This window comes from Alicyclobacillus sp. ALC3 (assembly GCF_028751195.1).
In the GTDB taxonomy this organism is placed as follows: Bacteria; Bacillota; Bacilli; order Alicyclobacillales; family Alicyclobacillaceae; genus Alicyclobacillus_L.
On sequence record NZ_CP066784.1, the window covers coordinates 2,129,594 to 2,187,264 of the forward strand.

55 protein-coding genes and 2 rRNA genes (2 of these 57 running past the window's edge) are annotated in these 57,671 nt (G+C 57.1%); 5 read left to right on the plus strand and 52 right to left on the minus strand.

The features are described 5' to 3' along the window. The 15 genes from JC200_RS10135 to spoIIE form a co-directional block, all read right to left on the minus strand. Positions 1-2,940: ribosomal RNA gene (locus tag JC200_RS10135) — 23S ribosomal RNA — on the minus strand (it extends 13 nt beyond the left edge of the window). Positions 2,941-3,195: 255 nt separating this feature from the next. Further along, positions 3,196-4,729, minus strand: a 16S ribosomal RNA gene (locus JC200_RS10140). Together the 16S and 23S rRNA genes form the textbook arrangement of a ribosomal RNA operon. A 689-nt stretch (positions 4,730-5,418) precedes the next feature. Beyond that, a complete protein-coding gene (gene lysS / locus JC200_RS10145; RefSeq protein ID WP_274436136.1) occupies positions 5,419-6,909 on the minus strand; it encodes a lysine--tRNA ligase in 1,491 nt (496 codons plus the stop codon). A gap of 105 nt (positions 6,910-7,014) precedes the next feature. After that, positions 7,015-7,491 carry a transcription elongation factor GreA gene (gene greA, locus JC200_RS10150; protein WP_274436137.1) on the minus strand — a complete coding sequence of 159 codons (477 nt, stop codon included), beginning with the start codon at positions 7,489-7,491 and terminating at the stop codon, positions 7,015-7,017. Between the two features lie 311 nt (positions 7,492-7,802). After that, positions 7,803-8,045, minus strand: a complete 243-nt coding sequence (locus JC200_RS10155) for a helix-turn-helix domain-containing protein (protein ID WP_274436138.1) — start codon at positions 8,043-8,045, stop codon at positions 7,803-7,805. Next, positions 8,026-8,520 (minus strand): 2-amino-4-hydroxy-6-hydroxymethyldihydropteridine diphosphokinase, encoded by a 495-nt coding sequence (gene folK, locus JC200_RS10160; protein WP_274436139.1) that lies wholly within the window; start codon positions 8,518-8,520, stop codon positions 8,026-8,028. The genes JC200_RS10155 and folK overlap by 20 nt, the downstream gene beginning before the upstream one ends. Beyond that, positions 8,517-9,329 carry a dihydropteroate synthase gene (gene folP / locus JC200_RS10165; protein ID WP_274436140.1) on the minus strand — a complete coding sequence of 271 codons (813 nt, stop codon included), beginning with the start codon at positions 9,327-9,329 and terminating at the stop codon, positions 8,517-8,519. The genes folK and folP overlap by 4 nt, the downstream gene beginning before the upstream one ends. Before the next feature lie 47 nt (positions 9,330-9,376). Next, positions 9,377-10,273, minus strand: a complete 897-nt coding sequence (gene hslO, locus JC200_RS10170) for an Hsp33 family molecular chaperone HslO (protein ID WP_274436141.1) — start codon at positions 10,271-10,273, stop codon at positions 9,377-9,379. Beyond that, positions 10,257-11,057 (minus strand): type III pantothenate kinase, encoded by an 801-nt coding sequence (locus JC200_RS10175; RefSeq protein ID WP_274436518.1) that lies wholly within the window; start codon positions 11,055-11,057, stop codon positions 10,257-10,259. The genes hslO and JC200_RS10175 overlap by 17 nt, the downstream gene beginning before the upstream one ends. Positions 11,058-11,199: 142 nt before the next feature. Next, positions 11,200-13,143: an ATP-dependent zinc metalloprotease FtsH gene (gene ftsH / locus JC200_RS10180; RefSeq protein WP_274436142.1), complete on the minus strand. Its 1,944-nt coding sequence runs from the start codon at positions 13,141-13,143 to the stop codon at positions 11,200-11,202. A 91-nt stretch (positions 13,144-13,234) separates the two neighbouring features. Continuing rightward, positions 13,235-13,774 carry a hypoxanthine phosphoribosyltransferase gene (gene hpt / locus JC200_RS10185; protein ID WP_274436143.1) on the minus strand — a complete coding sequence of 180 codons (540 nt, stop codon included), beginning with the start codon at positions 13,772-13,774 and terminating at the stop codon, positions 13,235-13,237. 80 nt (positions 13,775-13,854) lie between these two features. Further along, positions 13,855-15,312, minus strand: a complete 1,458-nt coding sequence (gene tilS, locus JC200_RS10190) for a tRNA lysidine(34) synthetase TilS (RefSeq protein ID WP_274436144.1) — start codon at positions 15,310-15,312, stop codon at positions 13,855-13,857. A 62-nt stretch (positions 15,313-15,374) separates the two neighbouring features. After that, the gene (locus JC200_RS10195) at positions 15,375-16,358 is read right to left on the minus strand and encodes a protein kinase domain-containing protein (protein ID WP_274436145.1); all 984 of its coding nucleotides are present in this window, start codon (positions 16,356-16,358) and stop codon (positions 15,375-15,377) included. Positions 16,359-16,384: 26 nt separating this feature from the next. Next, on the minus strand, positions 16,385-17,122 hold the full coding sequence (locus JC200_RS10200; RefSeq protein ID WP_274436146.1) for a vWA domain-containing protein: 738 nt from the start codon (positions 17,120-17,122) through the stop codon (positions 16,385-16,387). Between the two features lie 65 nt (positions 17,123-17,187). After that, positions 17,188-19,635: a stage II sporulation protein E gene (gene spoIIE / locus JC200_RS10205; RefSeq protein WP_274436147.1), complete on the minus strand. Its 2,448-nt coding sequence runs from the start codon at positions 19,633-19,635 to the stop codon at positions 17,188-17,190. A gap of 220 nt (positions 19,636-19,855) precedes the next feature. Between spoIIE and JC200_RS10210 the strand changes: the two genes are divergently transcribed. Beyond that, the gene (locus JC200_RS10210; protein WP_274436148.1) at positions 19,856-20,353 is read left to right on the plus strand and encodes a deaminase; all 498 of its coding nucleotides are present in this window, start codon (positions 19,856-19,858) and stop codon (positions 20,351-20,353) included. Positions 20,354-20,438: 85 nt separating this feature from the next. Continuing rightward, entirely contained in the window at positions 20,439-20,558 is a 120-nt protein-coding gene (cmpA, locus tag JC200_RS10215) for a cortex morphogenetic protein CmpA (RefSeq protein WP_274436149.1), read from the plus strand. Between the two features lie 93 nt (positions 20,559-20,651). Here the strand turns inward: cmpA and JC200_RS10220 are convergent, their stop codons facing one another. From JC200_RS10220 to yabG, 24 genes are all read right to left on the minus strand, one after another. Next, on the minus strand, positions 20,652-20,858 hold the full coding sequence (locus JC200_RS10220) for a hypothetical protein (protein ID WP_274436150.1): 207 nt from the start codon (positions 20,856-20,858) through the stop codon (positions 20,652-20,654). 99 nt (positions 20,859-20,957) lie between these two features. Beyond that, entirely contained in the window at positions 20,958-21,353 is a 396-nt protein-coding gene (locus tag JC200_RS10225) for a S1 domain-containing RNA-binding protein (protein ID WP_274436151.1), read from the minus strand. Between the two features lie 120 nt (positions 21,354-21,473). Beyond that, entirely contained in the window at positions 21,474-21,683 is a 210-nt protein-coding gene (locus JC200_RS10230) for a septum formation initiator family protein (RefSeq protein ID WP_274436152.1), read from the minus strand. Positions 21,684-21,843: 160 nt separating this feature from the next. Continuing rightward, complete coding sequence (yabQ, locus tag JC200_RS10235; RefSeq protein WP_274436153.1) at positions 21,844-22,437, minus strand: spore cortex biosynthesis protein YabQ; 594 nt, start codon at positions 22,435-22,437, stop codon at positions 21,844-21,846. Next, positions 22,434-22,700, minus strand: a complete 267-nt coding sequence (yabP, locus tag JC200_RS10240; protein ID WP_274436154.1) for a sporulation protein YabP — start codon at positions 22,698-22,700, stop codon at positions 22,434-22,436. The genes yabQ and yabP overlap by 4 nt, the downstream gene beginning before the upstream one ends. 1,130 nt (positions 22,701-23,830) lie before the next feature. After that, complete coding sequence (locus tag JC200_RS10245; RefSeq protein WP_274436155.1) at positions 23,831-24,100, minus strand: RNA-binding S4 domain-containing protein; 270 nt, start codon at positions 24,098-24,100, stop codon at positions 23,831-23,833. Next, entirely contained in the window at positions 24,101-24,373 is a 273-nt protein-coding gene (locus JC200_RS10250; protein ID WP_274436156.1) for an HU family DNA-binding protein, read from the minus strand. Between the two features lie 63 nt (positions 24,374-24,436). Further along, on the minus strand, positions 24,437-25,900 hold the full coding sequence (gene mazG / locus JC200_RS10255; RefSeq protein ID WP_274436157.1) for a bifunctional methyltransferase/pyrophosphohydrolase YabN: 1,464 nt from the start codon (positions 25,898-25,900) through the stop codon (positions 24,437-24,439). Positions 25,901-25,912: 12 nt separating this feature from the next. Further along, the gene (locus JC200_RS10260; RefSeq protein ID WP_274436158.1) at positions 25,913-27,511 is read right to left on the minus strand and encodes a putative polysaccharide biosynthesis protein; all 1,599 of its coding nucleotides are present in this window, start codon (positions 27,509-27,511) and stop codon (positions 25,913-25,915) included. 283 nt (positions 27,512-27,794) lie between these two features. Then, positions 27,795-28,337: a stage V sporulation protein T gene (gene spoVT, locus JC200_RS10265; RefSeq protein ID WP_274436159.1), complete on the minus strand. Its 543-nt coding sequence runs from the start codon at positions 28,335-28,337 to the stop codon at positions 27,795-27,797. 241 nt (positions 28,338-28,578) lie between these two features. Next, positions 28,579-32,124 (minus strand): transcription-repair coupling factor, encoded by a 3,546-nt coding sequence (gene mfd / locus JC200_RS10270; protein ID WP_274436160.1) that lies wholly within the window; start codon positions 32,122-32,124, stop codon positions 28,579-28,581. A 157-nt stretch (positions 32,125-32,281) separates the two neighbouring features. Further along, positions 32,282-32,527, minus strand: a complete 246-nt coding sequence (locus JC200_RS10275; RefSeq protein ID WP_274436161.1) for an anti-sigma-F factor Fin — start codon at positions 32,525-32,527, stop codon at positions 32,282-32,284. A 103-nt stretch (positions 32,528-32,630) separates the two neighbouring features. After that, positions 32,631-33,197 (minus strand): aminoacyl-tRNA hydrolase, encoded by a 567-nt coding sequence (gene pth / locus JC200_RS10280; protein ID WP_274436162.1) that lies wholly within the window; start codon positions 33,195-33,197, stop codon positions 32,631-32,633. 65 nt (positions 33,198-33,262) lie between these two features. Beyond that, entirely contained in the window at positions 33,263-34,207 is a 945-nt protein-coding gene (locus JC200_RS10285) for a ribose-phosphate diphosphokinase (protein WP_274436163.1), read from the minus strand. A 7-nt stretch (positions 34,208-34,214) separates the two neighbouring features. Beyond that, positions 34,215-35,627, minus strand: coding sequence for a bifunctional UDP-N-acetylglucosamine diphosphorylase/glucosamine-1-phosphate N-acetyltransferase GlmU (glmU, locus tag JC200_RS10290; RefSeq protein WP_274436164.1), 1,413 nt, complete (start codon positions 35,625-35,627; stop codon positions 34,215-34,217). Positions 35,628-35,819: 192 nt separating this feature from the next. Further along, entirely contained in the window at positions 35,820-36,107 is a 288-nt protein-coding gene (spoVG, locus tag JC200_RS10295; protein WP_274436165.1) for a septation regulator SpoVG, read from the minus strand. A gap of 95 nt (positions 36,108-36,202) precedes the next feature. Then, complete coding sequence (locus tag JC200_RS10300) at positions 36,203-36,574, minus strand: RidA family protein (RefSeq protein WP_274436167.1); 372 nt, start codon at positions 36,572-36,574, stop codon at positions 36,203-36,205. A gap of 16 nt (positions 36,575-36,590) precedes the next feature. Continuing rightward, entirely contained in the window at positions 36,591-37,421 is an 831-nt protein-coding gene (gene purR, locus JC200_RS10305; RefSeq protein WP_274436168.1) for a pur operon repressor, read from the minus strand. Between the two features lie 64 nt (positions 37,422-37,485). Continuing rightward, a complete protein-coding gene (gene ispE, locus JC200_RS10310) occupies positions 37,486-38,334 on the minus strand; it encodes a 4-(cytidine 5'-diphospho)-2-C-methyl-D-erythritol kinase (protein ID WP_274436169.1) in 849 nt (282 codons plus the stop codon). Positions 38,335-38,410: 76 nt separating this feature from the next. After that, a complete protein-coding gene (gene cphA, locus JC200_RS10315; protein WP_274436170.1) occupies positions 38,411-41,056 on the minus strand; it encodes a cyanophycin synthetase in 2,646 nt (881 codons plus the stop codon). Beyond that, positions 41,053-41,895 carry a cyanophycinase gene (locus JC200_RS10320; RefSeq protein ID WP_274436171.1) on the minus strand — a complete coding sequence of 281 codons (843 nt, stop codon included), beginning with the start codon at positions 41,893-41,895 and terminating at the stop codon, positions 41,053-41,055. Before JC200_RS10320 ends, cphA begins: the two co-directional genes overlap by 4 nt. Before the next feature lie 145 nt (positions 41,896-42,040). Then, positions 42,041-42,226: a small, acid-soluble spore protein, alpha/beta type gene (locus JC200_RS10325; protein ID WP_274436172.1), complete on the minus strand. Its 186-nt coding sequence runs from the start codon at positions 42,224-42,226 to the stop codon at positions 42,041-42,043. A gap of 202 nt (positions 42,227-42,428) precedes the next feature. Then, on the minus strand, positions 42,429-42,707 hold the full coding sequence (gene veg, locus JC200_RS10330) for a biofilm formation stimulator Veg (RefSeq protein WP_274436173.1): 279 nt from the start codon (positions 42,705-42,707) through the stop codon (positions 42,429-42,431). Positions 42,708-42,832: 125 nt separating this feature from the next. Then, positions 42,833-43,693 (minus strand): sporulation peptidase YabG, encoded by an 861-nt coding sequence (gene yabG / locus JC200_RS10335; protein WP_274436174.1) that lies wholly within the window; start codon positions 43,691-43,693, stop codon positions 42,833-42,835. A gap of 110 nt (positions 43,694-43,803) precedes the next feature. Between yabG and JC200_RS10340 the strand changes: the two genes are divergently transcribed. Next, positions 43,804-44,646 carry a glycosyltransferase family 2 protein gene (locus JC200_RS10340; RefSeq protein ID WP_274436175.1) on the plus strand — a complete coding sequence of 281 codons (843 nt, stop codon included), beginning with the start codon at positions 43,804-43,806 and terminating at the stop codon, positions 44,644-44,646. Here JC200_RS10340 and JC200_RS10345 read toward each other — a convergent pair. The 5 genes from JC200_RS10345 to metG form a co-directional block, all read right to left on the minus strand. Beyond that, positions 44,631-45,107 (minus strand): ribonuclease H-like YkuK family protein, encoded by a 477-nt coding sequence (locus tag JC200_RS10345; protein ID WP_274436176.1) that lies wholly within the window; start codon positions 45,105-45,107, stop codon positions 44,631-44,633. The two genes, JC200_RS10340 and JC200_RS10345, sit on opposite strands and share 16 nt — an antisense overlap. Before the next feature lie 65 nt (positions 45,108-45,172). Beyond that, positions 45,173-46,048, minus strand: a complete 876-nt coding sequence (gene rsmA / locus JC200_RS10350) for a 16S rRNA (adenine(1518)-N(6)/adenine(1519)-N(6))-dimethyltransferase RsmA (protein WP_274436177.1) — start codon at positions 46,046-46,048, stop codon at positions 45,173-45,175. Continuing rightward, positions 46,045-46,605: a ribonuclease M5 gene (rnmV, locus tag JC200_RS10355; RefSeq protein WP_274436178.1), complete on the minus strand. Its 561-nt coding sequence runs from the start codon at positions 46,603-46,605 to the stop codon at positions 46,045-46,047. Before rnmV ends, rsmA begins: the two co-directional genes overlap by 4 nt. Continuing rightward, a complete protein-coding gene (locus tag JC200_RS10360; RefSeq protein WP_274436179.1) occupies positions 46,602-47,375 on the minus strand; it encodes a TatD family hydrolase in 774 nt (257 codons plus the stop codon). Before JC200_RS10360 ends, rnmV begins: the two co-directional genes overlap by 4 nt. A gap of 1 nt (position 47,376) precedes the next feature. Then, complete coding sequence (metG, locus tag JC200_RS10365) at positions 47,377-49,407, minus strand: methionine--tRNA ligase (RefSeq protein WP_274436180.1); 2,031 nt, start codon at positions 49,405-49,407, stop codon at positions 47,377-47,379. 654 nt (positions 49,408-50,061) lie between these two features. Between metG and JC200_RS10370 the strand changes: the two genes are divergently transcribed. Then, positions 50,062-50,301: an AbrB/MazE/SpoVT family DNA-binding domain-containing protein gene (locus tag JC200_RS10370; protein WP_021294663.1), complete on the plus strand. Its 240-nt coding sequence runs from the start codon at positions 50,062-50,064 to the stop codon at positions 50,299-50,301. 79 nt (positions 50,302-50,380) lie between these two features. Here the strand turns inward: JC200_RS10370 and rsmI are convergent, their stop codons facing one another. From rsmI to JC200_RS10410, 8 genes are all read right to left on the minus strand, one after another. Next, the gene (rsmI, locus tag JC200_RS10375) at positions 50,381-51,253 is read right to left on the minus strand and encodes a 16S rRNA (cytidine(1402)-2'-O)-methyltransferase (RefSeq protein ID WP_274436181.1); all 873 of its coding nucleotides are present in this window, start codon (positions 51,251-51,253) and stop codon (positions 50,381-50,383) included. 87 nt (positions 51,254-51,340) lie between these two features. Then, complete coding sequence (locus JC200_RS10380; protein WP_274436182.1) at positions 51,341-51,640, minus strand: initiation-control protein YabA; 300 nt, start codon at positions 51,638-51,640, stop codon at positions 51,341-51,343. Further along, complete coding sequence (locus JC200_RS10385; RefSeq protein WP_443111890.1) at positions 51,640-52,299, minus strand: PSP1 domain-containing protein; 660 nt, start codon at positions 52,297-52,299, stop codon at positions 51,640-51,642. Before JC200_RS10385 ends, JC200_RS10380 begins: the two co-directional genes overlap by 1 nt. Further along, positions 52,292-53,254 (minus strand): DNA polymerase III subunit, encoded by a 963-nt coding sequence (locus JC200_RS10390; RefSeq protein ID WP_274436183.1) that lies wholly within the window; start codon positions 53,252-53,254, stop codon positions 52,292-52,294. Before JC200_RS10390 ends, JC200_RS10385 begins: the two co-directional genes overlap by 8 nt. Before the next feature lie 52 nt (positions 53,255-53,306). Continuing rightward, entirely contained in the window at positions 53,307-53,636 is a 330-nt protein-coding gene (locus JC200_RS10395) for a cyclic-di-AMP receptor (protein WP_274436184.1), read from the minus strand. Positions 53,637-53,638: 2 nt separating this feature from the next. After that, entirely contained in the window at positions 53,639-54,271 is a 633-nt protein-coding gene (tmk, locus tag JC200_RS10400) for a dTMP kinase (protein WP_274436185.1), read from the minus strand. 9 nt (positions 54,272-54,280) lie between these two features. Continuing rightward, positions 54,281-55,759 (minus strand): aminotransferase class I/II-fold pyridoxal phosphate-dependent enzyme, encoded by a 1,479-nt coding sequence (locus JC200_RS10405; protein ID WP_274436186.1) that lies wholly within the window; start codon positions 55,757-55,759, stop codon positions 54,281-54,283. Positions 55,760-55,953: 194 nt separating this feature from the next. Next, complete coding sequence (locus JC200_RS10410) at positions 55,954-56,163, minus strand: sigma factor G inhibitor Gin (protein ID WP_274436187.1); 210 nt, start codon at positions 56,161-56,163, stop codon at positions 55,954-55,956. A gap of 212 nt (positions 56,164-56,375) precedes the next feature. Here JC200_RS10410 and JC200_RS10415 point away from each other — a divergent pair, with 212 nt between their 5' ends. Beyond that, positions 56,376-57,671, plus strand: the 5' portion of a protein-coding gene (locus JC200_RS10415) for a putative polysaccharide biosynthesis protein (protein ID WP_274436189.1). The gene runs 366 nt beyond the window's last position; the window shows 1,296 of its 1,662 coding nt (coding positions 1-1,296); its start codon is at positions 56,376-56,378; its stop codon lies beyond the right edge, outside the window.

Consider the following 57,671-nt stretch of genomic DNA (forward strand, 5'->3'; position numbering starts at 1 on the left):
CGACCGATTCGTATCCGTCCGCTCCACACATCACTGTGCTTCCACTCCGGACCGATCTACCTCATCATCTATGAGGGGTCTTACTCCGTTAACCGGATGGGATACGTTATCTTGAGGCTGGCTTCGCGCTTAGATGCTTTCAGCGCTTATCCATTCCCGACGTAGCTACCCAGCGCTGCGCCTGGCGGCACAACTGGGACACCAGCGGTCGGTTCATCCCGGTCCTCTCGTACTAAGGACAATTCCTCTCACGTATCCTGCGCCCGCGGCAGATAGGGACCGAACTGTCTCACGACGTTCTGAACCCAGCTCGCGTACCGCTTTAATGGGCGAACAGCCCAACCCTTGGGACCGACTTCAGCCCCAGGATGCGATGAGCCGACATCGAGGTGCCAAACCTCCCCGTCGATGTGAACTCTTGGGGGAGATCAGCCTGTTATCCCCGGGGTAGCTTTTATCCGTTGAGCGACGGCCCTTCCACTCGGCACCGCCGGGTCACTAAGCCCGACTTTCGTCCCTGCTCGACCTGTCCGTCTCGCAGTCAAGCTCCCTTTTGCCTTTACACGCACCGCGCGATTTCCATCCGCGCTGAGGGAACCTTTGGGCGCCTCCGTTACTCTTTAGGAGGCGACCGCCCCAGTCAAACTGCCCACCTGACACTGTCCCTACCCCAGTTTCATGGGGCCAGGTTAGAAGACAGGCATGTCAAGGGTGGTATCCCAACGTCGACTCCACACAGGCTGGCGCCCATGCTTCTCAGTCTCCCACCTATCCTGTACATGACATACCCATCTCCCATATCAAGCTACAGTCAAGCTCCACGGGGTCTTTCCGTCTAGCCGCGGGTAACCTGCATCTTCACAGGTATTACAATTTCACCGGGTCTCTCGTTGAGACAGCGCCCAAGTCGTTACGCCATTCGTGCGGGTCAGAACTTACCTGACAAGGAATTTCGCTACCTTAGGACCGTTATAGTTACGGCCGCCGTTTACTGGGGCTTCAATTCAGAGCTTCGGGTTGCCCCTAACCCCTCCTCTTAACCTTCCAGCACCGGGCAGGCGTCAGCCCCTATACTTCGCCTTTCGGCTTTGCAGAGACCTGTGTTTTTGCTAAACAGTCGCTTGGGCCTTTTCACTGCGGCTCTTTCGAGCGCCCCTTCTCCCGAAGTTACGGGGCCATTTTGCCGAGTTCCTTAACGAGAGTTCTCCCGCGCGCCTCCGTGTTCTCCACGCGCCCACCTGTGTCGGTTTCCGGTACGGGCACCTAGCACTCGCTAGAGGCTTTTCTTGGCAGTGTGAAGTGCGGGACTTCGGTACTGTACTTCCCTCCCCATCACAGCTCACGCTTCTCAGAGGACGGATTTGCCTATCCTCTACGCTCGCTGCTTGGACGCCCTCTTCCATCCGGGCGCTTCCCTGCTCCTCCTGCGTCACCCCGTCGCTCAAACGTGTTTCGGTGGTACGGGAATTTCCACCCGTTGTCCTTCGACTACGCCTCTCGGCCTCGCCTTAGGTCCCGACTTACCCTGGGCGGACGATCCTTCCCCAGGAACCCTTGGGCTTTCGGCGGACAAGATTCTCACTTGTCTTTTCGCTACTCATACCGGCATTCTCACTTCCATGCGCTCCACCAGACCTTCCAGTCCAGCTTCTCCGCCCATGGAACGCTCCCCTACCACGTACCATTCGGTACATCCAAAGCTTCGGTGCCTGGTTTAGCCCCGTTACATTTTCCGCGCAGCAGCACTCGACCAGTGAGCTATTACGCACTCTTTGAATGGTGGCTGCTTCTAAGCCAACATCCTGGTTGTCTGTGCACCGCCACATCGTTTTCCACTTAACCAGGCTTTGGGACCTTAGCTGTTGGTCTGGGCTGTTTCCCTTTTGACCACGGATCTTAGCACTCGTAGTCTAACTGCCAAGGTGCAACAAGACGGCATTCGGAGTTTGACTGGACTTGGTAACCCTGGTAGGGCCCCGCATCCAATCAGTGCTCTACCTCCGTCCCTCATCCCTTGACGCTCGCCCTAAAGCGATTTCGGGGAGAACCAGCTATCTCCGAGTTCGATTGGAATTTCTCCCCTACCCCCAGTTCATCCCCCGGCTTTTCAACGCCGGTGGGTTCGGGCCTCCATGCGGTGTTACCCGCACTTCACCCTGACCAGGGGTAGCTCACCCGGTTTCGGGTCGATGACAACGAACTACTCGCCCTCTTCAGACTCGCTTTCGCTGCGGCTCCGGCTTTCCCGCCTTAACCTCGCTCGCTGTCATCACTCGCCGGTTCATTCTACAAAAGGCACGCCGTCACATGTCATGCATGCTTCGACTGCTTGTAGGCACACGGTTTCAGGTTCTATTTCACTCCGCTCCCGCGGTTCTTTTCACCTTTCCCTCACGGTACTATCCGCTATCGGTCGCCAGGGAGTATTTAGCCTTAGGAGGTGGTCCTCCCAGATTCCCACGGGGTTTCTCGTGTCCCGCGGTACTTGGGTACTTGTGCCACGAAGTTGCATTCGTTTCGCCTACCGGGCTCTCACCGTCTCTGGCCGGCCTTCCCATGCCGTTTGGCTACAAATGCAGTTTTTGACTTCGCGAGGAGTTTGCAGCACCCTCCGCACTAGCCCCACTACCCCAGTCCTGCAACGGCTGCAACCTTACACAGCACTGGTTTAGGCTCTTCCGCGTTCGCTCGCCACTACTTGCGGAATCACTCTTGTTTTCTCTTCCTCGAGGTACTTAGATGTTTCAGTTCCCTCGGTTGCCTCCACACACCTATGGATTCAGTGTGCAGTAACAGCCCATGACGGCTGCTGGGTTCCCCCATTCGGACATCCACGGATCAAAGCTCGCTTACAGCTCCCCGTGGCATTTCGGTGTTCGCCCCGTCCTTCGTCGGCTCCTGGCGCCTAGGCATCCTCCGTGCGCCCTTCCTAACTTCACCTGTTGTAACGCAGCAGTTTCCCGCCACGTCACTCGAACACAGTTACCCACTGTGATCATGTCGGTTGACGTTTCTTACATAGGAGTCGTTATCCAGTTTCCAAGGTACAGTTCAGCACCGTGTGCAAGCACACGAATACCGAGTTGAAGTCACCAATTCGCCGCACCAGGACAAACCCGGGCGGGTTATGGCTCCCTCAAAACTAAACACGCAAGTCGTTGCCGACACCGAGCGACAGTGCCTCTTACTCCATAGAAAGGAGGTGATCCAGCCGCACCTTCCGATACGGCTACCTTGTTACGACTTCACCCCAATCATCAACCCCACCTTCGGCGGCTGGCCCCCTTACGGGTTACCCCACCGACTTCGGGTGTTGCCGACTCTCGTGGTGTGACGGGCGGTGTGTACAAGGCCCGGGAACGGATTCACCGCGGCATGCTGATCCGCGATTACTAGCAATTCCGGCTTCATGCAGGCGGGTTGCAGCCTGCAATCCGAACTACGAACGGTTTTCAGGGTTTTGCTCCACCTCGCGGTCTCGCTTCCCGTTGTTCCGCCCATTGTAGCACGTGTGTAGCCCAGGACATAAAGGGCATGATGATTTGACGTCATCCCCGCCTTCCTCCGACTTACGCCGGCAGTCACCTGTGAGTCCCCGCCTTTACGCGCTGGTAACACAGCTCAAGGGTTGCGCTCGTTGCGGGACTTAACCCAACATCTCACGACACGAGCTGACGACAACCATGCACCACCTGTCTCCCCTGCCCCGAAGGGAAGCCACATCTCTGTGACGGTCAGGGGGATGTCAAGCCCTGGTAAGGTTCTTCGCGTTGCTTCGAATTAAACCACATGCTCCACTGCTTGTGCGGGCCCCCGTCAATTCCTTTGAGTTTCAGTCTTGCGACCGTACTCCCCAGGCGGAGTGCTTATTGGGTTTCCTTCGGCACTGAGGGTGGTACCCCCCAACACCTAGCACTCATCGTTTACGGCGTGGACTACCAGGGTATCTAATCCTGTTTGCTCCCCACGCTTTCGTGCCTCAGCGTCAGTCACTGTCCAGCAAGGCGCCTTCGCCACTGGTATTCCTCCGCATATCTACGCATTCCACCGCTACACGCGGAATTCCCCTTGCCTCTCCAGTACTCAAGTCACGCAGTTTCCAAGGCAATCCCAGAGTTGAGCCCTGGACTTTCACCCCAGACACACGCGACCGCCTACGCACGCTTTACGCCCAGTGATTCCGGACAACGCTTGCCCCCTACGTATTACCGCGGCTGCTGGCACGTAGTTAGCCGGGGCTTCCTCTCTCGGTACCGTCTCGACGAAGGCTTTCCACTCCTTCGTCCGCTCTTCCCGAGTGACTGAGCTTTACAACCCGAAGGCCTTCTTCGCTCACGCGGCGTTGCTCCGTCAGGCTTGCGCCCATTGCGGAAGATTCCCTACTGCTGCCTCCCGTAGGAGTCTGGGCCGTGTCTCAGTCCCAGTGTGGCCGTCCACCCTCTCAGGTCGGCTACGCATCGTCGCCTTGGTAGGCCGTTACCCCACCAACTAGCTAATGCGCCGCGGGCTCCTCCATCTGCGGTGCAGTTGCACCTTTCCCAACAAGGAGATGCCTCCTCGTTGCCTATCCGGCATTAGCACCCGTTTCCAGGCGTTATTCCGGTCAGTTGGGCAGATTACCCACGTGTTACTCACCCGTCCGCCGCTGACCCCGAAGGGTCCGCTCGACTTGCATGTATTAGGCACGCCGCCAGCGTTCGTCCTGAGCCAGGATCAAACTCTCAAATAAGTTTGCTGCTCATTTATGCTTCCTTAACTCCAGCCGAAGCCAAAGCCAATTCTGCTTGCGATACACTGTCGCTCTCTTGCGTGTTTAGTTTTCAAGGAACCATTGTCATGCTCGTATTCACCGCTTGACCGAAGCACCCGTTTGAAGCGGCGACGAGTATCTTACCACGCCTCGTCGGCCCTGTCTAGTGGATGTTTCTGGTCGCTCACTATCTCGCAAGAGTTTCTGCGTCGGTTCAAGACGAACCCTAAAACCGAGTGGAAACCTCGTCTGACAGCCAACTGAAAAACCCGAGAAACCTTGATGTGACGCGGTTTGTGGGGTCTTTCTCAGCGGCACCGCCTCGCGGCGACATCGACTAATATACCACGCGTCTAGGCCGAGATCAACCTAAATTATTCTGGAATGTTTTGGCGGGTGAATTCGCAGCGGGGTTCCCAATATACGCCTAGCCGAGTACAGGGTGGCAGGAGCCCGTAGCGGGCCATGGACTTCGCGTCTCAATTCTCCCGGAGCGGTCATACACTTCGGTGTCTCAATTCTCCCGGAGTGGCCATCCACGTCGCGTCACAGTTCTCCTGGAACGGTCTGCGGGGCACACCATTCCCAACACCATTCCCAACTCCATCTCTCATAAAACAGAGGCCGGTAGCTTTTGCCGGCCTCTCCACTCCGTCTTTGTCCGTACTTTAGTCCTCGTCCACTACGCGCTCGCGCATCAGCGGGAACAACAGCACGTCCCGAATCGAGGACTGGTTCGTGAGCAACATCACGAGCCGGTCAACGCCGATGCCTAGCCCACCAGTCGGCGGCATGCCGTGTTCCATCGCCAGCAAGAAGTCCTCATCCAGTTCCTGTGCTTCGTCGTTGCCGGCCGCTTTTTCTGCCACCTGTTGCTGAAAGCGCTCGCGTTGGTCGAGTGGATCGTTCAACTCGCTAAATGCATTGCCGTGTTCACGTCCGACGATAAACAACTCAAACCGATCGGTGAAGCGCGGGTCGTCTGCATTCTTTTTCGCAAGCGGCGACACTTCAACCGGGTGACCGTACACGAATGTCGGTTGCAGCAGTGTGTGCTCAACCTTTTGCTCGAAGAACTCATTCAGGACGTGCCCAAACTGCATGTTGGGCTGGACCGTGACGCCGTGTTCCCGAGCAAGGCGGTGTGCCTCCTGCGTGGAAATGACCGCACGGAAGTCGACACCCGTCTCTTCTTTGACCAAGTCTGCCATGTGTCGACGTGCCCACGGACTTTCGAGGTCAATCGTGTCCTCACCATAGGGCAGTTGCAATGTACCCGTCGCGGCTTGAGCCGCATGGCGAATCATGGCCTCTGTGAGGTCCATGATGTCGTGGAAGTCGGCGTAAGCCTGATACAACTCCAACATTGTGAACTCCGGGTTGTGCTTTGTGCTGATTCCCTCATTACGATAAACTCTGCCGATCTCGTAAACCCGCTCCAACCCACCCACAATCAGGCGCTTCAAGTGCAACTCAAGCGCAATGCGGAGGTTGAGGTCCATGTCCAGAGCATTGTGATGCGTCAAAAACGGACGAGCATGAGCGCCACTAGCCACCGAGTGCAGAGTGGGCGTCTCAACTTCCAGAAACCCGCGGTCGTCGAGAAAATTGCGCAGCGCCTGGATGATTTTTGTACGAAGGATGAACGTCTGCCTGACATCCGGGTTAACCACGAGGTCCAGGTAACGCTGACGGTAGCGTGTTTCGACGTCTTTCAGGCCGTGCCACTTTTCCGGCAGCGGTCGAAGGGATTTCGACAACACGTCGAGTTGTTCGATGAGTACCGTGATCTCACCACGGTTGGTCCGAAACACAGTGCCCTCGACACCGATAAAATCACCGAGGTCCAGCAGTTGGAAGAGTTCATAGGCACTTTCGCCGAGAACATCGACTTTCGCGTAGATTTGAATACTGCCTGTCCTGTCCTGCAGCACGGCAAAGCTCGCCTTGCCGTGACCGCGTTTGATCATCAAACGGCCAGCTATGCGTACGCGAAGGCTCGCGTCGTCAAGGGCCTCCTTGTCCAATTCCGCACCGAACTGGAGGATATCCTGCGCATGGTGAGTGACTTCGTAGCGGTGCCCGAAAGGGTCCACGCTCCGCGCCCGAAACTCGTCCAACTTGTGCAACCGCGTCTCAAATAATCCAGCGTCATCCATTCTCTAGGCTCCAATCATAAGAGGCGAGCGGGGGACCGCTCGCCCAAATTTCCACAGTGCATCCAAGTTTACCAGGTCACCTCGGCATGCACAGCGAGGGAGGACTTATCGCTTGATGTTCAAGATCTGAAACTGCAGCGACCCAGCCGGCACTGCCACGTCCACAGTGGATCCGACAGACTGCCCGAGCAGGGCGCGTCCCACTGGGGATTCGTTCGAGATCTTATTACTCGCCGGGTCCGCTTCCGCAGAACCGACAATGGTGTATTCGACATCTTCGTTGAACTCAAGGTCACGCAACAGCACTGTTGACCCAATGCTCACAGAATCCGTCTGCACATCGTCTTCTTGAATAATACGGGCGTTGCGTAGCATTTTCTCGAGCGTCATGATGCGCCCTTCGATAAAGGCTTGTTCGTTCTTTGCATCCTCGTATTCCGAGTTTTCACTGATATCTCCATAGCTAATGGCTAGTTTGATGCGTTCCGCCACCTCGCGGCGTTTCACGCTTTTCAGGTGTTCGAGCTCATCCTCTAACTTCTGTAGGCCCTCAGGGGTCAGCAATACTTCTTTGTCAGCCATTCCTGTCTCTCCTTTACAAAACTGCAGACAAGCTCAGCGTACGAGTGTAGCGCATGCTCGACAGTGCAGAACCCTAAATGTCGTATACGTAAGCAGTTGTCCCTGCAAACCTTTTGGTGAGGCGCCCTCTGCAAGCGCGACCATGAACAAGAGAAAACCGCCTGGTGCATGCGGTCGGGATCACGTATACGCGCAATTATAGAGAGCACCCTACCCATTGTCAACGCATGAAATTGTACCCACCCGCCCTATCTGAGTGCAATCCCTAACGTTCCACGGCACACAATGATGGCGGATTCACGGCTTCTGCATCAAAATCCCCCCGGGCTCGCCTCGACCAGTTCTTCGACAGTGAGTCCGCCGAGTAGTTCCGCTTCAGGCACCTGAAGCACAGTGGCGACGTGCGTGATCATTTGCCGAGACGGCACACGTGTACCGCGCTCTAGGGTACCTACGATCGCGATACTGACACCGAGTTGTTCAGCTAATTCCACCTGGGTTAAACGCTTCAGTTTCCGGTATGCGCGAATCCGCCTACCAAAGGCATCCAACATCTCGAACTCCCCTCCCGTGGAATTCAGCCGCCAAGTCTGCCACCGTACGACCACCAGGGCCTCGACGGTTCGGCACGAGATGAGCTAGAGGCACTAGCACGAAGGCTCGCCGCCACATCCGTGGATGCGGGATCTGCAGCGACTGAAAGCATACATATTCGTCATCGTATAAAAGAATGTCCAGATCGACCGTGCGTGGGCCAAATCGAATCAAACGTTCCCGGCCGAGCCCATGTTCTATCTCGTGCAGCGCGGCGAGTAACTCGAGTGGACGCAAATCTGTCCGCACCTCCAGCACGGTGTTGAAAAATGCTGGTTGATCGAGTAGTTCGACGGGATCCGTTTCAAAAATCGGGGCCGCGCGAACAATCTGCACCTCAGCGTCAAAGGCGTCTGTTGCACGCCGCAGGTATTGCAGCCTGTCCCCAAGGTTTGACCCAATCCCGATGTAAGCCGTGTGCCTTAGAGACGTCACGACGAACTACCTCCCTTTGCGTCGCGAATCGCTTCAGCCATTCGGCATGTGCGCAGCGATTGCTTGACGTCGTGGACGCGAACCGCCTGCACCCCGGCCCAAACACCAAGCGCCACAGTGGTGAGCGACCCTTCCAGACGTTCACCTACATCTACTCCAAGCGTTTCTCCGATTACTCGCTTCCGGCTTGTGCCAAGCAAAACCGGATACGGCAGTGCACAGTACTCGGACATTTTGTGCAACACAAGCAAATTGTCCTGCAGTGTTTTTCCGAACCCGATACCAGGGTCAATCCACAGTCTGTCCGCACGGACTCCGGCAGCCAATGCGAGTTCTACGCCTCGATGAGTCTCCTCGATGAGGGCGGCAAAGGCGTCTGCAGCCGGTTCGTTGCGGTTGTGCATCCATACATATGTACAACCCGCCTCCGCTACCACCCGGAACATGTCCGGGTCAGCAAGGCCTCCCCACACATCGTTGATCACAATCGCGCCAAGCTCAAGTGCCCGCGCGGCAGTTTGAGCCCGATATGTGTCTACTGAAACAGGAAAATGCAAGACCTGACAGAGTTCATGGAGGACGGGGCGAAGTCTGGCCCACTCCTCCTCTGCCGTGACTTCTGTCGCTCCAGGACGTGTGCTCTCACCGCCTACGTCGATGATGTCTGCACCATCTTCCATCAGCTGGACCGCACGAGCCACTGCATCTGAAACCTGGTAGGCGAGACCGCCATCTGAGAACGAGTCAGGCGTGACGTTCACGATGCCCATCACGCGTGTTGTCCGACCAGGTTGAAAGTGCTTGTCCATTCAGTCTGACCTCCCAGAACTAGCGACTCCCCGTTGACACGTTGCACTCACTCGTCGATGGACGTCGCCTTCACATCAGCAAGCAGTTGCTCTAGGTCCGCGCGGTCAAACTGATACGCTTCATTGCAGAAGCGACACACCAATTCCGCCTGTCCCTGCTCCTCAATCATCGACTCCAGCTCGGCTGCCCCAAGCCCTGCCAAAACAGACCCAAGCCGCTCCCGCGAGCAGGAGCAGCGAAATTCCACCGATGAAGCGGTCAGCCCATAAGCGTCCGGAGCAAGGTACCACAACAGTTCCGCTGCCGTCGCCCCCGTCTTCAGGAAATCCGTGACACTGCTCAACTTAGCCAGGTGTTGCTCAACCGCGGCGATATCCTCCTCCGTGTGCCCTGGCAAAAGTTGCAGGATAAACCCACCCGCCGCAACCGCGCGGTTGTCCGTCTCCACCAGCACGCCGGCTCCAACCGCTGACGGGGTCTGCTCGGAGACGGAGAAATAGTACGTAAAGTCGTCGGCAATTTCGCCAGTTTGCAGCTCAACTGCTCCTCTGTACAGTTCCTTTAACCCGTAGTCCCTGATCACGTAGAGCATGCCCGCCCCCACGCCGCCTCCGACGTTCAGTTTTCCTTGGGCGTTCGGTGCCAGATGTACGTGCGGGTTCTTCACATACCCGCGCACATGACCCTGTGCGTCGGCATCAACAAGGATGGAACCGAGCGGCCCGTCACCTTGAATCTGCAGAGTCAGGCGGTCGTTTCCCTTCAGCATGGCGCCCATCATTGCGGCGATTGACGCTGTTCGGCCGAGCGCCGCCGTCGCGACGGGCCAGGACTGGTGTCGACGTTGAAGTTCATTAACGAGTCCTGTCGTCGTACAAGTCAAGATGCGGGCGCGGCCTTCGCGAGATAGCCCGCGCACAATTTCATCAGGAATCTGGCTCAAGCAAACTTCTCCTCCCTAGCGGCTCTTTCACCAAGCGATTCTTTTCCCACAGCAGACGCAGTCCGACGAGTGACAGGTCCGGATTCACCACTTCGATACGGTGTGACACCTCGCCAATCAACTCCGCCATCCCGCCAGTCGCAACAACTCGAAACTTTTGCGCAAGCTCAGTTTCTACTCGCCCAACCAACCCATCGACAAGCCCAGCGAACCCATACAGTACACCAGACTGCATGGAGTGAACGGTGTTGCGGCCGATCACGGACTTCGGCCAAGAGAGTTCAATTCGCGGCAGCTTCGCAGCTCTTTCGTACAAGGCGTCTGTGGCGATGCGCAGACCAGGCGCAATCACGCCTCCAATGTACTGTCCACGGTCGTCTACTACACACACGGTAGTGGCCGTACCGAGGTTTACGATAACAACCGGAGTTCCGTAAAGTTGTACTGCTGCGACTGCGTTGACAATACGGTCAGCGCCGACCTCCCGGGGGTTCTCCGTCAGGACCGGGAGACCCGTCTTAATCCCAGGACCAACGACAACGGGTTCCAGCCCGAGGTATTTTCGACACATTTCCTCGACGGTGTTCATAACGGGAGGTACGACGGAACAGACGGTCACACCAGCCAACCGTCCCGGGTCAAGTTTTGCATCCTGGAACAGTGCCCTGATGAGCACACCGAGTTCGTCGACAGTGCGCTCGCGGGACGTGTGGATACGCCAGCGCTGCAAAATCGTCTCGCCTTCAAATACACCAAGAACAGTGTTTGAGTTCCCTATATCCATGACAAACACGTGTTCCAAAGCGCCACCTCCCCGTAATCAAATCAGCACACAGCTGCTGGAGTAAGCCCGTTATCGTAAAAATCCCCCGAGTGTCGCACTCGAGGGTTCTTTCGGAAGATGTTCTGAAACTCCGACCACCGTGTTAGACGGTAGTGGGCGGCGGTAGGTCGTTCGGTTCGCTGTCGTCTGCGCTGTGGTTAACACTTGCGCCCGACCCCGTCGCCTCGTCCCCAGTTTCCGTCGATGAGCCGGTAGCGTCTGTACCGATGGTCACCTCTGGGGAACCACCCAAGATGCCCCGGATTTCATCCTCGTCGACTGTCTCTCGTTCAAGCAGAGCGGCAGCCAACGCGTCTAACTTAGCACGCTGCTCGGTCAAGATAGTACGCGTGCGCTCGTGGCACGATTCGATGATGGACTTCATCTCTTCGTCGATCTCATACGCTACACGGTCGCTGTAGTTCTGCTCCGTCGAGAGGTCTTTGCCAAGAAAGACCTGACCTTGCCGGCTGCCAAACTGCATGGGACCGAGCTTTTTGCTCATGCCGTACTGAGTGACCATCTGCCGCGCGATTTCAGTAACTCGTTCGAGATCGTTCGACGCGCCGGTGCTGATTTCGCCAAGGACAATCTCCTCGGCCACTCGGCCACCGAGCAGGCCGCAGATGCGGTCCAGCATTTCTTGCCGAGTCATAAAGTAGCGGTCCTCTTTGGGCAGCGTCACAGTGTACCCACCGGCCATGCCGCGCGGGACAATCGTTACTTTGTGCACGGTCTCCGCGTTTTGGACAAAGAAGCCGATGACTGCGTGACCAGATTCGTGGAACGCGACGAGCTTTCGCTCGTGGTCCGTGATAACGCGACTACGTTTCTCCGGTCCCGCCATGACACGGTCAATCGCTTCATCGATTTCGCCCCAATGAATTTGCGATGACTGCCGTCTCGCCGCGATTAACGCCGCTTCGTTCAAGACATTCTCGAGGTCGGCGCCGGTGAACCCTGGTGTGCGTTTGGCCACCACATCGAACTTCACATCCGGAGCAAACGGCTTGTTTCTGGCGTGCACGTGCAGAATCTCTTCGCGGCCTTTGACATCCGGACGATTGACGATGATCTGTCGGTCAATTCGGCCAGGCCGCAACAGTGCCGGGTCGAGGATATCCGGTCGGTTTGTCGCAGCGATGATAATAATGCCCTCGTTACCCGAGAACCCGTCCATCTCGACAAGCAACTGGTTCAGCGTCTGTTCGCGTTCGTCGTGCCCACCGCCAAGGCCTGCGCCGCGGTGACGACCGACGGCGTCAATTTCGTCGATGAAGATGATGCACGGCGCATTTTTCTTCGCCGTCTCAAACAAGTCGCGCACGCGGGAAGCACCGACGCCCACGAACATCTCGACAAAGTCAGAACCACTGATGGTAAAAAAGGGAACGCCGGCTTCGCCAGCGACTGCGCGAGCCAACAGAGTCTTACCTGTACCAGGCGGTCCGACAAGGAGCACACCTTTGGGGATACGCGCCCCGAGGACCGAGAATCGCTTTGGGTCTTTCAGAAAATCCACAATCTCTTCAAGCTCGGTCTTTTCTTCGTCGGCACCAGCGACATCACGGAACGTGACCCGCCGCTTTTCTTCCGAGTAGAGTTTGGCTCGACTCTTGCCGAAGTTCATCACCCGGCTCCCGCCGCCCTGCGCCTGATTAAAGAGGAAGAACATCATCACAAACAACAGGATGAACGGTATGACCGACTCCAGGAAGCTGACCCAGACGGACGTCTTTGGTTGTGGCAAGACGTCGATAGACACGCCGTGAGACGTCAGCCAACCTTGAATGTTGTAGCTTCCGTCGTCCAGGGCAAGCGTTGTAAACTTCTTGCCACCTTGCAGCGACCCATCTATCTGAACGGTAAGCCCCTGTGGTGTCAATGTGACCGGTCCGGAAATCTGCTTTTGGTTGACATCACTGACAAATTGACTGTAAGTGATGGACTGCCGGGTGTGATCCTGGCCAGTAATGTAATTCACCACGCCGACGATTGCCAGCAGGATGATCACATAGAAAATGATGCTGCGGTAAAAACGGTTCATGCCTTACCTCCTCCCGGTCCATAGCAGAGTCATTGTACCACACTGAGAGTGGGCAAAGACAACGCGTCAAGGCGCTTAGGCAGATTCAATGTCAATGTTCATAGACTTCGCGTTTGAGAACCCCCACATAGGGAAGGTTGCGATAGCGCTCAGCGTGATCGAGCCCGTAGCCGACAATGAATTCATTCGGTACTGTAAAGCCGCAGTAGTCCGGTGTGATGTCGACCGAGCGACCGCCGGGTTTGTCAAAAATCGCAGCAATCTTGACGGACGCCGCGCGTCTGTGAACCAGTACGTCCCGCAGGTACGCCAATGTTAAGCCGGTGTCGACAATATCCTCGACGACCACGACGTGACGTCCTTCCAGAGGACGATCGAGGTCCTTCATAATACGGACAACTCCGGACGACTTGGAGGACGCGCCGTAGCTCGAAATCGCCATAAAGTCGATTTCCAGCGGAATTTCTACCGCCCGAACCAAGTCCGCGATAAACATACAGGCACCTTTTAGGATCCCGATGAACAGTGGGTTTTTGTCCGCATAATCACGGGCAATGTCGGCGCCAAGCTGCGCGGTGCGGTTTCGAATTTCTTCCTCTGTAACTAACACGCGTTCTAAATGTGGATGCATGTAAACCTCCTGATGTGACTCACCTTCACCTTAGCATACGTCGTTTTCCCCAGTAGATGTACCCTTTGTACACCGAGAAATCAGCGCGGCGCAGAGACCGACGCATCCCGAACCATGAAAGGATAGGCGCGAATTACGTATCCATCCTTATCGCTGTCTCGCACCAGATGGGCTGCGGATCGACGTACACCCGGTACCCACAGCACTTCAGTGTCTAACCAAAAGACGGGCCACTGCTCGCGCAAGCGCCTAGGTACCTTTGCATCGACAAACACATCCTGAAGTTTCTTGTGTCCGCCGCCTTCCAGCAACATCCGGTCGCCAGCACAAGGAGTTTTCAAGGTCAATTGGCCAATCTGCGGTATGTAGGCTTCAAATGCAACGCGCGCCTGGGCACCACGCTCGTGCCAGGTTTCACACGTGAACCGCCAACTCCAGGCTGGGGGGGTTCGAACCAGTTCTTTGACAGCACCGCTCAGAAGCTGCCAAGTCTCTTCGTAGTGAGCTTCTCCCTCGCCCACTGCCACACTTTGGCGCTCGAGCCAGAGGAACTCGTATTCCCGGCGAACCAACAGGGTGGGATCAAGGAGGAACTCACTCGAAGGGGTTTCCGCCGTCGCGATGTGCAGGATCTGTTCCACATGCGCAAAGGAAATTGGGCCGGATTCCAAGCAATATAATAGTATTTGAATCATTCGACGTTGTAAAGGACGCGCTGCCCGCGCGAAGGACGTGAGGTCGATGCGAGCGCGTCCAACTTGAACAAGCGCCGTGGACGCGAGGAGGGTGTGTGCCTCTTGGTCGAGCCAGGCGTCCTCTTCCTGCACGATGCGTGAAAACGTCGCAATGTGCTCAGCTGCCCGCGGCTCAATCTGCTTTAGTGCCGGTACAACCGTGTGGCGCAGGACATTTCGAGTAAACTGAAGCGAAGAATTGCTGGCGTCTTCAGCGTACGGAACGCTGTACTCGCTTGCATAAGCATAGATGTCGGTCTTTTCAACAGTCAACATCGGGCGCAACCACAAGAGACCAAGTCTCGTCCCCCGGTCCCGCATCCCCCCCACGCCGGTGCCTCCGGTGCCGCGAAGCAGCCGCCACAACACAGTTTCGAGTTGGTCGTCCGCGTGATGCGCAAGGCACACAGCGGATGCCCCGACGGACCGCGCCGCCTTAACGAGGGCAGCGTAGCGCAATTGCCGCAGGTCCGCTTCGAGCCCCTTACTGTCACTCGCGAGAACGGTGTCTTTGTCGACGTGCGACACCACCGAGGAAACGCCGAGCGTGTGACAGAACGATTCAACCAATCGAGCGTCATCGTCAGCCTCTAGGCGCACGTGGTGGTGAACGTGCAGCACGGTAATCAACTGGCGCTCTGCCCCGTATAAGGAACACAGAACGTGCAACAGCACCATCGAGTCGACCCCGCCCGACACAGCGATGCAGAGCGGCTGTCTTAGAAGTGATTGTCCATCCGCCCCTATGCCTTCACGCGCTACAAACCGTTTCACTGCAGTCACCACGTTCTGTGCCTGTGGCAACGTCTGAAGCCTCCTCGTAGTGGTTGCCACTATTCTACCAAAACAACCGACTATGGCACGACTTACAACAACTGCCCCCACGCGGCCACAGCCATGACCGCCGCAGTGCCAAGGGACAACCACATCAGCCACTCTGACCAGTCCCGCCCGGATTTGGCCGCGCTTCGTCGAGCGCCCGCTCTAGGCCTGGTAGCCGCAGTCGAGACAGACCCGCTTGCTCCGGCGTGAGCCCGCGGTTTATGCAGTGCGCTAGCGCGCACTCGCCGAGTCTCGACGGGCACAGTCGCCAACCTTCTTAAAGCGTCCTCTGCGTCGCGAATCTGCCCTGTCAGGGCCTCGACCAGCCAAGCGCACAGCGCGTTGTCACCGCGTCTGCGCACGACCTTCAACAACCACTCCTGACGCTCCGAGACACTCTGCTGAAACACTAAATTCGGCGGCTGGGACTCATTCGTAAACAACCACACCAATGCGATGGCAGCGACATCATAGGCAGCATCAGCCTGTCGGTTACCGAATCCCCAGAAACCGCGGTCATAAATGGGCGTAAACTGGCGCACGGACCGTCCGAACGCGGTGACGCCGCCAACATCGACAAACCGCACATTAAGGTGAGGCGTAATCGCGACTAGCAGGTTCTCTGGCTTCACATCACAAAATGCGTAGCCCGTCCGGTGGAGCGCCGCTAGGCCTTCAAGAGTCAGCTTGAGAACCAGCCGCGCGTCCGCGCTGCCGAGCGTCGGAACGACATCTTTCAACGGCCGGCCAGGAACTGACTCCATCACGTAGAAATAGAGCCCAGCGGGCTCTATGCCGTCATCGATCGCGATTGGAGTGGGAAAATGCGGGCACAGCTTGCCCGCTCGCTCGAGCAGTCCCCACTCCATTGCTGCGTCTTCCGCTGTAGCGCACACTTTCATCGCCGCGCGACCTCGTGAGGTATGCACGAGGTAGACAGCACCGTTTGCACCTTCGCCAAGGAGTTTGACCACATCTAGAGAGAGCTTGCTCCACTTGCCGTTGATGCGCGTCCCAGGTGCCAGCATCCGCCCCCCACCTTTGTCCTAGGCTGTTAGCTTCCGGTTGCATCTGAACCGCGCGGCCCGTCCTCTTCGTCTGCAGTTTGACTCCGTTTGACGTCAAACCGCAAAATCGCGGCATCGATCGCGGGTCCCGTCGGGGTTCCGCCGCGAGCGGTCAGCATGCCGGAGAGCGCATCGAGGTTCAGGTTGGGCGTAAACTCTGAGACCACACGAGTGATTTCGTCGCCACTGCCTGGAAACGCAATCACAGCTACTTCACTCTCGCCTTCGCGGGCCTGCAAGCTCAAGTTCAAGTCACGCAACGCTTCCCGCACCGTGCCCATCTTGTCCTTCATGCTGGCACTCGTGTCGACGCAGACGACGAGTTCTAGTCGAACAGCCTCCTCAAGGCGGTCGACCACCTGCATGACTTTGGAACGCTGGGCTGGTGGGAGGTCAATCGTGTCCTTTCCAATCACTTCTTGCAGTTGCTCGCTGACAACCTGTTGCAAGGTCAACTGCATAGTCTGATGCGTCAGCATCTGTGCGGTCGCGGACAGCTCAGCGGGACGAACAATGCGACACATGCCACCGCCAGCATCCGCGATCGACATCGCTTCCTCCTGGCCCTTTTGCCCCATTTCCCCGCCGTCGACCACGCCGACAACATTGACTGTCACGCCACGCCGCTTAGCGCGCGCGGAAGCGTCTACCGGGTCTTCCCCAACATTTGAAAAACCGTCAGTGATTACGAGAATCTGTCGAATGGAAGGCGTATGGTCCGCCATGTAGACACCCCCAGTTGGTTTGCTAGCCAGTATAGACATCTTCTCTAGGGGTCATTCCAGTCACGTCACGCGCCCCTCCTTTTCTTTTCCTGTTTGCGCAGTCCAGTCACACCAGGCAGCTTAATTGCCGCCCACTCCGGCTGGTGACGGGCAATCCGAGCCACCACTACGGTCATGTCATCGTCAATCTGGCCATGGTTGATCGCGGCGGCCGCGTCGAGCAGCGTGTCTGCGATGGTCTGCGGGTCGCACTCGGACAAACCGGCAATCCGCTCGGCAAACCACTCCTCCTTGTCGTACACGGCCGGTGCGTCGAACACCCCATCCGACATCAGCACCAACAAATCACCGTCCTGCAGTTGCTCGTGAATGGTCTGGACGTCGATGTCTTGCAAGATCCCGATTGGCACATTGGCCCCTGCAACGCTTCTCACTTCCCCGTTCCGGCATAGGAAACTCGGAGCAGAGCCGATTTTGAGGAACTCTGCCCGCGCGCTAAACAGGTCGACGAGCGCCATGTCCAGCGTCGTAAACATCTCTTCGCGAGAGCGCAGGAGTAGCGTAGAGTTGATGGTCTTGATGGCCAGTTGCTCGTCAAACCCCGCTTTAAGCAGCTTCTTCAGCAGTTCCAGTGCGGCTTTTGACTCCTTTTGGGCACGCTCGCCGTTGCCCATGCCATCGCTCACCGCAACGGCAAACCGTCCATTGTCCAGGTCCACCGACGCATAAGTGTCCCCCGAGACCAGTCGCCCGTCTCGGGCAACCGTTGCAGCTGCAGTCTCCACGTCGTAGATGCGGGCAGACGTAAAGACACTCGTGCACGGACCTGGGTCGTCGTCGCCAAACACCTGTGTAACGGTGATGTTTTCCCCAACGATGCCGGACAAAAGCGGCGCGATGACTCGTACGGAGTTGTCGTACGACCCTTGTGACGGCTGCGTGACTTCCACCTCGACTTTGCCTGGCTCGAGACTGACAATGTGGACGTGATCGACATACAACCCCATTTGTTCCAATGCGTCGAGGATTTGGTCTTCCCCGGACCAAGATGACTCGTTGCCCTGTTCAATTTCCGAGGCAATACCGCGGATTACGTTTGCAACACCGGCCAACTGCGCCGTCACGAGGCTCCGCTGTTCCCGTAGTTTCGTGATCCACTTGGCGTCGCGGTCAGTCAGTTCTAGATTGTTTCGGAGCACGCTCAGCATCGAGTCAAGGCGCACACAGCGTTCGCGAAGGTCTTGGGTGGCCGGCGTTTGCAGCCCCGGAGACTGCTCGAGTTTGGCAATCGTGTGCACCAATGCGTTGTACGTTGCCACACCTTCTCGCTCCCAGCACTTTGAGAGCATGGGGCAAGACGTACAGACGCTGTGCATCGCCGCTCCAACCATGTCCGAGAGCAACTGTTGGTCTGAAACCACCTGGCTTTCCCCGACTTCCGCGAAGGTCTCAGACAGTTCGTCGAAGACCTGACCCATCTCCTGCACCTTTTCAAACAAGAGTGAACGGATCCGTCGCACGCGCTGCTGCTCGGATAACCGATGTTCTGCCGTCCCAGGGACAAACTCAGCGAGGAAGGCCCGGAGTTTCTTCGTACTGAGGAGGCAGAAGAGTGATGCCACGCCCGCCTCGATACAAGACAGAAAGAGAGCGTGCCAAGTGGGGTGGGCCGATGCTCCGAGCAGTCCCATACACAGCACGAAGACCAGACTGACGAGCCACCGCCCCGCGTCTTTAACGACACCGGACAATAGGCCAGCAAAGGACAGCACAGCAACGGAAGCAAGCGAGACAGAACCACTGAGCATCGACAAGATGCCAAGCACAACACTCCCGGTCACACTTGTCATCGGTCCCCCGACGACAGCGAGCATCAAGACGCTCCAGTCAACCGCCACCTGACTGATGACGACTCCACGTACTTCAAGACCTGACAGTCCCGCAATTACGGACCCTACAAAGATTGTCAGACTCATCCACTGATCCAGGCGGAGGTCGCGCGAGGTGATTCGGCCGGTCAACATCGGCAGCGACTGGATGAAGATTACTGTCAGGATGGTGACCAGGGCTCCTTCAGCAAGCGCGATCATCACATCGTAACGCGTCCAGACGCTCCCGACAGCGGCAAGCCGTGCAGCCACGTCCACAAATCCCGCCAGGAACGGCACCCAGTGGATGTCAGGCCGGTGCTTCCGAAACAGCATTTTCCGAATCGTCAGATACAGCACCACAGACAGCGCCATGACTGTGGCTGTCCCAACACCGCCTTGCCAGTAAGCACCGACCACAACCAGCAGACCTACCCAGTTGCGGCGGGATCCTAGAATCTCCATGAGTGCTGCGACGTAGGCGAGGCCAAACGGAGTGACTGCATGTTCGATGTTCGCGCGCCCTAGCAGAACAGCAAGTCCAGCCAGCAAGACGAGCCTCCCTACAGACTGACGACTTTGCTCCACGTCGGCCGTCCGGTACTCTGCCACCCATCCTGTCCGGATGGACATCCCGTCCGCCATGTTTCCTTCCCCCTCCAAGCGATGTACGGCCATTATACGGACCCGTCGCGACTAAGTTTGTCAAACCAAGGTGTCGAGCGAGACAAACTTTCCGACACGATTTCACGCCTTCGACAGGCTAACGCGACTGTTCGACGGTAGATTCGCCCTACATTTTGGTGAATTCTCTTATAATAAGAGCGGACACCGGGTTGTCCGGCAGCAGAGGAGGCGCGCAAGTATGCCAATTACAGAGGACAAGCACCATTCGACACGGATGTCGTGGGACGAGTTCTTCGCGTCGCAAAGTCGGGTTATGGCGATGCGTTCGACATGCCAGCGACTGGCTGTGGGGTGTGTGATTGTTCGGGACAAGCGGATGATTGCCAGCGGCTACAACGGATCAATTCACGGAGATGAGCACTGTACGGACGTCGGTTGCAAAGTTGTCGACGGGCACTGTGTGCGCGCCATTCACGCGGAGCAAAATGCCCTTCTGCAGTGCGCGCGATTCGGCATTCCTGCGGAGGGGGCTGACCTGTATGTGACCCACCTGCCCTGCCTGCAGTGCACAAAGAACCTGATTCAGGCCGGCATTGCCGCCGTCTACTACGAAGAGTCATACCGCCCAGACCCGTACGCTCGACACCTGCTGGAAGTCGCCGGAATTCCGGTCGTCCAGGTGCGTAGTAATTTAAACCTGTTAATTCATCGTTCTGGCAGTCGGACCGACGATTGAGCGGGCGCACAGTCAAGCTGTGACGCGTATGCTATAGCATCAAGAACTGGAGCGGGGGTCCCGACTCTGTAGAAGAGGTGAGGTCATGCCCCAGTGGCTATGTGTGCAGCTGCGCCGGGCCTTTCTCAATCACGATGCGCGATCAATCCAGATGCTTAACCAGGCGTTCTTTCGTTATCATGTCGCCAGGCAAGTCACACAGTGACACCACCACCCAAACGCAAAGGAGCTGCCCCCGCTTCGACGGGAGCAGCCCCTTTGCGCTCACACGCTGCCTGATTTGGCACATTCGTTCACGCTACGACGTTGCAGAAGCTGTGACCACGACCCCACGGAACTTCTCCATAATCCGGTGGAGAACATCGTGATCGACCGCGCCCAAGTTTGCTTTGTACATGTCGAGCGAGATATGACAACCATCGCGGTCGTCTTCCTCAGTAAACGTCAGCATCACGAGTTCACCGCTTGTCAACTCGTACTGCAAGTAATAGGGAGTATCCGCCACACCATCCGCTCCTTTTCGCAGCTAATCGAAAAGCGGGCACAGGAGACCCTGTACCCGCTTTTTAAATGTCTAATTGACAGATGAAAACAGGCGACGCTGTCAGTGCCGCCGACCGCCTCTGCCGCCGCGCTTCGACTCGCTGCGGCGAAGTGCCTGCAAGCGTTCGTCACTGTCTTTCATAAACCGCACCAATTTGTCTTCGAAAGAGGGGCGCCCAGGTCCACCGTGGCGTCCACCTCGAGAAGGACGCGGGGGAGGATTATCTGCCGCTTGCCGAATCGACAAACCGACCTTTCCTTCTTTGTCAACGTTGATGACCTTCACAGTCACTTCATCATTGACTTTGAGGTGGTCATGGATATCTTTCACGTACTCGTTCGAGACCTCTGAGATGTGCACCAGACCCGTTACGCCTCCCGGCAGTAACACAAACGCGCCAAAGTGCGTGATGCCGGTGACCTTTCCCGCCAGTTTGCTGCCGACTTCAATGGACATGCAGCCTTAGATCCTCCCCGGTTACTGTAAGTGCATTTATAAGATGATACCATAGTATACGAAACAACCCAGCCGCGTGCAAGGAATCAGAGGTTTGCTGGCGCCTGTTCCTGATGTTGATCAGTGTTTCGGCGCCACGATAAAAAGCTGTTGTCCAGGTGCAATCAAACCGAAGTGCCGCGCTGCGTACTCCGCCAAAAACTGTTTGTTGTTGAACTCTGAGACTTTTGCCTTCAGCTCGCTTTGTTTGGCCTTGAGTGAGGAGAGTTGCGACTGAAGCGACTGCTGCTGATGACGCAGTGTCGATAGTTGTGGCATCTCTATGCTCAAAAAACGCCACCCCGCCCACACTAGAACGACGAGTACGACTACGTAACGCAGACGCAGCCTCCGATTGCCTTGTACATGTGGGGCACGTGCCATGCGAGGTTTTGTGGACGATGAAGGCACAGCCGCTCTGGCCAAACCACGACAACTCCTTCTGTAGAGGTCAGGTGTGTTTCGAAGTACGTATCAACCACTTCGACACCTGCCCTAGAATCCCCTCCCATTCGCTGTACAATTTTCCCCGGAATTCTTGAACCGGCTTGGTCCAGCGACGAAAGGGGAAAAAGGCTACCTTCCACCAGAACGACATCACCCAGAACACTCCGTCCTCCGCTTTACAGAGGATGCGGTAAACGAGACGCAGGATGAACCGCACTGCGAGCATGGCTTCTTGCAGCGGCCAGATTAGAAGTCTGTAGATAATGCGCCAGAAAAACCGCAGCACTGCCTGTACAATTCGAACGACGACAAACGCACTTCTCACAACGCGCCGGTGGAACCATGAGCGGTAGAGCAAGTAGCCAATCACGAGCAACGGGAACGTATACAGCCGCAACCTGCCGTCGTCAGTGGAAAACAACACGAAGAATACCAAGACAGCTGCGACAAGCCAGAACGCGAGGTCCGCAACAGGCCGGAAAAAGCGCAGCACCTTGGATGCGCCAGTCACAGTATTGTACACATCAAACAGGGCACCAAGCAGTGCAGCAGCTGCAACCAGCTCGAGTACGGAACGGATCTGCTGCAACGCGCTCACCGCAGCAGTCGCCCCGTCAAACGCCGCCGTTTGTTTTGCTCAGACGCGTACTCCAGACCAGATACTGTCCCCTCAATGATCACAACCCCAGTTTGCAAGTCCAGGTGTCTCATGTGCAGACCTGCCCCGCGGATATGCAGCGGTCCAGTTTTTGTCGTCAGGACAAACGAGTTTGCGTCAAAGCTGTCGACACTACTAATTCCCGTGACTTCGACCTGCTTTCTCCCGGAGATGTGAATGTCATGCGTCGTCTCATCCGACATGGGTCTCCCCCCAACCTGTCCGGTTCTCCACAGAGTTTATGTCGGCTCGCGTGCGGGTAGAACAAACGTCGCACAATGGTAGCAGAATCAGCCGCGCGGCAAACGGTGGTAGGGGTCACACGGTGGTAGGGGTCACACGGCGGCAGGGTCACACGGCGGCAGGGTCACACGACGATGGGGCAGAGACGCTAGCCTCAGTGTCGGACGAGTTCTGAGCGTTGACTGGGTGCGGAAGTGTCGAAAATGTCGCTACGCGGCGGAGATTTTCGCTGCAGCGACATTTTTTCCGTTCGCGCCGGCAGCATGCCCGTGGAAGTCAATCGGTAGCGACGCTGGCGTCGCTATCAGATGGGTTCTGGGCGTTGACCGGGTGCGGAAGTGTCGAAAATGTCGCTACGCGGCGGATTTTTCCGCTGCAGCGACATTTTTTCCGTTCGCGCGGGCAGCATGCCCGTGGAAGTCAATCGGTAGCGACGCTGGCGTCGCTACGGTCCATGTTAGTCAGTACGAGACCCCGAACACTTTGCGGAACAGCTATGGAAGGCCGGAACATTGCCGCAGATAGCAGCTTATTCGGCGTTTCAGCCGCCAAACCAGGCCAAATAGCCTGCCAGAAACCGTTTAACCAACGATATCGCCCCGGATTGGGCCCGAGATCCCGATGATAGGCTGCTCTGGACAGTCTAATCCGTCAGGTTACCCCACTAAAAGGTCCGATAAGCTGTTCTGTGCGGTAATGGGCACTGGGCACTGGGCACTGGGCACTGGGCACTGGGCACTGGGCACTGGGCACTGGGCACTGGGCACTGGGCACTGGGCACTGGGCACGGAGCACGGAGCACGGAGCACGGAGCACGGAGCACGGAGCACGGAGCACGGAGCACGGAGCACGGAGCACGGAGCACGGAGCACGGAGCACGGAGCACGGAGCACGGAGCACGGAGCACGGAGCACGGAGCACGGAGCACGGAGCACACACCTGGCTCCTGGCCCCGGTCGCGGTGCTCACCGCGATGGCTGAGCTACACTGGACCAACGGAGAGGTGCAGTGCCGGCCGGCTATACAAAGACGGAGGGCTGTGCTGCCAGGCCTAAAACGCCTCGCAGCACAGCCCCATCGGATATCGATGTTACTCCCCGTCGACGGCGCCCTGTTCACCCGAGATGACTTCATAGAGGTCAACCGCCGCATCCTTGCGCGGGTTATCGACAAGCTGGCGCACACGTACAACTGTGACACGCTGTCCGTATCGAATGGTCAGTTCGTCCCCAACATGCAGTTCAGTGCCGGCCTTCGCGACTCGACCGTTGACGTCCATACGTCCAGCGTCACAGAGTTCCTTTGCCACCGTTCTGCGTTTCACTAAACGCGACGCCTTGAGGAATTTGTCGAGACGCAATTAGCGAATGACTTCCTTCAGCTTGTTGCCAGGTTTGAACGCAGGTACGACAGACTCCGGGATCGAAATCGTCTCACCGGTCTGCGGATTGCGTCCAGAACGAGCAGAGCGCTTGCGGGTCTCAAACGTTCCAAAACCAATGACCTGCACCTTCTCGCCTGCCGACAGAGCTTCTTCGATGGCACTGAATACACTGTTGACGGCCAACTCGGCCTGACTTTTTTTCAAACCTGTTTTCTCAGCAACTTGGTTCACCAAATCCATTTTGTTCACTGACTGGATGCCCCCTTCGTGACAATGTCAGCAAGGTATTCTCGTTTCCTCCGTAAATTCCTGCTAAAAGTCCGATTCTGTCGCGATTTTCGCCTCTTGCCAGTACCTTTCAAGACGTTCCAAGTGAGTAATGTCAGATTTGTCCATGTCATTGACTGCACGTTCCACGACGTAGTTAAACCGCCGCACGAACTTCTGATTGGTAGCCGCGAGCACCTGCTCCGGGTCTAGCGACAGCCAGCGCGCCAGGTTAACTACAGTGAACAGGATGTCGCCGAGTTCCTCGGACATCCTCCCCTCACCTTCACGTTGCGCATCCTCAAATTCAGTCAACTCTTCACGCAGCTTCGTGACAACGCCTGTAAGGTCGGGCCAGTCAAAGCCGAGCTTGGCCGCGCGCTCTTGCAGGTCCATCGCGACTTGCGCAGCCGGACGCCCCCAACGTAGACCAGCCAACCAGGAAGCCTCTGCGCCCAGTTCCTCTCCGCCCTCAGTTTGCTTCTGTGCGGACCAAATGGCCTGCGCTTCTTCCACGGTCCGCGCCTTCTCCTCGCCAAACACGTGCGGATGGCGCCGAATGAGCTTGTTCCCAAGGCGTTCATAGACGTCGCCAAGCGTAAACAGACCTTCTTCAGAACCAATCTGCGCGTGGAGCAAAACTTGCAAAAAGAGGTCGCCGAGTTCGTCCGCAAGCGCTTGGTCATCACCCTCGTCAATCGCGTGAGCCACTTCATACGCCTCTTCGATCACGTAGGGTCGCAGCGACTGATGCGTCTGCTTGCGGTCCCATGGGCAGCCGCCAGGAGCACGCAGCCGCGCCACCAGCTCTGCCAGCATTACCGGGTCTCGCGCAAGCGCCGCTTCACAAGGCGGTACGTAGAGCGTAGTCAAGTGGTCCAGCCAATCCAAGTGGTCCAGTTGGTAGAGCGGGACCTCGAGGATACGCTCTTGCCCCGTCACCCCAGCAGCTCGAACAACAGTGACGAGGTGCTCATCCGGGTAAACGTCCATCAGCGTCAGCTTGACTTCGGTCGCCACGGCTCGTCCAAACACCTGGGCAACAAGGGTCGGGATGTCTGGGGCAAGTTGAGCAGCACGCAGGCTTGTCCCATCGAGAAGAACCAGGCCGTTGATCGGGTCGAGCGAGAGCGCAGTGCAGACCGGATCGAGAAAACTCTGGCCAGGACCAATCTTCACCTCGACGTGTGCGTCAGCGAGTAAATTCTGTACCGATTGTTCTGCCATCAGCGGGTGTCCTGGCACCGCGTAGAGAACCTCACCGCGGCGCTGCGCGGCCTCTGTCAGCGCCTTTGCAATGCTTCGGTAAACGTGTTCAAAGGTCGACTCCGATTCGTAAAATGCGTCAAACGACTCGAATTTAACGCCAAGCTCCCGCAACTGGGGTACTACGGGGTGCACCGCAGTGCGCAAGTACACAGGCATCCCAGATTGCAGCAAGCGGTACGTGGAGACAGGCAAGCTATCTAAGTCACCAGGGCCAAGGCCCACCACGTGAATCGTCGGCACGGCAAATCCTCCTCACTTGAGCAGGCCGATTCTGTCACACCATGATACCAACTGCGGACCCACCTTGGGAACAGCCTGCAATTCCGCGCGATCCATGCTGTTTGTGACGAGCAGTGCGGCTATGTACGTGGCAATCGCGATGCTAATCACGAACAAGAGGCTGAGCCCGGCAGCGATACGACCTGCGTCGAGGACGCCCCAGATGGCTAGTTGTCTGCTAAGTCCAAACGTCACGCTGCCCATAATGGCCGCAGCAAGTCCTGGTCGGACAAGCCAGCGCAGCCAGTCAACCTCCATATTCAGGCACCTTTTGAGCGCTCCGACGTTTAGTAGCGTAGCTGTAACGTAACTTGCAACTGTGGCCGCTGCTGCCCCCTGGATGCCAAAGCGCGGCACCCACCACAGGTTCAGCACCAGCTTGACCCCACTCGCGATGAGTAGGTTCACGACCGGAAGGTACATCCACCCCGCTCCCTGCAAGACTGCGGCGAGCGTGGCCTGGACACTCGCAAAGACAGTTGCGAGTGCGAGAATTTCAATCGCGCCGGTGCCTGCGCCGTTTTGAAACAGCGCAATGTTGACCGGTCTGGCAAGCAGGACAAGGCCAATGCCGGCTGGCAGAGACAGCAAAACCGTCAGCCGGATGGCCATGTCAATCCGCTCGTGGACCAGCTCACGGAAGCCGAGTGTAAAGGCTTCTGTCACCGCTGGCATTGCCGCAATGCCAATGCCTGCAGCGAGTGTCGTCGGCAGCATCATCAGTTTAGCCGCCCGTCCCGACAACAATCCGAACTCAGTCGTGGCGAGGTGCTGCGGTTCACCCGCGGATTTCAGGAGGTTGACGACGGTAATGACGTCGATGTTGTTCATCAGGGGGACGACGAGTGCGCCAAGGCTGATGGGAAACGCGTAGTACAAAAGTTGTTTGGCGAGTGTGACCGAAGAGGTGCGCGTCGGCTGTGTGTGTTCTGGCGGGCGGTAGTTCCGCCAATAGGTAAACAACAGCAGCAGCCCCGCGCAAGCGCCCGTAACAGCCCCGAAAGCCGCTCCTGCGGCAGCCGTCGCTTGCCCGTACCCACGCGACATCAGCCAAAAGGCGAGCCCGAGAATGGTTGCGACACGCACCCCCTGCTCAAGCACCTGCGACGCGGCTGTCGGCTCCATCCACTGGTGACCCTGAAAGTAGCCCCGGAGCACACTCATCACCGGCACAATTAAAAGTGCCGGAGCAATGGCGCGAATCGCCGGAGCCGCAGCAGGGTCGCCTGCGACGCGCGCCCACGTCGATGCAAAGCCGAACAGGATAACAAAGGCGAGAACGCCGCCAAGAGACAAGAGTACAAGCGCCATCCGGAACGTCTGTTTCGCCCCGTAGACATCGCCCACAGCCACGCGCTCTGAGACAATTTTCGAGATCGCGACCGGAAACCCAGCGGTCGCTACTGCAAGCAGTGTAGCGTAGATTGGATATGCCATCTGGAACAGACCCATGCCGTGGTCGCCGATGATGTTCTGCAAGACGATCGTGTACACCGAACCGAGCCCTTTTGACAACACGGCTGCCCCCGCGAGCAGTAGCGCGCCGCGCACAAACCCATGATGTGGCCGCAATGTCTTCCCCCCACAGTTTGACACTGTGCAAGGACGTGCCGTGCCCGTCCTTACACCTCCTTCCTATGGGTATGGACGAAGGCAAGAGGTTAGTCCACTCGGCGAGCAAAATGGCGTCTGATTATGGCCTTCAGGCGAGTCGTCAGACGGGCCTGAAGGCCGACCGTCAGGCGGGTCGTCAGGCGACCTAACTACCCGCAAGACACGTGAAACAGGGTGTCCTCACGGGGCTAGCACAGCCCTTCGGGACACCCCTAGACACACGGCCGAAGCTCGCGTGGGTCTATTGTTCCATCTGCTTGCCAAGGAAGCCAGCCGCTGTCTCGGCTAGTTTCTGCTCCAGAGCGCCCATCTTGACGTTGTCTTCACGCGACAGTAGCAACACCGCCCCAATCGGGTCACCCGCTGCGATGATCGGCGCTATCACACGGGAAGAGAAGCGCTCTGTTCGATCCCGTACGACCATGTACTCCCCAGGTGTCGTCGACACCAGTGTCTTCCGGTCTTCCATGGCCTGCTCAACATCCTCCGCGACCGGCTTGTCCAGGAACTCCTTCTTGGAGCCACCCGAAACCGCAATCATCACATCTCTGTCTGCGATCACGGCGATATGCCCAGAGGACTCTGCCAAGGACTCCGCATATTCACGGGCAAAGTCACCGAGTTCCCCGATTGGGGAGTACTTTTTCAGAATGACTTCTCCGTCGCGATCAACGAAAATTTCCAAGGGATCGCCTTCTCTGATGCGCAGCGTTCGTCGAATTTCTTTCGGAATCACAACTCGACCGAGGTCATCAATTCTCCGTACGATGCCAGTTGCCTTCAATCGTAGATCCCCCGCCCTCCGTATTGGTGGTAGTAGTTCACTTCACCTCTAATTTGTGTGGAATCATCTGCCAAACGCGAAAGGGTTCCTCCGACCGTCAGACTCGTCTAGACAGCTTTGCTTAAAATGGCGGATGTTGGCGTGCGATTAGTATACGCGCTGTCCTTGGCTCTATGCACCAGCGTTGGCAGGCGACCAAAGTGGCCGGCCGCCAACCGCAGGAGTCCCGATTTTCCGGGGATTACTTGGCAACTTCAGTAACTTGTTCAGGGGAACGCAGCGCCTCGTGGAATGACCCGAAAAACTGCAACAGAAGTGCGCACAGCTGCCGCTCAGCGAGGTCGCGTGTGCGGAACGTAACTTGCAGAACGCCGTTGGAACGCTTCACGTACTGCCCCTTCATGCGCTTGGCGAGCGCAAACAAAGCAGCGTGATCGACGTCATTCGAGCGCTCTGGCGGGATGCGGATACTCGACTCGTGGCCTTGCTGAGCAACCGCTTCAATGCCATAGCGGGCGGCGTAGCTCTTGATCCGAGTGACGTCGAGTAAGTTGCGGACAGCGTCAGGGAGGTCGCCGTAGCGGTCCTCAAGCTCCTCTTCGAGGTCATTTGCCCCGTCCTGACTGCGGACAAACTTAAATTTCTTGTACACAGCGATTTTCTGCGCTGGGTTCGGGATGAAGTCGTCTGGCAGGTATGCTTCGATGGCAAGGTCAATCGTCGGCTCTGGCGGGACCTCCTCCACTTCGCCTTTCGCCTCTTTGACAGCCGCAGTCAGCATGTCGTTGTAGAGGTCAAAACCGACGGAGTTGATGAAACCGTGCTGCTCAGCGCCAAGTAAGTTACCAGCGCCGCGGATGGCTAGGTCGCGCATCGCGATCTTGAACCCACTGCCAAGTTCTGTGAACTCCTTGATGGCCTGTAGCCTTTTTTCTGCGATCTCGGTCAGCACCTTGTCGCGTTGATAGGTGAAGTACGCGTAGGCGATGCGATTCGAACGCCCGACGCGACCGCGCAGTTGGTACAGCTGCGCCAAACCAAGACGGTCTGCGTCGTAGACAATCAACGTGTTGACGTTGGGAATATCCAACCCTGTTTCAATGATCGTAGTTGTGACAAGTACGTCGAGTTCCCCGTCAAGGAAGTCAAGCATGACTCGCTCTAATTCGTCCTCAGCCATCTGCCCGTGTGCAACGCCGACGTTAGCGTTTGGGACCATGCGCCGAACTCGGTCGGCCATGCTGCGGATACCGCTTACGTGGTTGTAGAGGACATAAACCTGTCCACCGCGGTTCAACTCTCGCTCAATCGCCTCGTGCAGCAAGTTTTCGTTGAACTCCACCACATACGTTTGCACGGGAAAGCGGTTTTCCGGCGGGGTTTCGATCACGGACAAATCGCGCACACCTAGCATGGACATGTGCAGGGTTCGCGGAATCGGTGTAGCAGTCAACGTCAAGCAGTCCACATTCGTGCGCATTTGCTTCAGCCGCTCCTTATGCGTCACGCCAAAGCGCTGCTCTTCGTCGACAATCAGGAGACCCAAGTCTTTAAACTTGAGCGACTTTTGCAGTAGTCGGTGCGTGCCGATCACGACGTCGATACTGCCGTCTTCGAGTCCTTTCACGACAGTTTGCGCTTCTCCCCTCGTGCGAAAGCGACTCAACACCTCGACTGTCGCCGGGTACCCCGCAAAGCGCTCCTTGAACGTCTCGAAGTGCTGGTGGGCGAGCACGGTGGTGGGAACTAGCACTGCGACTTGTTTGCCGTCCATCACTGCCTTAAAAGCAGCCCGAATTGCCACCTCAGTCTTGCCGTATCCGACATCGCCACAGAGCAGCCGGTCCATTGGCCGCGGTAGCTCCATATCCCGTTTGATCTCGTCGATCGCTCGCAATTGGTCAGGTGTCTCCTCGTACGGAAACATAGCTTCGAAGTCCTTCTGCCAAGGCGTATCCAAGGGGAACGGGTGTCCCGGTGTCGCCTGCCGTGCAGCGTACAGCTTGACCAAGTCGTCGGCGATGTCTTGGACGCTCTTGGACACGCGCTGCTTCACCCGCGTCCACTCGCCACCGCCTAGGTGGTTCACCTTTGGCGCCCTCTCCTCGGAGCCGATGAAGCGTTGAACTTGGTCGATTTGTTCGACCGGTACGTACAGCGTGTCGTTGCCTGCGTACTGCAGGTGCAGATAGTCCTTGTGTCGACCGTCAATTTCAAGTGTTCGGATGCCAAGGTACTTGCCGATCCCGTGGTTGACGTGCACGACAAAGTCTCCGACACGCAGTTCTTGATAACTCTTGATGCGCTCAGCGTCGGACATCTCTGCGCGCAGGCGACGGCCTTTCTTGCGGGTGCCAAAGACCTCCGTTTCAACAATCAGGACAATCCGACTCATCGGCAACTCAAACCCGGAGGAGAGGTTGCCAACCAACACCTGTGGAGTCGTCGTATCCGTCAAGCTCTGAGAGCGCAGAGCGCGGATGCGGTAGTCTTCGAGTACCCGTTCGAGCCGGTCGGCGCGCTCCGGGGTCGCGGCGAGCATGAGAACGCGCATGCCGCTCTTCAACCACCGCTCCGCTTCCGCTTTGAGCAGGTTCATTTGACCGTGGAAGTTCTGCATCGGTTTTGCAGTGACACCGGCCATCGCCACGTAACGGTGTGTGCCGGTGGGCCGGGCGAATGTGGAGAACTGAAAGCACGCGAAGCGGGGGTGCGCCCAGAGCTTGTCAAAAGACAGGCCGAGGACCGTGCCGGAGAGGATATCTCCACGCATCAAGGCGGCAGTCAACCACTCCTGAAATTCCTTTTCGAGCCCCTTTTCGCGTTCTTGAATCCGCGCTGGCTCGTCGAGGATGAGTGTGTTGAGACCTGGGAAGTACTCGAGCAGAGTTTGGATGTGCCGCTGTAGTACCTGTGTGTAGCGTAGTTGCCCATAAAACGGTAGACCTTCCCGCATTCTCCGGACGTCTTCTCCCACAGTACCCTGCAACCGCTCACGCACGTCCACGTCCGTGAGTGTGCGAACGCGCTGCTCGAGGTGGTGTTCGAGTTCGTCGGCCACCGTCTCAAGCTGCGAAGCGGGGACGAGAAAGTCGAGTGCCGGCCCAATGGTGACTTCCGTGCGCGAATCGAGCGAACGCTGTGTCCCGACGTCGAACGTGCGGATTGAGTCCACTTCCGTGTCAAACAGTTCGACGCGTATTGGGCGCGGTTCCGTCAGTGGAAAAATGTCGACAATCCCACCGCGAATTGAGAACTGTCCTTGACTGTCGACCATCTCCACGCGTTCGTACCCGGCGGAAACGAACTTCTGTGCGTAGTCGCTAGGCACTTCCTTACCGACTCGCCAAGTGAAAATGCTATCGCGGCAAAAATCGCGTTTCATCACAGGTTGAAGCGCCCCGGCAACTGTAGTCACCACGACGGCTGGTGTCCCTGACGCCAGATGCTGCAGCACCTGTAGCCGCTCTGCCATGACATCGCGGCTAAACGCAATCACACCAGCGATCAGGAGTTCACGCTCGGGGTACAAGAGAATGGGCGTGTCCGGCAAAAATTCGCGCAAGTCGTCCGCAATTATCTCTGCTTCACCTGCGGAGTGCGTGACAATGAGCAGCGATGTATTCGGGCGATGTGTTTGCTGATAGAGGTAAAGGGCGGCATAGTACAGGTGCCTGGCACCGCCGCTTAAGCCGGTAACCAAGCCGTCTGGGCTGTCCACAGTCACCTGTTTTAATACGGATTGAAATTCTGGTTCAGACGAAAGCAGTTCCGCCAACTCAACCACAGTACCCCTCCTGACCACGACAGGCCACACCAGAGAACGCAGAAAAGAGCCTTAGTTCGGCTCAGACAGGGAGTGGCAATGCACGTCCCGTTCTGACGCCTAAGGCTTGTGCGCTCACTGCTACAACTGCCGTACTCGCCCGTCGCAACTGGGAAGTTTACTGGAACAAATGACCTTCGACCAGCAGTTCTGGGTGGTCTTCGACAGCGCTTTGACAATGGTCGCACACAGTCTGCACATAGATGGCGCCGTGATCCCCATTATATGCGATAAATTCTGAACGCTCCACTGGCGTCAGGTGCTGAAAACCACAGTAACGCTCTGCATCCGCCTCTGTCCATGTCGGCTGATTGAGCGCCCCAACAAATTGCCTGCAATGCCGACAATAGTATTCAATACGCATCTGCGTCACCCTCCTCTGACTCTAGTCAAGAGTCTCCATTGTTAGTATGGAGGGTTTAGCGGCAGAGCATACGTGGGAACACGACGCGGTACGAACTGCCGCGTCAAGTCCCGTTAAACCGATTCATCGCAAGCGTAAAACTGTTTTGGAGCGCGAACAACACAGCCTCCGCCGCGTGATTCACGGTTTCGTCCATGGCAGGTCGCTCTGCTGCAGGAAATGGGCTGAGGACGTAGGAGATGACCGCAGACTTTTGCTCTGGCCGTCCAATCCCCACCCGGACGCGTGCAAACGACTCGGTGCCAAGGTGTGCAATCAGCGACTTGACACCGTTGTGACCGCCTGCGCTGCCTTTTTCGCGCAGGCGAAGGTCGCCGACGGGAAAGTCCATGTCGTCGTAAATCGCAATCACGTCGTCTGCCGACAACTCGGAAAAGTAGTCGAAGACGGCCCTGGCCGCTTCTCCGCTGTTGTTCATGAACGTCTGCGGTTTACAGAGTATCACTCGCTCGGCGCCGACCCGCACCAGAGCGGCGTGACTCTTCCACTTTTCCCTGCTGCACTCGCTTCCTAACCGACGCGCCACCTCGTCGACTACCCAAAAGCCCACGTTGTGACGCGTCGCCGCGTATTTGGCCCCCGGATTGCCGAGCCCAACAACGAGTTTCATGTCTACCTCCCGACTCCCATCAGCCCCGACGCGTCCGGCACACCTTCACCCGACCAGCTTGTCCACTAATCGAACAACTGGCTGATTGACCGGTGCGTATGCACGCGCAGGATGGCCTCCGCAATCAGTTCTGCAACAGACAGCACTTTGATTTTTGGAATCTGTTTCTCTGGCGGCAACAGGATGGTATTCGTAACCACGACCTCGCGAATTTCGGAACTCTCCAGTCGTTTGACACCTTCACCAGACAACACTGGGTGGATACAGCACGCGTAGACGTCTTTGGCCCCGCGTTCCAGCAACGCCTTCGCGCCTGCCGTGATGGTGCCGGCGGTGTCAATCATGTCGTCCACGAGAATGGCAGTCCGTCCGTGAATCTCACCAATGATGTTCATCACCTGCGCGACATTTACATCCGGGCGCCGCTTGTCGATAATTGCCAGAGGCGCACCGAGCCGCTCGGCGAGCGCCCGTGCGCGAGTCACGCCACCCATGTCCGGTGACACCACGACAGGGTTCTCGATGTTCTTCGCGAGAAAGTAGTTAGCGAGAATCGGCATACCAACCAAGTGGTCGAGCGGGATGTCAAAGAAGCCCTGAATCTGCCCAGCGTGCAGGTCCATACAGATGATTCGGTTGGCTCCCGCCTTTTCCAGCAGGTTCGCCACCAGTTTCGCCGTGATGGGGTCGCGCGCTCTCGCTTTGCGGTCTTGACGAGCGTATCCATAGTACGGGATGACGACGTTGATACTGCGAGCGGAAGCGCGTTTGAGCGCATCGATCATGATCAGTAGTTCCATCAAGTGTTCGTTTGCCGGCGCCGATGTCGGCTGAACGATGTATACGTTGTCACCGCGCACACTCTCAACGAGTTTAATGCGGACTTCACCATCCATAAAGCGACTGACGGTGCACTCCCCAAGCGCGATGCCAATCTGGTCCGCGATTTCCTGCGCCAACGGCGGGTTTGCGTTACCGGTAAAAAGTTTTAGGTCTCCTTCGCGTGCCATGTCTACTTCAGGGCCCCTTCCGTTCATTAGGCGCCGGGTCGCTATCTTCCTCCCGTCGAGCGCGCCAGTTTTTCACATAATCTGGTTTCGTCACCTGCCGGTTGCGGGCAATCGCAAAACCGTCTGCCGGAACATCCTCGGTAATGGTCGAACCTGCGCACAGGTAGGCATCCGCGCCCACATCAAGTGGCGCGATAAGGTTGACGTTTGACCCTACAAAAGTGCCATCCCCAATGACAGTCCGGTGCTTGCGCTTACCGTCGTAATTGACCGTGATGACGCCGCAACCAATGTTCACATCGCTCCCGACGTCCGCGTCGCCCACATAGGCCAAGTGACTCACCTTCGTGCGGTCCCCAAGTGTAGAGTTCTTGACCTCGACAAAGTCGCCCACTTTGACGTTGGCCCCGATGTTGGAACCCGGTCGAATGTACGCGAACGGCCCAACGTGCGTGTGTTCGCCGATGGAACTGTCGCGCGCTACTGATGTTTCAACTTCCGCTCCGAAGCTCACGCGCATGTTCGTCAAGCGCGTGTTTGGCCCGATGACGCAGCCTTCACCAATTTCGGTCCCGCCCTCGAGCACCGTCCCCGGCAAAATCAGGCTGTCTCGGCCGATGGTGACGTCCACGCCAATCGTCACGTGCATCGGGTCGATAATTGTGACGCCTTCACGCATCCAGTGTTCACAGATGCGCATCTGCATGGCGCGTTCCACGCGGGCCAGTTGAATCCGGTCGTTGACGCTGAGGACTTCCTGTGCATCCGCAGCGGCAACCCCGTAAACAGGTCGTCCACTCGCTCGCATGATGGCGATTGTATCCGTCAGGTAGTACTCCGCCTGCGTGTTCGTCGGCCTGACTTTCGTCAGTGACTCTTCCAGGTCGGCGCGCGCAAACGCGTAAATCCCCGTATTAATGCGGCGCACAGCGCGTTCTTCGGGTGTGGCATCCTTTTCTTCGACGACGCGTTCAATTGCACCGTCGAGGCCCTCAAAGACACGTCCAAGTCCACTGGGGTCGTCCACATCAGCCGTCAATACCACAGCGGCTGCCCGCCGTTGTTCACGGGCGGCAAACAGGGCTTCCATCGTCTCGGTTCGAATCAGCGGAGCATCACCGTAGAGAACCAGCACGCTGTCGGTGTCCGGTAGAAGTTTTGGGAGCGCGGCCTGTACGGCGTGCCCCGTTCCCTTTTGTTCGTTTTGGACAGCAATTTCTGCCCGTTCGCCGATCACAGATTCGACCGCTTCACGCTGCTGACCCGTAACAACAATGACTTGGTCGAGCAAAAGCGGTTGGATTTCATCGAGAATGTGTAAAATCATCGGTTTGCCGCAAACTTCATGAAGCACCTTGTGCTTTTTCGACTTCATTCGCGTGCCGTGGCCAGCGGCCAGGACGATCGCGCTTCTGCCCACACCATCGCCTCCCGGGTTGCATCGCCTCCAGTGTACCTAACCCGGGTGGTCATTTCAATTTATAGCTGTCCGGAAGCCAACATATGGGCAGACACGACTCGACAACAGTCGACAAAACGGCGCGAAAAAGCTGGCGCAGACCAAAACAGGGCCGACCGGGCCGCCCTGCTGGGGTCTACGCACAAAGTGTGTTTACGCGCTTGGTTCTTGCAACCCGTCCGAGCTGTACTCGGTCCGGTTATACTCCTCCAGCACGGCGTCCTGGATTTTCTGGCGCGTTGCAGATGAAATCGGATGGGCGATGTCGCGGAACTCCCCATCTGGCGTCTTCTTGCTCGGCATGGCGACAAACATCCCATTGTTGCCGTCGATGACGCGAATATCGTGCACGACAAACTCACTGTCGATAGTGATCGATGCGATCGCTTTCATGCGACCTTCACTGACCACCTTCCGCAAACGGACGTCTGTAATCTGCATCCTGGTCACCACCTTTGCCTATCCATGGACGGTTCAGAACAATCCATTCCACGCCGAATAGGCAAAGTCCTGCAAATCGTTACAATTTATCAAAATTATTTGTGCGCGATGCACTCAATTTCGACTTCTGCGCCTCGCGGCAGTCCAGCAACCTGTACTGTGGAACGGGCAGGCCGATGATCGCCGAAGAATTCGCCGTAAATTTCGTTCACGGTCTGGAAATCGCCGAGGTTTGTCATAAAGATGGTGGTTTTGACAACATTGGCCCGGCTCAAACCGGCCGCGGTCAGAACTGCGTCGAGGTTGGCGAGTACCTGCCGTACCTGTTTGTCAACACCACCAGTCACCAACTCACCTTCAGCCGTGAGCGGGATCTGTCCAGATGTGTAGAGCATATCTCCGATTTGAATAGCTTGCGCGTAGGGTCCGATGGCTGCCGGGGCATTCGTTGTCGCAACTGTCTTCATAACTGTTTGTCCTCCTTTATTCCCCATCGCCGCTGTCGCTCGACATCCAGGCGGAATGGGTGCGCACTGTCACAGGTTGGCCTTCGATAATCGGGTCAAGCTCAAACAACGCTCTGTAATCCTCCACCAATTTGTCAGCTGGCTCCGATGTCGCCAATAACACAGCGGTGCCAACCACTTCTGCAGAGAACTCCGAGAGCAGGTTTTTGACGGCGGCTGCCGTGCCTCCCGCGCGCATAAAGTCGTCAATAATGAGTGCGCGCGCGCGCGCTGGCATTGCCCGTTTGGACAGCGACATGGTTTGAATTCGGCGCTGCGACCCGGATATGTAGTGAATTGAGAGGGCGGCGCCTTCCGTCACACGCAACTCTCGACGGGCAATGGCTAGAGGCAAATGCAAATATCGGGCCGTCGCAACAGCAAGTGGAATACCTTTGGTTTCCACGGTGACAATGACGTTCGCGCCCGCATCCTGATAGGCAGTTGCCAACAACTGACCTGACACATCGAGAACATCGGGGTCTCCAAGCACGTCAGACATGTACAGAAACCCCCCCGGCAGCGTGCGCGACGAATCGGACAAGCGCCGCGTCAGGTCTGCAAAGAAAGCCAACCGCCTGTTTTCTGGCACGTTTGCCACGTACTTGACGCCACCGGCGGAGCCCTGAATGGACCTGATGCTCCCTGCACCGTATGCCTCCAAAACGTTGCGAATGCGCGCCACGTCTTCGCTCAGGGAGGACTTCGCCGTATCGAGCCCGTCCGACAGTTCGGACAGCGACAGTGCGACGTTCGGCTGATCGACGAAAGTCTTCACCAGTCGAATGAAGCGTTCAGACCGCTGCACGACGCCACCCCACTTTCCGGCTCACTGATAACCGTCCACAAGCGCCGTTACACTTGCGAATATATCAGACAAACCGGGACAAATACACTTCCTTGGCGAACCCGCGGAAGGCGTTGTACAATCGTTGCCCGGTGGACTGCGCCGGAACGAGACAGAACAGTGTAGGGCCGCTGCCCGACATGTGCACTGGAAAGCGGGCCACGTGGGCCGCCCGTTTCCAGACCTCCGCCACCTCCGGGTACAACCGCAACGTGGCAGGCGTTAGACCGTTAGATACCAATTGATTGACTGCCTCGACGTCACCAGACCGAAGTGCAGTGACAACTTCTTCGCTGATGGCTCGATTCTGGTATTCCTCTGGTCGCATCGCAGCGTACACTTCTGCAGTCGAGACGTGGACTGGCGGGTGAACAAGCACGACCCACGCCCGAAGACCGTGATCCACTCGCTGCAGACGTTCACCCCTGCCAGTAGCCAGAGCGCACCCGCCTGCTACGCAAAACGGGACATCCGAGCCAATCCCCGCGCCAATCTCTGCGAGCTCGTCCAAACTCAGTCCTGTCTCGTACAGGCGGTTGAGACCGCGCAACGTTGCCGCTGCGTCGGCCGATCCGCCAGCCAGGCCCGCTGCGACCGGGATCTGTTTGTCGATCCAAATTCGAACAGAAGCTTCGATGCCAGTATGTCGGAAAAATGCCGCGGCAGCTGTCCACGCCAAATTGCGGTCGTCTTGCGGCACATGCGAGACGGAGGCTCCGACTTCAAGCCCCCGCCTAGAGGTTTTCTCGATCCACACCAAGTCTGACAAGTCAATTGTCTGCAGCACCATGTCAACTTCGTGGTACCCGTCCGGTCGACTACCGAAAACGTCGAGCGATAAGTTGATTTTTGCGTAGGCGCGCTCTGCCAGCAACTTTTCACCCCGAATCGCGAATTCTGCTCACCTAAGAATGCTTCGATTCGGTCTGTCCGTCAAGCAAGCGTTCGATTTACACCATCGCCATCCGAACTTGTCCGTTGGACAGTGAGAAGTCGGTAGTTGTTTGACCACCGCGCCGCAAAACGACCTCTTCCACACCGTTGTAATCCTCGTAAAACGCCGCAACAATGTCGTCCGGCCCGCTCTCGTCGAGCGCCCGCTCAAGCGCTTGCGGTTCTGACAACACTACCGTGCACCGCTTCTCCGGACAGACGCGCCACAACTGCGACATGATGAGCGCCGCAATTTCTCCTTCGCGGCGGCCGCGTTTGTCTTTGTCCTCCTTGACGATGAATTCGTCAAAGATACCTGCAAGTTGCTCGCCGCTCTCTCGGACGACAGAGTCAGCACGGTCGCCGGGGACGCCAACAACACCGATCAGGCGACGGTGCGGCACCGTTTTCAACCAGCGTCCAATCTGATAGAACCCGTCCGGGTTGTGTCCGTAATCTAACACCACACGTCCACCGTTTGGCATGCGGAACAATGTGCAGCGCCCTTTGTTGTTGTGCTGCGGAGAAAAGCTGCACAGTGCCTCAGCACACTGTTGCCGGGTCAACCCGTAGGCGCGCAGGGCTGCTAAACCAGCCAAGCAGTTTTCCACTTGGAACGGCGCCGAACCGCCAAGTGTCAGCGGGATGGTGTTGACAGGGACGACTTCCCAAGTCAGATTCCCCCGCGCCTCGATCAGCCAGCCGCGCGATACGTAGTAGCCAACTCCGCCGCAAGCCAAGTGGCGACGAAGGGTTTTGTTATCTTCGGATCCGGCGAAGTAGACCACGCGGGCGGCTAGCCGGGTTGCCAAATCAACGAGGTGCTTGTTGTCTGCATTGAGCACCACGATACCATCGTCCTCCACGCATTCCGCGACTAGAGACTTGATGTGAACGAGGTCTTCAACGCTTTCAACGCCGTCCTGACCGATGTGATCGCTGGCAATATTCGTCAACACCGCAACATTTGCCTTGTCGTAGGCCAGCCCGCCGCGGACAATGCCTCCGCGCGCGCATTCCAGCACCGCGACTTCAACCGCTGGGTCAGACAAAACGACGTTGGCGCTGTCTGGTCCCGTAGTATCTCCCCACAGCACCTGCTCATCGCCAACGTAGACACCTCCAGTCGTGGTCATGCCGACGATTTTCCCGGTCTGGCTGACCCCGTGACCAATCAGGCGAGTGGTCGTCGTCTTGCCGTTCGTCCCAGTCACCGAGACAATCGGAATTCGGCCGCGGCCAGTTGGATAAAGCGACGTGACGATTGCGTCCGCAACGTCGCGCGACTGTCCGTAGGAGGGGGACTGGTGCATACGGATTCCAGGGGAAGCGTTGACTTCGATGATGGTACACGCCCCGCGCCGATACGGTTCAGTTGGAGCCGCTACGACCATGTCCAGCCCACATACATCGAGTCCGACCAAACGGACGGCGCGCTCTGCAAGGCGGATGTAACTGGGATGCAAGTCGTCCGTTAAGTCAACCGCTTCTCCACCCGTGGACAAATTCGCGCTCTCGCGCACGTACACCACTTCACCAGGGGCAGGTACAGAAGAGAGAGTCAACCCTTGGCGCAACAGGTGTAATCCGGCGGTCTCGTCGAGCGGGATTTTGGTTAGTGGCTTTTCATGGTCCTCGCCTCGCCGTAAATCCGCGTTGGCAAGTGCGACGAGTTCCTCAACCGAGTGCTGACCATCGCCGCGAACGTGAGCTGGGATGCGTTCACTCGCAGCGACAAATTTACCGTTTATCAGCAAGACACGGACGTTACGCCCCTCTTCATAGCGCTCCACTAACACCCGCGGCGCATATCTCTGCGCAGCCCGGAACGCCGCCTCAACCTCATCTTCAGAAGTGAGCGAAAGACTCACGCCACGGCCCTGATTACCGTTGTACGGTTTGACAACTACGGGCGCCTCCAACCGGTGCAACCACTCGATAGCCTCTGCTGCAGTTCTCGCTGTGCCACCCTCAGGCACCGGGATGCCGGCGCTCTCCAGCAACTCTTTGGTCGCTTCTTTGTCACTGGCGATGTCTACGGAAACTGCCGGTGTTTGCTCCGTAATGGTGGCTTCGACGAGTTTGCGCTGGCAGCCATACCCGAGTTGAATTAAACTGCTGCTGTTCAGTCTGCGCACCGGAATCCCTCGACGTAAAGCGGCGTCGACGATGGCCTGCGTACTGGGTCCAAGACCAGATTCTGACCACACCTGCGCTGCCTTACGAAGTGTCTCCTGCACTGACCAGGAGTGTCCGCTAAGACATGCACTCACGAGCGCGATAGCGTCTTGCAACAGGTACTTCTGACACTCGTACTCCTTGCACTCCATGACAATTTCGTAGCGACCAGGCGCACCCGCATACAGCGTTTTGCCATAGTGCACGTCCAGGCCGAGACAGCACGCCAATTCGATGGCTACGTGTTCAGCGATGTGTCCAAAGTACGTGCCACCGTAGAGCCGCTCGACAAATCCACCAGGGGCACCTTTTGCACAGTGGTGCTCGCGCAGCCCCGGGAGCAGGCGCAACAGCCGATCAGAAAAGCCCTCAAAGTCAGTACTCTCTCGTTCAGTGAGTGGACCAAGTTCAACTTCTGCGACCAGTATGGGTTTGTAAATGTATATGTTGGGACCGGCAATGTGACGTGTCCGTGTGATCTTCATTCGTTCCACTCCTCGCCGCCGTTTTCCGAAACAGCGCCCCAGTCTGTCACAGGTCGGCGGCTGTTCAGGTTGTATCCGTACCCATCGGGTAAGATGTGCAGGCGGATCCCGCACAGCGCCAACGATTCGTCGCGGTGCACGTGTTCAAGGTTGGAATAGGTCAGTCCGCCCGCATCCACGACACTGACCGCACCTTCTCCCACCACGCGAAATATGCGGTCGCGGATCACAATAGCGGTATTCTCGTCAATTCCGAGCCCAAGGTGGTGCGGGTATTGTGCGACGGCTGACAGCAATCGTCCCAGCCGGCCTCGTTCAGCAAAGTGTTGGTCAATCACTACGCCGTCGATAAACTCCATTCCTGGAGCCATGTCTACCACGCTAATTCGAGGGTTTGTCTCCGCCTCGCCCTCAACGATCATCGTGCTCGACATCATGGAAGCCCCGGCACTCGTCCCCCCCAAAGTTACGCCTCGCGCGAGAGCTGCATGCAGTGCCGCGTCAACGCGGGTGCCACCTAGCAGTTTTGTGATGCGCAGTTGGTCGCCGCCAGTGAAGAAAATACAGGTAGCGTCCCTAATAAATGCTACAGCGCTGTCCTTGTTCGCTGCCGTCCGGTCCGACACATCAAACGTACGCACGTCTTCGGCTCCTAACTTTCGAAACACCTCGATATACTCCATTCCGACATCAATGGGCAGTTCTGTCGCGACAGTCATCACCAGCACGCGTGCGTGCGAGCCTCCTCCGAGACGCAGAAACTCCCGTAAGATACGGCACTCTCCAAGCTTGTCCTCGGCACCGCCAATGACCACCAGCGGTCCTGGCTGCTGCTGCAAAGAACTCCCTCCTCAAGGGCGGCATGAAAAAATACAAACCCTAGGCTGTCCACACGGGTTGATCCTATACGTGAATAACAGAACGCCGGGGCGTTGTTCTCCCCGGCGTTCTGTCTAGTCGGTTGTCGGGCAGTACTGCTAAAGCCTAACGCCCTGACCCTCGCTCTGCCATCGTACGCTCTGCAATTTCAATCGCTCGTTTCACCATGTTCCCCGCATCGCGCGTGGTAATTCCGCCCCAACCCTCGCGCTCGACGGTGTCGTAAAAGCCGAGTTCCTTGGCGAGCTCGTTCTTAAACGCCTCTGACATGGTTCCGCCACGACGCCTCATTGCACAACGCCTCCTTCTGGTGGTCTCTAAACAGGGTAACCCTGTTCAGCCGCACCACCGGCAGCACGATTTTGTAGCCGACTGTCCGACAACCAGAGCGTAGTTTTGGTGTAGAAGCACGATGGTATGCAACCCAAGGCAAATAAAAAAGTCGTGGCTTTCGCCACGACTGCGATTTCTTTACACCTTTAACCAAAGAAGCCTACTGCACTTCTGAATAACCCACTCGAACATTCCCGCCGTCTTTGCACAGTTCTAACTCGACTGTCTCCGTTAAGACATCCGCGTAGCTGTACGAGACGCGTTTGAACGAGCCATCAGGTGGATCAAGCTTTACGACGAACACAGAAGGATACGTTTCCTCCAGCACACCGAAGCGTTCTACTGTCTTGCGTCTGCCCCCATTGGCTCGGAGAAGGACCCGTTCCCCAATTAACGTGTCCAAACTTCTCTTGATATCGTGGAGCGCATTCTTCGCCAACACACACCACCTCTTTCCATGGCCAATCATACCACGGAAAGACAGTCCTGTCAATTGAGAGCCCATCATTATATCAACGGATGATTTTCCTTGTCAATGGGTACTATAACAATTTTATGCCTCGGTCAGTAAAGCGATTTAGGCAAACCTAACCGGTACTTGCCGCGGGACTCAAGGCCACCGATTCCATCGGTTCCTGTGTACGTGGAACGTACAACATCGTAGACATTGATCGTCTCGTTGACGGGGGTGAAAGCAATCTTCTCAGCGATAAATACAGGGTCTAGCGCATGAATCATAATCCGCTGTGGAGAACTGGCAAAGTTCGCGCCTGCGTCGAGAATTGCTTCGAAGTGCGACTGACAAGCACCAGCAATAATCACTAAATCATCCATATTCCGCTCATGCCTTCTCGCGTTCGCGACTGCCTTCACGAAGTTGCCCGAGTTTCTGTAGTTGCCAAGGTCTGCCCAACTTTTATTTTTACGGATCACGCCGTCGTGTCCGGTAATGATCAAAATATCCGGTTCATACTGTTGAAGCAATCCAGTTACAGCGTCTGGCATCTGGAGTTCCGAAACGTGTTTCCCAACTGCCCGGATGCCGAGTTCACGATACATTGTCAGGCACTTATCAAGATAAGTACCGTCTCCGTCCAAGTGCAGAACACGCCCGGGCCGTTCGAAAAAATCCGGGTCCGATTGAAAACGCGTTTCCTTGCGCAGCGATCGCTTCTCGAATTCAACACTGCGGCGGTTGCGGATCAGCCGCAAACATTCGTCTTCGACGCGGTTCTGGCGCGCCTGAAACTGCTCGCGCTCCGTCTCCGTCACTCCTTCAAGGTCAGAAAACGGGGCATCCGCCATGAGTCGGACGTCGAGACCTTTCAGGATCGCTGTTTCACTTGATTCGTCGACCTCGACGATGACAAAGCAAACATCTTTCCCGTAGGAAGTCCGTGTCACCAGGTCGCCTGTTTTCCACAAGGCAGCTCCCCTCCTTCGATTCGATCGAAGACCATGGGTGGTAAATTCCCCTCAGCATATGTCCCGGAACAGCTTCCTGTGCGACGTCCGCTGGAGAAAGAGGAGATGACGTGACGACTCTTATCACAGCCGTGATTCCGGCACACAACGAGGCAGGTTATGTGGGTCAAGTCTTGCACCAACTCGTCCGGGCTGGTGTAAGCCACTGCGTAATCGTCGCAAACGGCTGCACAGATGACACAGTGAGAGAGGTTAAAAGTGCTCACAGTCTGTTTCGATCTGTGACAATCGTCGACCTGCCTGTTCCTCTTGGTCCCGATGTCGGACGCGCAGTAGGGGCGATTGCGGCACTGCGGTTAAATCCCAAACCGGACTGGCTAGTGTTCGTCGACGCCGATTGGCAAGGCGCCTTTGGTCCTCTGCTGGCTGACTTTCTGGCAGTGGGCATCCGAGGGGAGAAGCGAGTTTTGTTTGTCGGACAACGCGAAATCACGCGTTTGGATCAGCGCTTGTGGCAGGCTGCCTTGCACCAGGTGCGCGCTGACTTGTTCGGGTTGCAGCCTAGCCTCTTGCCACTGTTAATTCGTCGCAGTGCATTTCAGATGCTGTCGCCTCGCTGGCTGGCGCATCCTGGGCAGTTTGCAGCCTTGTGTGTAACACACTTACTTGCCAGAGATGTGGGTGTCTACGTTGATTGGGAACCACGCGTAGTGGGAAATCGCCAGCGTGGATGGAGTCACGACCACGCTATGCGTGACTTGTTGCTCGGAGATGCAATCGAAGGTATCGGCCTGCTCGACGGAAAGCGCCAGATTCGCGCGTGGCAGGGCCAGTTGCTGGACGGCGGGCACTCAAGTCGTCGCTACGACCTGCTCGACCGCTGGGCAAATGCACTGACAATTGGTGAGGCCGCAAGTCTGCAGGAGGTCACGCTTGCTCAAGACTTGGTATAGCGGTCTGCGACTTTGGATGCGCAGTAGGCGTTTGGTTTGACCCTCGCCTCGTATCCACTCGCCGTGATCCAGCTGACGATTTCCCGGATCAGTGCTTTGGTCGCCCCACGCTCGCCGATGTCGAGGTGGACTTCGAGCGCCCACTCTGCCCCACGCTGCTGCAGTTCTTCGGACAGCTGCCCACAGACCTGGAGGGAGTACGCGGCCTCGGTGAACATGCGCTGCCGAAGCGAGAAGCGATGGCCTTGTTCTTCCCGGTGGATGTAGTACCGCGCCCCTTTGCCAATGCGGTGCAGGATAATCGCAGAGACGAAAGTGGCACTGTGTGCTTTGGGTTGAGAATCTGTCCCAATCATCAGACGATAATGATCATGCGGATGCAGGCTCACTTCCTGCATCATGTCCTCTGCGACCTCCGCCAAACTGAGTACGCCGCGCGTCGGACTGCGAAACATCATCATACGATTGCCCTCCCTCGGGCTATTGGCACGCCTGTTTTCAGTATATCACGCGGCGGAGCAAAGACTCAGGACGGCTGTACCAAAGTGTTCGCAATGTTGGCAAACTCAGCGAGCGTCAGGGTCTCGCCGCGCCTGCCCCCATCAACGCCAGTTCTCGCCAGTAGAGTAAGTGCAGACTCCTTGGGGATACCCAGTCCAGTACTGAGAGCGTTTGCGAGCGTTTTGCGCCGCGTGGCAAATGCCGCTCGAACAACGCGAAAAAAGGCAGCCTCATCAGTGACTGCGACAGGCGTCGTCAACCGCCGCTCAAGACACAACACGGCAGACTCCACGTCAGGAGGCGGTAAAAAGGAGCCGGGACTGACACGAGCAACGGTTTGCACATCTGCACGGTACTGAACTGCGACAGACAACGCACCGTAGGTCTTGCCGCCAGGAGGGGCTGCCATCCGCTGCGCAACTTCGCGCTGCACCATCACCACCATGCGCGCCCAGTCGACTCCCGCGTCGAACAGGTGAAACAAGATGGGCGTTGTGATGTAGTACGGCAGGTTGGCCACAACCGCCACGTGCTCACAGCCTGCTTCGGCAAAGTGCTTCCAGATACGTGCAAGGTCTACTTCCAAGACGTCGTCGTACACAATCTCTACGTTATTGCAGCCCTTCAACGACTCTGCCAGCACCGGCGCGAGCGACCTGTCCTTCTCAATCGCGACGACAGATTTGGCGCGCTCTGCCAACCTCCGCGTGACCACCCCGGCACCCGGACCAATTTCCAGCGCCCCGTCACTGTGAGTTAAACCGCTAGCGGCTGCGATGGCGTCAAGCACGCGCTCGTCGACGAGAAAATTTTGGCCGTACTGTTTCTTCAACTGAAACCCATGCCGAGCCATCAAGTCACGCAGCGCCCGCGCACTCGTCAGTTTCAATACATCATTCATGTTCTGACCAGCGCCTCCTTCCACTCTTCACGCGTGACACCCAGCACGTTTAATTTGCGCACAAAGGCCTTTGCATTGCCATAGCCGATGCCCAGTTGTTCTCCGACCACTTGCCTGCGCTGTGCCGCATCAGGTGTCCCGACAAGACCTGCAGCTTCAAGGTCCGCAAGAGAAAACTCGGCGGCTGTTGCCGGTTCTGCCGCCACGGTTTGGCGTGCTTGTAGCAGTGCTTCTACAATCGCCTCGTCCGGTGCGTGTTCAACACCGACGCCGTGTGAACTGCGAGCCAAGCGACGGGACAAAAACGCGTGGCGGACGCCGGGGATGGCGTCCGCCACGCGCCTTCTGATTCGTTCGCCAGGGCCGTCTGGATCAGTCAAGACAATCACGCCGCGTGAAGTGGCCGCTCTGCGCAACTCTGCAAGGGTACGGTGTGCGACGCGGTCGCCGCCGAGCACCCAGACGTCTGCCTGAACAGCTCGTTCTACCGCCTGTCGGTCGTGCAGACCTTCAACGACGACCACCTCGCTGATGATAGGGCGCGCATCCAAGTTCATAATGCCGTCACCTTGGCGAACAGCCGCAGGGCGTTCTCTGCCGTCTGCCTAGCCACTTCTTCTGTATCTTGTCCACGCACACGAGCGAGTTCCGCCACGACGAGCGCAACTCGTTCTGGTTCGTTGCGTTTGCCGCGCAGCGGAGTGGGTGACAGGTACGGCGAGTCGGTTTCTGCGAGCAGACGGTCAGCCGGGATGACCTGCGCCACCGCACGCACGTCGTCCGCTTTCTTGAACGTCACGGGACCGCCGAACGAGATGTAGTAGCCAAGGTCCAGACAGCGCTTGGCGACAGCCTCAGATTCGTTGAAACAGTGCATGACGCCCGTAACTCTGCCCCGAAATGACTCAATCATCGCGACGAGGTCTGCCGTTGACTCGCGGTTGTGCAAAATGACCGGAAGTCGACAGCGCTCTGCCAGCTCGAGTTGCCGCCGCAGTACATCCTGTTGCTCGGGTCTTGGCGCAGCGTCCCAGTAATAATCGAGCCCAATTTCACCGACCGCGACGACTTTCGGGTGAGACGTGAGTGACTCAATTTGGGCAAAGTCTTCATCGGGCACGTCTTTAGCTGCTTCCGGGTGGATGCCGACGGCTGCAAACACCTCCGGCTCCTGCTCAGCCAGCCAAATCGCCCGCTGTGAAGACGCCACGTCGACCCCCGGCACGACGATGCGCTTGATGCCCACTGCTCTGGCGCGCGTGAGCACGTCTGCCAAGTCGTCGGCAAACTGGTCGTCATTGAGGTGGCAGTGCGAATCAAACAGCATTTTACTTGACCACCGCCCCGTTCGGCATCGACTCCGGCACCGTCACAAGGGTCAGCTCATCGCCTTCCGAGGCTGCGAGAATCATCCCGTTCGAATCAACACCGCGCAGTTTCACCGGTTTCAAATTGGCTACAACAACGACTTTGCGGCCGACGAGCACGCTCGGTGGGTCAAAGTACTTTGCGATGCCTGAGACAATCTGTCGCACCTCACTGCCAAGGTCGATTTCGAGACGGAGCAGTTTGTCGGCTTTCTCTACACGTTCTGCGGTAAGGACTTGGCCGACGCGAAGTTCAACCTGATCGAACGTGTCGATCCCGATGACCTCCTTGCCCTCTCTCGCCGCCTGCTCCTTCACTGCCTCGACGGGGCCTCCCGCCGCTGTCGCTGCAGCCTCGGGTTTTGCAGGGTCGGCTGACGGTAGTGCTGTCTTGAGTCCACCATCCTCAAGCTGTGTCAGTTGTGCCAGTTCAGTGACCTCGTCGTTGACGTCGAGCCGCGGGAACAGCGGCGTGCCCTCCGCGACGTGTTTCTTTGCGCTGAGTTTCCCAGGCTCCGTCAGCGTGTTCCAATCCGTCTCTTCGACCGTAAAGCCGTACTGCTCAAAGACGCGGTTCGCAGCTTTGGGCATAAACGGCTGCACGAGAACGGAAATCACTCGAATCGTGTCGACGAGCGTGTACATGACTGCGTTCAAGCGCTCTGTGTTTCCGGATTTGTTCAGCCCCCACGGCGCCGTGTCGTCGATGTACTTGTTGGCTTGGGCAACCAGCCGCCAGATTGCCGTCAGCGCCAACGAGAACTGCAACACTTCCAGCTGCCGCTCCGTCTCCTGCACCGTCTCTTTGGCGAGTTGCGCAAGCGCTGCTTCAGCATTCGTCAGCGCCGCACCAGTGGGCCGAGTGACCGTACCCGCACAAAAGCGGTTCAGCATCGCAGCTGTGCGGTGAATCAGGTTGCCAAAATCGTTCGCAAGGTCAAAGTTGAGCCGCTGTACCATCGCTTCCGGCGTGAACACCCCGTCTTGACCGAACGGGATCTCCCGAAGCAGAAAATAGCGGATTGCGTCGCTGCCATACCGGTCAATGAGCAGTTTCGGGTCGATTACGTTGCCTTTGGACTTGCTCATCTTCCCGTCTTTCATCAAGAAAAAGCCGTGCCCATAGACCCGTTTCGGCAGAGGCAAACCAAGCGCCATCAAGATAATCGGCCAGTAGATCACGTGGAAGCGCACAATGTCCTTGCCGACGAGTTGTAAGTCGGCCGGCCAGAACTTCTCAAACTTCTCCTGCAGCGCCGGGTCATCCGAACCGTAGCCAATCGCCGTGATGTAATTGGTGAGCGCGTCGAGCCAGACGTAGACAACGTGCTTCGGGTCGCGGCGGACATGGATGCCCCAGTCAAACGATGTGCGCGAGACACACAAGTCTTGCAGACCTGGTTTGATGAAGTTGTTGATCATCTCGTGCTTGCGCGATTCCGGCTGAATAAACTCTGGGTGCTCGTCGTAGTAGGCGAGCAGGCGGTCGACGTACTTGCTCATCCGAAAGAAGTAACTCTCTTCCTTAACATACTTCACGGGGCGGCCACAGTCTGGACAGTTGCCGTCGACAAGTTCGCGCTGTGACCAAAACGACTCGCAGGGCGTACAGTACCAACCTTCGTAATCCCCGAGGTAGACGTCGTCTTGCTCAATCAGTCGCTCAAAGATCGCTTCCACGACTTTCTTGTGGCGCTCCTGCGTGGTGCGGATGAAATCGTCATACGTGACGTCTAGGCGTGCCCAGAGGTCTTGTGACCAGGCGATAATCTCGTCGAGAAACGCCATCACGTCTTTCCCCGCCTCGATGGCGCGGTTTTGAATTTTCTGTCCGTGTTCATCCGTTCCCGTCAGGAACATCACGTCGTACCCGCGCAACCGCTTATAACGCGCAATCGCATCTGCCGCAACGGTTACGTAGGAATGCCCGATGTGGAGCTTGTCATTCGGGTAGTAAATCGGTGTCGTCACATAGAACGTCGACTTCGCCATCTGAATTCCTCCTCAATCACCGCTTGGATGCAAAAAACCCGCCCCAGCATTGGGGCGAGCGAACTCGCGGTACCACCCAACTTTACGCAGTCATAAGCCGCCTGCCCGCGTGGGCAAGCGCACAGATGTGCGTCTCAGACGCCGGACATCGGGACCAAAGCTTCTACCCGGAATCCGGCGGGTCGTCGATAACGGGGACACCGTTCGCGCCTACCTCTTCCTCAAGAAGGCTCAACGCAAAGACCCTTCGGAACCATACTCCTTGGCTTCTCTCACCAGGCTCCCACCCTCCCTGGCTCGCTGTCGAGACACGGCCAAGTACCATTCCTGCATCGGCCACATATGAACCTTTAGGACAACCGTCCGGTAATGCTTGGATCATGATAGCAGAGGCCGCGTTTACAGTCAACGAAACCGGACCCACAGCTGTGTATACAGGCGAAAGTGCAGTGCGACGCTATACATTTTCGAGTGGCAGATCTGAGAGAGTGGGGGTTGCAAAATTAGTAGAACGCGGTATAGTTGAGTCAATTCAATTTTTTGCATGTGCTGATAGTCAGTCCCTAGACATCCAGCATGCAAATCGCTTTCGAAGCAAAACCAAAACTGCAAATCCAGCTATGGAAATTAACGGAAAACCCGGAGGTGCCCAGAGTGAAGTCAACAGGTATTGTCCGCAAGGTAGACGAACTCGGTCGCGTAGTCATTCCGATCGAATTGCGCCGGACCCTCGGCATTGGTGAAAAGGACGCACTCGAGATTTACGTCGACGGCGACCGCATTATTCTAAAGAAATACGAACCCGCCTGTATTTTCTGTGGGCAGGCCGACGAGATCATTCACTTTAAAGGCAAGAACATCTGCCCGTCCTGCATTGCTGAGATGAGCTCCTGAGTGAAAAGCACAAAAAAGGAGGTGTTCCAGATACTGGAACACCTCCTTTTTTGTGCCCAATCTTAGGCTTAACCTGGCGTCAAGGCAGCGTCAGGCGATACAAGTCTCTCCTGCGGACGCCGTGTGACAGAGCTGCCTCCTGCACCGCTTCGGAATGACTCATTCCCTCTGCCATGGCCCTTCGCACTGCCGCGACGGCCTGCGCAAGCGATGTTGCTTCTACAACACCCTCATCGCCTCTTTGCGACACAACTGCCGCGAGCACAATCACGTATTCACCACGTGGATGAACCTCTGTCACGTACCGGGCGAGTTCGATCAATGTACCTCGAGCAAACCCTTCATGTCGTTTCGTCAATTCCTTTGCCAGTACCGCCTGTCGCTCCGGCCACCGTTCCGCTAGTTTCTCCAGAGTGCCGACCAGGCGGTGTGGCGATTCATACAACACGACCGATCCCAGCGCGCGATCGAGGTCGTCGAGCACCTTCCGAAGTTCGCGGTTGACGCGCGGCAGAAAGCCGACAAATGTAAATGGCAGCGATGGTAGACCGCTTGCGACGATGGCTGCCAAAACAGCACTTGGCCCAGGCACAGGCACTACCGGGACTCCCTGCTTAATCGCCAGGCCGACTGCGTCATCTCCAGGGTCTGAGATCCCTGGAGTACCAGCGTCCGTGACAAGCGCGATCGTTTTGCCTTCACTCCACCAACGCATCAGGTCGGGTGCCCGATCGCGCAGGTTGTGCTCGTGATAGCTGACCAGCTGCTGCGGGTGGATGTCAAAGTGCGTGAGCAGCTTGCGCGTCTGGCGCGTGTCTTCAGCCGCCACCACATCCGCAGTCCGCAACACGTCAAGCAGCCGCAACGACACATCCTGCAAGTTGCCGATCGGCGTGCTGCAAACGTACAGTCGCGGACCCTCTGTCGCGAAACTCGCCACCATCTCCGTCATAGATAACCCTCACTAGAGCGGCCGGCCACTGTTTGGCCGGCCGCTTGTCGATACAAAGCGTACTTTGTATACAAAGCGTACTTTTTCTCACTTCTGAAGAAAAGCCATACAGAACAGACACTCGCCCTCTGTCCGCAAACTTCCGTACTTAACGTTGCAAATGTGAAAACCCTCTTGGTAGATACGAAGCAAATTCTCTTTGCCCGGACGTGCCCCATCTCCATCCGGACGGGTCCCCTGTCGAGCTAACTGCACTTCTTGTTCGAGCCGCTGATTTTCTTCGATCAACGCCAAGATCTTCTCTCGCAAGGCGCCGATCTCTGTGTAGAGTTCTCCAACACGCTCCTCGAGATTGGCGACTTCGACGAACAGCGACTGTCTATCCATTACAACACGACGCCCTGTTCTTGGTAGGTGTCATTTTCAAACTTCAGACAGCACATCAAGCGACCGCAGAGGCCAGAAATTTTCGTCGGATTGAGCGACAGACTCTGGTCTTTTGCCATCCGGATGGAGACCGGATCAAACTCGCCCATCCACGTGCTACAACACAGCAGCCGCCCACACGGCCCAATGCCGCCAAGCACTTTCGCCTCGTCGCGCACGCCAATTTGTCGGAGCTCAATTCGAACACGAAAGACGGACGCAAGGTCCTTCACGAGTTCACGGAAGTCCACGCGACCCTCCGCAGTAAAATAGAAAATCAGTTTATTGCGGTCAAACGTGTACTCTGCGTCGACTAGCTTCATCTCCAGCTTGTGCGCGCTGACTTTCTCGCGAAAGACCCGCATTGAATCTTGCGCCCGACGATGATTGTCGTCTACTGTCGCGGCGTCCTTCGCTGTGGCTACGCGCATAACGCGCTTAAGCGGCAAGACCACGTCGTCATCGCCGACAACGCGCTCCCCAATCACAACCTCACCGTATTCAACCCCTCGGGTTGTCTCCACGATGACGTGGTCGTTGCGATTCAGTTTTTCATCGCCGGGATCAAAATAATAGACCTTACCAGCAGGTTTGAACCGAACACCCACTACGTTATACATTCGCTAACCCCCTTTGCACCCGGATACACATCTGCTCCAAGTTCAAGAGCGGCGCGATATGAGATTGCAGCCGCACCTTTGCGTCCAAAATTCGTTCCACGACAGCTGCAATCTGAGCAGGTGTCGCAAGTTTCGCCTGTTCCGACAGTTCTTGCGAAAAATCGGAGAAGCGAATGTATGCCGATTGGCCAAGCGCCATGTGCATGACGTCGCGCAGCCACAGGGATAACAACTGGAGTGCATCTGCAGGGCTTAAACGACCAGCAGACTTCATGAATAAATCTGCAAGCTCAAGGGGCGATGCAGAGCGAGACAGACAACTCCTTGACCATTGTATCATCGGCGAGACAAAAGCCGCAAACACATCGCCAGGCTCCTCCAGCTGCGTGGAACCCTCGGCGTCAGACACAAGCAGAGTTGGCGGATCGGGGTCTTCCCAAAGGTCGCCTGCATCGGTTGTATACGTAAAGGTTCGCGACAAAATCGTCGGTAACACACCGCGCGCATGCACGGCCGTAAGCAGTGCAATGATGGGAAGAGCCGGCTCTTCGAGTGTTTTTAAGAGCCTGTTCGCAGCCGCTGGCGTAGCCTTGTCGATGCCGTGAATGATGTAGACTAAAGCGCCCCCGGCGTGCGGTCGTCGACTCAGTCTCGCCTGCAAAGCCTCGACCGCCGCGGTTTTGATGCCGCCAGCAGCGATCCCGTCGAGAACGTGCACATCCGGGTGATTGCCATCGGTCACAGCTCTGCAAGCCGCGCACTCTCCGCACGGAGCTGGGGATTCGGTGCAAACAAGGTACTTAGCCAAATATTCCGTCAGTTTTCTCGAACGTTCGCGTTCTCCGACAAACAGCTGCGCATGCGGAACGACGCCCTGTTCCAACCGATGATATAAGTCAAGCAACGACTCGCTCTTGACAGGCCACTCCGGGAACGGCCTCAACGTTCGGTCCACACCCACTCACCCTCACGTCTGTAACTTGTCCTCGTTGTTGATTCGACTGTCGTTAGAACTGCTCGAATTGTGCAACATCAACAACGAACACGGTAGCTCCTCCGACTTGCACGGTCACCGGGTAAGGCACGTACGACTCAAGTTGATTGCCCATGGGTGACATCGGTGTCACGACCTGCTCTCGCGACCGACAACTGGCCTGGATTACCTTGAGGACCTCGTCCACCTGTTCGTCCTGCGTACCGATCATAAACGTCGAGTTCCCTGCGTGCAGGAATCCGCCGGTGCTTGCTAACTTCGTCGCCCGGATTCCTTGTTTGACCAAGTTTTGCGCCAGCCGTGCGCTGTCCTTGTCCTGCACAACTGCCAAGATCAGCTTCATCCTCACCACCCCTTTACTGACAACAAATTCGAGACACTCTGCCAAATCTCCTGCTCTAGCTCGTCAGGCGAAGACAGCGCGTTGAGCACTTTCACCCGTTCTGGTTGCAGAGCGGCAATGTCCAAGAACGCCTGCCGCACAGTGCTAAAGTATTCATCGTCACGCTGTTCGATTCTGTCCACAGCCGCGGCACCGCGCGTCTTTCTGACGCGCACTTTGCTTTCTTCCACAGGCAAGTCAAACAGAAACGTCAGGTCTGGTGTCAGACCGCCCGTGGCAAAGCGGTTCACTTCGCGCACGAGTTCGATCCCGATGCCTAGACCCGCTCCCTGATAGGCGATACTCGCATCGACAAAGCGGTCGCAAACGACAATTTTACCTTGCTCGAGGGCAGGTCGAATCACCTCACCGACTAGCTGTGCACGAGACGCCGCGTACAGCAAGGCCTCAGATTTCGCAACCATCGAGTCCGACTGCGCAGACAAAAGCAACTCTCGAATGACGTCCCCAATCGGCGTGCCGCCAGGCTCCCGCGTCCACAGCACGTGTTGACCCACGGCTTCGAGACGCGTTTGTAACCTTGTGACCTGTGTACTCTTGCCTGCCCCATCAATGCCCTCAAATGTGATAAACAAAGCTCTTCGTCATCCTCTCTCTGCAGGCGCACCTTCAGCGACAACTGCCAGTGTCCCATCAGCCTTCAGTCCGTGGACCTCTGTGCCTTCGGCGCGCAGCGTCTGAAGCAAGTCCACTGTCTCTTCGTCAAGCACCTGTCCAGGCCAGATTACGGGGACTCCTGGAGGGTACGGCGTGATCGGCAGGGCAGCGATACGCCCCTTACAAGCGGTGAGTGAAGTGTATTCCCGCTCTGCTAGCCACACTGCGCGAGGCGGCATAGCGAAGCGAATGGCGGCGTGCGCAGCAACAGGCGACAACCGCATATGCTCTCTCTGTGTAAACAGTTCGGCGACAGGCGCTTCTGCCGCCAGCCACCGAGCCAAGATGTCCTGATACGAACTCACCACCGCAGGCGTGACGCCAAACCCAAAAATCGACAGAACCCCCTCGGCATCTGCGTACTCCGGAAACAGTCCAGCCTGTTCAAGTTGCTTCTGGAGCCGCCGACTGGCGGAAAGGGCAGTGCCGCGTTCGAATCTGCGCAAAAAATCCCGTGTGTTTCGACCGCAGTAATGATTTGCACCGACGCGGCCTGGAAGTTCGTCATTCCACAGCGGTCGCAGCACTTCGTACGCATGTTGTGCTGCTGCCTCGCCCTCAAGTCGCAACCAAGCCTGTGCTGCATCAAGCGATGCCAGGAGCAGATAAGATGGACTCGTAGTCGTCAGGTTGTACAGCGCGTCGGCAATTCGCTCGGGGGTGACCCGCGATTTTCGGACGTGTACCCAGGCCACCTGTGTAAGTCCTGGCAATGTCTTATGCACGCTGTGCACGACGACGTCCGCCCCTTGTGCGACGCTGTGCGGTGGAAGCGCACGGTGCAGGCCAAAATGCGCACCGTGCGCTTCGTCCACGATGATTGGCAACCCCTGCTCGTGCACAAGGCTCGCAATGGCGCCAACGTCGGCAGCATCGCCACGATAAGTCGGGGATGTGAGGTAGACGGCGCCAATATCCCCACTGCCACGGTGTGCCTGAAGGACCTGCGCGACGTCTTCGAGCTTCGGCACGCCCAGCCGTTCTGCGCTGGGACCAAACCAGCCTGTCGGCAGAATTGGGATTGCACCTGCTTGCACTAAGCCACGCCACGCACTGACGTGGAAGGGATTGAGAAAGAGTACAGACTGGCCTTCCCGGACGACCCCGGCGATGGCAGCCATCACCCCTGCGCTCGAACCGTTGACGCTGTAGAGGCAGGTGTCTGAACCGTAGTGCGTTGCAGCGAGCGCTGCAGACTCGGCGATGCACTCCTTGGCGTCGTGTAAGTTGTCGAGTCCGGGCAACTCCGTTAAGTCGATTAGCGGTGCAGAACCCAGCCAGGTCGACAACACCCCGGGCAAGACGCGCCCCTGTTGGTGGCCGGGTACGTGCAAAGGGAAGCGCGAACGCTGTACCTGGACGGTTAACTGACGCAGAATTGGGGTCTCGCCTAGCACCTTCTGCACTCTCCCTACACGACCTGTACGCAAGGTGTACGGTGCGGGCGACTGTGCCTCCCGTTTCGCGTGGCCGCGTTCACTGTACCGCTATCATACTGGATTACACGCAGCACATACAAAAAGAAAAGGCATCGCACACACGGGAGAGTCCCCGGGGGTCGATGCCCATGACGCCATGAATCTCGCAACTTGCTGCAACTCTAAGAAATTGCAGCCAGCCAAATTTGTTTCATGCGTTCGATGTAATACCGGTACTTTACATCCGTCACGTCCGAAACGACAATATCGTGTTCACACTCTGTGCACAGGAACTGCCCAACAATGTGAATGCCCGCGGTTCGCTCGTGACCGCAAACGATACAAGTCTCCACTTTGGACGGTTCGGCCCGCGCGCCAATTTGTTCTGTCATTTCTTCCACCTGCCTGACTGTCATCGCAACTTTCTCTAGTAAACAGTATGACACTGTCCACCAACGGTTATACACCTCACGCAGTCGCGGGCACTACCACGGTATGTAGCGTTGTTGCGACACGTGCCTGGGTGTGCAAGAATGCGTGCCCGGGATGAGAAGTGACGACTATGCTATAATTCTCTTGCTCCATGGGACAGGGGGGGAACTTGGTGCAGCGCAGAAGCCTGACGCGCGGCGCGTCGGTGATGGTTGTCAGCGTCGCAGTGGCTAAGGTCTTGGGTATCCTCTATATCGTCCCACTGACCTCCCTGATTCACAGAGAAGGATTAGGTATCTACTCGAATGCGTACGCGCTCTACGCAATTCTTTTGACCCTCGCGACATCTGGATTTCCGACCGCCATGGGAAAAGTGGTATCGGAGCGCTTGGCGTTGCACCGCTACGCGGAAGTCGAACAAATCTATCGGGTCACGATGCGGGCGCTGTGGCTGTTTGCTTTCATCCTGGCAGTTGCGATGTGGTTTGGTGCGCCCTTGTACAGTCATTTAGTCGCACTGCGCGACCCTAGCGGCGCGTCCCGTTACCTAGTGTTAACAATCCGCGCCCTTGCGCCAAGCGTACTCATTGTCCCGGCAATGAGCGGACTGCGCGGTTACCTGCAAGGGTTTCAGCGGCTGGAACCGTCCGGGTACTCGCAAGCTGTGGAACAGTTCTTTCGCGTCTTAGCCATGGTGGTCGGCGCCGCCATCGTCATGCGAGTGACCCACAACAACATCTCCGACGGCGCTGCTGCCGCTACCTTCGGCGCCTTTATCGGCGCGCTCGCAGGGATGGCTCTGTTGCAACTGGCGGTGACACGCCTGCGCCGTGAATTCCGCCGAGAGCGACGCGCCAGTAAGGCAGCGAGGCATTCAGGCCTCACCAACGCACAGGTGCTTAGGTCCCTCTTCCACGTCGGTCTGCCCATCAGTTTGGCGGCGCTCGTGGTTCCCATCTCGAACTTAGTTGACTCCGTCACCGTACAAAACCTGCTCATGGTCTCGGGTGAGAACCTGCGTACGGCGACGGCGCAGTACGGCATCTTGTCGCGCCAGGCTTTTCAACTGGTCCAGTTGCCACTCGCCTTCGGTATGGCCGTAGGGGCATCCGTTCTACCGTCAATTTCGCATGCGAAAGCTGTGAACGACCAACAGACAATTGAGCGCAATGTCGTCGGCACCATCCGGTCCATGTTCTTTATGAGCTTCCCGATTGCAGCGAGCCTACTGATGCTCGGGCGACCTGTTGATATTCTGCTGTTTGGCGGCACAGAAGGCGCGCTAATCATCTCCGGGGTGTCCTTTATGGGCATTCTGAGCAGCCTTGAACTCATTTCGACGTACATGCTGCAGGGGCTTGGGAGCCTGATGCGACCCGTACGCAACATGTTCATTGGGGTCACGATAAAACTGATTTTAAACCTCACCCTCATCCCCCACTACCACATCATGGGCGCTGCCGTTGCG

Excerpts from the sequence above, each read along its gene's own strand:
- lysS (WP_274436136.1), bottom strand. The coding sequence starts at position 6,909 with ATGGATGACGCTGGATTATTTGAGACGCGGTTGCACAAGTTGGACGAG.
- greA (WP_274436137.1), bottom strand. The coding sequence starts at position 7,491 with ATGGCTGACAAAGAAGTATTGCTGACCCCTGAGGGCCTACAGAAGTTA.
- JC200_RS10155 (WP_274436138.1), bottom strand. The coding sequence starts at position 8,045 with ATGTTGGATGCCTTTGGTAGGCGGATTCGCGCATACCGGAAACTGAAG.
- folP (WP_274436140.1), bottom strand. The coding sequence starts at position 9,329 with ATGGACAAGCACTTTCAACCTGGTCGGACAACACGCGTGATGGGCATC.
- JC200_RS10175 (WP_274436518.1), bottom strand. The coding sequence starts at position 11,057 with ATGGATATAGGGAACTCAAACACTGTTCTTGGTGTATTTGAAGGCGAG.
- ftsH (WP_274436142.1), bottom strand. The coding sequence starts at position 13,143 with ATGAACCGTTTTTACCGCAGCATCATTTTCTATGTGATCATCCTGCTG.
- hpt (WP_274436143.1), bottom strand. The coding sequence starts at position 13,774 with ATGCATCCACATTTAGAACGCGTGTTAGTTACAGAGGAAGAAATTCGA.
- JC200_RS10195 (WP_274436145.1), bottom strand. The coding sequence starts at position 16,358 with ATGCTGGCACCTGGGACGCGCATCAACGGCAAGTGGAGCAAGCTCTCT.
- JC200_RS10200 (WP_274436146.1), bottom strand. The coding sequence starts at position 17,122 with ATGGCGGACCATACGCCTTCCATTCGACAGATTCTCGTAATCACTGAC.
- spoIIE (WP_274436147.1), bottom strand. The coding sequence starts at position 19,635 with ATGGCGGACGGGATGTCCATCCGGACAGGATGGGTGGCAGAGTACCGG.
- JC200_RS10210 (WP_274436148.1), top strand. The coding sequence starts at position 19,856 with ATGCCAATTACAGAGGACAAGCACCATTCGACACGGATGTCGTGGGAC.
- cmpA (WP_274436149.1), top strand. The coding sequence starts at position 20,439 with ATGCCCCAGTGGCTATGTGTGCAGCTGCGCCGGGCCTTTCTCAATCAC.
- JC200_RS10225 (WP_274436151.1), bottom strand. The coding sequence starts at position 21,353 with ATGTCCATTGAAGTCGGCAGCAAACTGGCGGGAAAGGTCACCGGCATC.
- yabP (WP_274436154.1), bottom strand. The coding sequence starts at position 22,700 with ATGTCGGATGAGACGACGCATGACATTCACATCTCCGGGAGAAAGCAG.
- JC200_RS10275 (WP_274436161.1), bottom strand. The coding sequence starts at position 32,527 with ATGCGTATTGAATACTATTGTCGGCATTGCAGGCAATTTGTTGGGGCG.
- pth (WP_274436162.1), bottom strand. The coding sequence starts at position 33,197 with ATGAAACTCGTTGTTGGGCTCGGCAATCCGGGGGCCAAATACGCGGCG.
- JC200_RS10285 (WP_274436163.1), bottom strand. The coding sequence starts at position 34,207 with ATGGCACGCGAAGGAGACCTAAAACTTTTTACCGGTAACGCAAACCCG.
- spoVG (WP_274436165.1), bottom strand. The coding sequence starts at position 36,107 with ATGCAGATTACAGACGTCCGTTTGCGGAAGGTGGTCAGTGAAGGTCGC.
- JC200_RS10300 (WP_274436167.1), bottom strand. The coding sequence starts at position 36,574 with ATGAAGACAGTTGCGACAACGAATGCCCCGGCAGCCATCGGACCCTAC.
- cphA (WP_274436170.1), bottom strand. The coding sequence starts at position 41,056 with ATGAAGATCACACGGACACGTCACATTGCCGGTCCCAACATATACATT.
- JC200_RS10325 (WP_274436172.1), bottom strand. The coding sequence starts at position 42,226 with ATGAGGCGTCGTGGCGGAACCATGTCAGAGGCGTTTAAGAACGAGCTC.
- JC200_RS10345 (WP_274436176.1), bottom strand. The coding sequence starts at position 45,107 with ATGATGATGTTTCGCAGTCCGACGCGCGGCGTACTCAGTTTGGCGGAG.
- rsmA (WP_274436177.1), bottom strand. The coding sequence starts at position 46,048 with ATGAATGATGTATTGAAACTGACGAGTGCGCGGGCGCTGCGTGACTTG.
- rnmV (WP_274436178.1), bottom strand. The coding sequence starts at position 46,605 with ATGAACTTGGATGCGCGCCCTATCATCAGCGAGGTGGTCGTCGTTGAA.
- JC200_RS10360 (WP_274436179.1), bottom strand. The coding sequence starts at position 47,375 with ATGCTGTTTGATTCGCACTGCCACCTCAATGACGACCAGTTTGCCGAC.
- metG (WP_274436180.1), bottom strand. The coding sequence starts at position 49,407 with ATGGCGAAGTCGACGTTCTATGTGACGACACCGATTTACTACCCGAAT.
- rsmI (WP_274436181.1), bottom strand. The coding sequence starts at position 51,253 with ATGACGGAGATGGTGGCGAGTTTCGCGACAGAGGGTCCGCGACTGTAC.
- JC200_RS10380 (WP_274436182.1), bottom strand. The coding sequence starts at position 51,640 with ATGGATAGACAGTCGCTGTTCGTCGAAGTCGCCAATCTCGAGGAGCGT.
- JC200_RS10385 (WP_443111890.1), bottom strand. The coding sequence starts at position 52,299 with ATGTATAACGTAGTGGGTGTTCGGTTCAAACCTGCTGGTAAGGTCTAT.
- JC200_RS10395 (WP_274436184.1), bottom strand. The coding sequence starts at position 53,636 with ATGAAGCTGATCTTGGCAGTTGTGCAGGACAAGGACAGCGCACGGCTG.
- JC200_RS10410 (WP_274436187.1), bottom strand. The coding sequence starts at position 56,163 with ATGACAGAACAAATTGGCGCGCGGGCCGAACCGTCCAAAGTGGAGACT.